The organism is Pedococcus sp. 5OH_020, assembly GCF_027812955.1.
GTDB lineage: Bacteria > Actinomycetota > Actinomycetes > Actinomycetales > Dermatophilaceae > Pedococcus.
The window spans coordinates 230687-278038 of the sequence record NZ_JAPYZV010000008.1 but is presented as its reverse complement, the minus strand read 5'-3'; the positions used below and the strand labels follow the sequence as shown (position 1 = coordinate 278038).

The 47352-nt window shown below is 70.9% G+C and carries 41 protein-coding genes and 1 pseudogene (1 of these 42 running past the window's edge); 17 read left to right on the top strand and 25 right to left on the bottom strand.

What is annotated here, in order from left to right; translation table 11 throughout:
• Window positions 1-99: 99 nt before the first annotated feature.
• Window positions 100-933, bottom strand: coding sequence for an EamA family transporter (locus PHA84_RS16305; RefSeq protein WP_270889185.1), 834 nt, complete (start codon window positions 931-933; stop codon window positions 100-102).
• 78 nt (window positions 934-1011) lie between these two features.
• Here PHA84_RS16305 and PHA84_RS16300 point away from each other — a divergent pair, with 78 nt between their 5' ends.
• The gene (locus PHA84_RS16300) at window positions 1012-1596 is read left to right on the top strand and encodes a DUF3000 domain-containing protein (protein WP_270889184.1); all 585 of its coding nucleotides are present in this window, start codon (window positions 1012-1014) and stop codon (window positions 1594-1596) included.
• 25 nt (window positions 1597-1621) lie between these two features.
• Complete coding sequence (locus PHA84_RS16295) at window positions 1622-2926, top strand: ribonuclease D (protein ID WP_333742358.1); 1305 nt, start codon at window positions 1622-1624, stop codon at window positions 2924-2926.
• Here PHA84_RS16295 and PHA84_RS16290 read toward each other — a convergent pair.
• Window positions 2923-3792, bottom strand: a complete 870-nt coding sequence (locus PHA84_RS16290) for an alpha/beta fold hydrolase (protein WP_270889183.1) — start codon at window positions 3790-3792, stop codon at window positions 2923-2925. The two genes, PHA84_RS16295 and PHA84_RS16290, sit on opposite strands and share 4 nt — an antisense overlap.
• Before the next feature lie 166 nt (window positions 3793-3958).
• Here PHA84_RS16290 and PHA84_RS16285 point away from each other — a divergent pair, with 166 nt between their 5' ends.
• Entirely contained in the window at window positions 3959-5176 is a 1218-nt protein-coding gene (locus PHA84_RS16285) for a thiolase family protein (RefSeq protein WP_270889182.1), read from the top strand.
• The gene (locus PHA84_RS16280; RefSeq protein ID WP_270889181.1) at window positions 5173-7359 is read left to right on the top strand and encodes a 3-hydroxyacyl-CoA dehydrogenase NAD-binding domain-containing protein; all 2187 of its coding nucleotides are present in this window, start codon (window positions 5173-5175) and stop codon (window positions 7357-7359) included. Before PHA84_RS16285 ends, PHA84_RS16280 begins: the two co-directional genes overlap by 4 nt.
• A gap of 74 nt (window positions 7360-7433) precedes the next feature.
• On the opposite strand, the gene dxs is transcribed toward PHA84_RS16280, so the two are convergent.
• Both dxs and PHA84_RS16270 read right to left on the bottom strand, forming a co-directional pair.
• The gene (gene dxs, locus PHA84_RS16275) at window positions 7434-9302 is read right to left on the bottom strand and encodes a 1-deoxy-D-xylulose-5-phosphate synthase (protein ID WP_270889180.1); all 1869 of its coding nucleotides are present in this window, start codon (window positions 9300-9302) and stop codon (window positions 7434-7436) included.
• A 46-nt stretch (window positions 9303-9348) separates the two neighbouring features.
• Window positions 9349-11376: an amylo-alpha-1,6-glucosidase gene (locus PHA84_RS16270; RefSeq protein ID WP_270889179.1), complete on the bottom strand. Its 2028-nt coding sequence runs from the start codon at window positions 11374-11376 to the stop codon at window positions 9349-9351.
• A 278-nt stretch (window positions 11377-11654) separates the two neighbouring features.
• On the opposite strand from PHA84_RS16270, the gene PHA84_RS16265 reads away from it, so the two are divergent.
• The gene (locus tag PHA84_RS16265; RefSeq protein WP_270889178.1) at window positions 11655-12692 is read left to right on the top strand and encodes a LacI family DNA-binding transcriptional regulator; all 1038 of its coding nucleotides are present in this window, start codon (window positions 11655-11657) and stop codon (window positions 12690-12692) included.
• Window positions 12693-12864: 172 nt separating this feature from the next.
• On the opposite strand, the gene PHA84_RS16260 is transcribed toward PHA84_RS16265, so the two are convergent.
• The 7 genes and pseudogenes from PHA84_RS16260 to PHA84_RS16230 all read right to left on the bottom strand — a co-directional run bounded on the left by PHA84_RS16260 (window position 12865) and on the right by PHA84_RS16230 (window position 22228).
• Window positions 12865-13179 carry a hypothetical protein gene (locus PHA84_RS16260; protein ID WP_270889177.1) on the bottom strand — a complete coding sequence of 105 codons (315 nt, stop codon included), beginning with the start codon at window positions 13177-13179 and terminating at the stop codon, window positions 12865-12867.
• 192 nt (window positions 13180-13371) lie between these two features.
• On the bottom strand, window positions 13372-13845 hold the full coding sequence (locus tag PHA84_RS16255) for a hypothetical protein (RefSeq protein WP_270889176.1): 474 nt from the start codon (window positions 13843-13845) through the stop codon (window positions 13372-13374).
• 351 nt (window positions 13846-14196) lie between these two features.
• Window positions 14197-14604: pseudogene (locus PHA84_RS20835) on the bottom strand (chaplin family protein); the annotation flags it as partial.
• A gap of 146 nt (window positions 14605-14750) precedes the next feature.
• Window positions 14751-15830, bottom strand: coding sequence for a hypothetical protein (locus tag PHA84_RS16245; RefSeq protein WP_270889174.1), 1080 nt, complete (start codon window positions 15828-15830; stop codon window positions 14751-14753).
• A 194-nt stretch (window positions 15831-16024) separates the two neighbouring features.
• A complete protein-coding gene (acnA, locus tag PHA84_RS16240; RefSeq protein ID WP_270889194.1) occupies window positions 16025-18817 on the bottom strand; it encodes an aconitate hydratase AcnA in 2793 nt (930 codons plus the stop codon).
• Between the two features lie 98 nt (window positions 18818-18915).
• Window positions 18916-20253, bottom strand: a complete 1338-nt coding sequence (locus tag PHA84_RS16235) for a class I SAM-dependent RNA methyltransferase (RefSeq protein WP_270889173.1) — start codon at window positions 20251-20253, stop codon at window positions 18916-18918.
• Between the two features lie 16 nt (window positions 20254-20269).
• Window positions 20270-22228, bottom strand: a complete 1959-nt coding sequence (locus PHA84_RS16230) for an APC family permease (protein ID WP_270889193.1) — start codon at window positions 22226-22228, stop codon at window positions 20270-20272.
• Between the two features lie 127 nt (window positions 22229-22355).
• Here PHA84_RS16230 and PHA84_RS16225 point away from each other — a divergent pair, with 127 nt between their 5' ends.
• Together PHA84_RS16225 and PHA84_RS16220 are read left to right on the top strand one after the other, a co-directional pair.
• Complete coding sequence (locus PHA84_RS16225; RefSeq protein WP_270889172.1) at window positions 22356-23024, top strand: potassium channel family protein; 669 nt, start codon at window positions 22356-22358, stop codon at window positions 23022-23024.
• 14 nt (window positions 23025-23038) lie between these two features.
• The gene (locus PHA84_RS16220) at window positions 23039-23722 is read left to right on the top strand and encodes a potassium channel family protein (RefSeq protein ID WP_270889171.1); all 684 of its coding nucleotides are present in this window, start codon (window positions 23039-23041) and stop codon (window positions 23720-23722) included.
• On the opposite strand, the gene PHA84_RS16215 is transcribed toward PHA84_RS16220, so the two are convergent.
• Genes PHA84_RS16215 through PHA84_RS16195 form a run of 5 tightly spaced genes read right to left on the bottom strand, consistent with a single transcriptional unit; the run spans window position 23695 to window position 26543 of the window.
• Window positions 23695-24447 (bottom strand): DUF3159 domain-containing protein, encoded by a 753-nt coding sequence (locus PHA84_RS16215; RefSeq protein ID WP_270889170.1) that lies wholly within the window; start codon window positions 24445-24447, stop codon window positions 23695-23697. The two genes, PHA84_RS16220 and PHA84_RS16215, sit on opposite strands and share 28 nt — an antisense overlap.
• Window positions 24437-24871 (bottom strand): OB-fold nucleic acid binding domain-containing protein, encoded by a 435-nt coding sequence (locus PHA84_RS16210; RefSeq protein ID WP_270889169.1) that lies wholly within the window; start codon window positions 24869-24871, stop codon window positions 24437-24439. The genes PHA84_RS16215 and PHA84_RS16210 overlap by 11 nt, the downstream gene beginning before the upstream one ends.
• Window positions 24872-24877: 6 nt before the next feature.
• Window positions 24878-25693 carry a DUF3710 domain-containing protein gene (locus tag PHA84_RS16205; protein ID WP_270889168.1) on the bottom strand — a complete coding sequence of 272 codons (816 nt, stop codon included), beginning with the start codon at window positions 25691-25693 and terminating at the stop codon, window positions 24878-24880.
• A gap of 8 nt (window positions 25694-25701) precedes the next feature.
• On the bottom strand, window positions 25702-26220 hold the full coding sequence (gene dut / locus PHA84_RS16200) for a dUTP diphosphatase (RefSeq protein ID WP_442952913.1): 519 nt from the start codon (window positions 26218-26220) through the stop codon (window positions 25702-25704).
• Between the two features lie 23 nt (window positions 26221-26243).
• Entirely contained in the window at window positions 26244-26543 is a 300-nt protein-coding gene (locus tag PHA84_RS16195) for a DUF4193 domain-containing protein (RefSeq protein WP_270889166.1), read from the bottom strand.
• A gap of 317 nt (window positions 26544-26860) precedes the next feature.
• Between PHA84_RS16195 and PHA84_RS16190 the strand changes: the two genes are divergently transcribed.
• Window positions 26861-27046: a hypothetical protein gene (locus PHA84_RS16190; RefSeq protein WP_270889165.1), complete on the top strand. Its 186-nt coding sequence runs from the start codon at window positions 26861-26863 to the stop codon at window positions 27044-27046.
• A 10-nt stretch (window positions 27047-27056) separates the two neighbouring features.
• On the opposite strand, the gene PHA84_RS16185 is transcribed toward PHA84_RS16190, so the two are convergent.
• Window positions 27057-27914 (bottom strand): inositol monophosphatase family protein, encoded by an 858-nt coding sequence (locus PHA84_RS16185; RefSeq protein WP_270889164.1) that lies wholly within the window; start codon window positions 27912-27914, stop codon window positions 27057-27059.
• 2 nt (window positions 27915-27916) lie between these two features.
• Window positions 27917-29032 carry a ferrochelatase gene (locus PHA84_RS16180; protein WP_270889163.1) on the bottom strand — a complete coding sequence of 372 codons (1116 nt, stop codon included), beginning with the start codon at window positions 29030-29032 and terminating at the stop codon, window positions 27917-27919.
• Window positions 29033-29246: 214 nt separating this feature from the next.
• On the opposite strand from PHA84_RS16180, the gene sepH reads away from it, so the two are divergent.
• Window positions 29247-30587 (top strand): septation protein SepH, encoded by a 1341-nt coding sequence (gene sepH, locus PHA84_RS16175; RefSeq protein ID WP_270889162.1) that lies wholly within the window; start codon window positions 29247-29249, stop codon window positions 30585-30587.
• On the opposite strand, the gene PHA84_RS16170 is transcribed toward sepH, so the two are convergent.
• The 6 genes from PHA84_RS16170 to PHA84_RS16145 form a co-directional block, all read right to left on the bottom strand.
• On the bottom strand, window positions 30559-31269 hold the full coding sequence (locus tag PHA84_RS16170; protein WP_270889161.1) for a thymidine kinase: 711 nt from the start codon (window positions 31267-31269) through the stop codon (window positions 30559-30561). The two genes, sepH and PHA84_RS16170, sit on opposite strands and share 29 nt — an antisense overlap.
• 11 nt (window positions 31270-31280) lie before the next feature.
• On the bottom strand, window positions 31281-32519 hold the full coding sequence (locus PHA84_RS16165) for an alkaline phosphatase family protein (RefSeq protein WP_270889160.1): 1239 nt from the start codon (window positions 32517-32519) through the stop codon (window positions 31281-31283).
• 11 nt (window positions 32520-32530) lie between these two features.
• Window positions 32531-33157 (bottom strand): DUF5998 family protein, encoded by a 627-nt coding sequence (locus PHA84_RS16160; RefSeq protein ID WP_270889159.1) that lies wholly within the window; start codon window positions 33155-33157, stop codon window positions 32531-32533.
• Window positions 33158-33296: 139 nt separating this feature from the next.
• Entirely contained in the window at window positions 33297-35963 is a 2667-nt protein-coding gene (locus tag PHA84_RS16155; RefSeq protein WP_270889158.1) for a bifunctional acetate--CoA ligase family protein/GNAT family N-acetyltransferase, read from the bottom strand.
• Between the two features lie 44 nt (window positions 35964-36007).
• The gene (locus PHA84_RS16150; RefSeq protein WP_270889157.1) at window positions 36008-37567 is read right to left on the bottom strand and encodes a sialidase family protein; all 1560 of its coding nucleotides are present in this window, start codon (window positions 37565-37567) and stop codon (window positions 36008-36010) included.
• On the bottom strand, window positions 37564-38103 hold the full coding sequence (locus PHA84_RS16145) for an RNA polymerase sigma factor (RefSeq protein WP_270889156.1): 540 nt from the start codon (window positions 38101-38103) through the stop codon (window positions 37564-37566). Before PHA84_RS16145 ends, PHA84_RS16150 begins: the two co-directional genes overlap by 4 nt.
• An 81-nt stretch (window positions 38104-38184) precedes the next feature.
• Between PHA84_RS16145 and PHA84_RS16140 the strand changes: the two genes are divergently transcribed.
• From PHA84_RS16140 to PHA84_RS16105, 8 genes are all read left to right on the top strand, one after another.
• Window positions 38185-38808: a nitroreductase family protein gene (locus PHA84_RS16140; RefSeq protein WP_270889155.1), complete on the top strand. Its 624-nt coding sequence runs from the start codon at window positions 38185-38187 to the stop codon at window positions 38806-38808.
• A gap of 67 nt (window positions 38809-38875) precedes the next feature.
• Complete coding sequence (locus tag PHA84_RS16135; RefSeq protein WP_270889154.1) at window positions 38876-41320, top strand: DNA gyrase/topoisomerase IV subunit A; 2445 nt, start codon at window positions 38876-38878, stop codon at window positions 41318-41320.
• Window positions 41321-41379: 59 nt separating this feature from the next.
• The gene (locus tag PHA84_RS16130) at window positions 41380-42273 is read left to right on the top strand and encodes a sucrase ferredoxin (RefSeq protein ID WP_270889153.1); all 894 of its coding nucleotides are present in this window, start codon (window positions 41380-41382) and stop codon (window positions 42271-42273) included.
• A gap of 168 nt (window positions 42274-42441) precedes the next feature.
• Window positions 42442-43731: an ABC transporter substrate-binding protein gene (locus tag PHA84_RS16125; RefSeq protein WP_270889152.1), complete on the top strand. Its 1290-nt coding sequence runs from the start codon at window positions 42442-42444 to the stop codon at window positions 43729-43731.
• A gap of 166 nt (window positions 43732-43897) precedes the next feature.
• Entirely contained in the window at window positions 43898-44962 is a 1065-nt protein-coding gene (locus tag PHA84_RS16120; protein WP_270889151.1) for a carbohydrate ABC transporter permease, read from the top strand.
• A 1-nt stretch (window position 44963) separates the two neighbouring features.
• Window positions 44964-45872: a carbohydrate ABC transporter permease gene (locus PHA84_RS16115; RefSeq protein WP_270889150.1), complete on the top strand. Its 909-nt coding sequence runs from the start codon at window positions 44964-44966 to the stop codon at window positions 45870-45872.
• 24 nt (window positions 45873-45896) lie between these two features.
• Entirely contained in the window at window positions 45897-46121 is a 225-nt protein-coding gene (locus tag PHA84_RS16110; RefSeq protein ID WP_270889149.1) for a hypothetical protein, read from the top strand.
• Window positions 46122-46156: 35 nt separating this feature from the next.
• Complete coding sequence (locus tag PHA84_RS16105) at window positions 46157-47278, top strand: LacI family DNA-binding transcriptional regulator (RefSeq protein ID WP_270889148.1); 1122 nt, start codon at window positions 46157-46159, stop codon at window positions 47276-47278.
• A 26-nt stretch (window positions 47279-47304) separates the two neighbouring features.
• Here the strand turns inward: PHA84_RS16105 and PHA84_RS16100 are convergent, their stop codons facing one another.
• Window positions 47305-47352, bottom strand: the final stretch of a protein-coding gene (locus PHA84_RS16100; RefSeq protein WP_270889147.1) for a DNA gyrase/topoisomerase IV subunit B. Its footprint extends 2100 nt past the window's final position; 48 of the gene's 2148 nt are visible here — the last part of the coding sequence; its start codon lies beyond the right edge, outside the window; its stop codon occupies window positions 47305-47307.

The window sequence follows — 47352 nt, the reverse complement described above, 5'->3', positions numbered from 1 at the left end:
ACACTGAACGCCGCCACAGCGCACTCGGCGGCAAACCCCCGATCAGCCGCCTGTAACCAACGTGCCGGCCGGGTACATCTAGGTGTGGCCGTACGCGGCTCAGACCGCGGCGGCCAGGGCGATCGCCGCGACCCCCAGCAGGCTCGTCGCCACCCCCATGACCTGCACCCGGCGCAGCCTTTCGTCGAGCAGCAGCCGGGCCAGCACCACCGTGACGACCGGGTAGAGCGAGCCGAGCACGCTGGCGACACTGACGATGCCGTGCGAGGACGCATACGCGAACAGCCCGTTGGCAGCGAGGTCACCGACACCGATCGCACCCAGAGCCGGTAGGTGCGCGGGCCTCACACCGCCGGCTCGGCGCAGGACCACGCCGGCCAGCACGAACAGGGTGACCGAGGTCAGGCGCATGCCCCACAGCGTGTGGACCAGCGACTCCCGGGCGCCGCGGTCCAGGCAGTACAGGGCTAGCCCGAAACCCACCGCGGCCACGCAGGCCAGCGCCAGCGGACGGGCCGACACCTCCCCGGTGAGCTCCGGTCCGGAGGCCAGGGTCACGCCGGCGACCGCTACTGCCATACCGACCCAGGCGAGAACCGGGGGCTGGTCCCCGGTGGCCACGCCGAGCAGCACGGGCACCACCACCCCCAGGGAGGCGATCGGAGCGACGACCCCCATCGTCCCGGTGGACAGCGCGGCGTAGAAGCAGACCAGGGCACCGGAACCGGAGACCCCCGCGGCGACGGCCCAGCCGACCCAGCCGTCCTGCGAGGGGAAGCGTCCCAGTGCCAGCGCGAGGGAGAGCACGAGAAGCGCCAGCCCCTGCGACCAGGCGACCACCGCCGCCGGGGGCAGGGCGCGGGACCGCAGGCCGGCGAAGAAGTCGGCTGCCCCCCAGCAGAGGCTCGAGGCGAGCGCGAGTGCGGACAGCATGCGGGCACGGTACCGGGGACGCGACACGACGACGCGAACCTCCCTGTGATAGCGGACCCCGCGGCTTACCCTCTGATGGTGGGCAGCCGAACGGTCCCTGGCGACCAGTCACCCGAGTTCACGCAGGCGTTGAGCGACCTGCGTGGGGCGCGGTTGCGTCCCGAGATCCGCCTCACCGAGGTGCCTGCGCCGCAGCGGATCGCCCCGTACGCCGTGGCCCTCACGGCGGAGGTGGTGGGAGCGGCCGTCGACGAGGACGAGCTCGCCTCCGGTCGCTTCGTCCTGCTCCATGACCCGTCGATGCCCGAGCCGTGGGACGGCGCCTGGCGAGCCGTGACGTTCGCGCGGGCCGAGCTCGAGCCCGAGCTGGCGAACGACCCGGTGCTCGGAGCCGTGGGATGGTCCTGGCTGACCGACGCGCTGGAGTCGCACCACGTCGCGTTCACCGCCGAGGCGGGCACGGTGACCCGGGTGGTCTCCGAGAGCTTCGGCGGTCTGTCCGACCGTCCGGCAAGCGTGGAGATGGAGGTCCGAGCGTCGTGGACGCCCGTGTCCGGGAACGTCGGAGCCCACCTGCTGGCCTGGTCCGACCTGCTCTGCACGATCGCGGGCCTGCCGCCGCTGCCCGAAGGCGTGATCGCCCTGCCTGGACCGCGCCGCTGACCCACCGGCCCGGTAGGTTGGCCGGATGACCGACATCGACGCCGACCCCGAGGTCGCGGCAGCGCCCGGGGCGCAGTCCGCCGTCGGAGAGCCCGACGGCGTCGACCCCGAGCCGGTACGCGACCTCGTCCCCCTCGACATGCCGGCCGACGGCGTCCCGCCGGTCGTCGAGTCCGAGCGGGGACTCCTCGAGGCCGCCAGCGCCATCGCCGCCGGAGTGGGACCGGTGGCCCTCGACGCCGAACGCGCCAGCGGCTACCGCTACGGGCAGCGCGCCTACCTGGTGCAGCTGCGGCGCGAGGGTGCCGGCACCTGGCTCGTCGATCCCATGGCATGTCCGGACCTGTCGCCCCTCAACGAGGCCATCGGCAACGCCGAATGGATCCTGCATGCCGCCACGCAGGACCTCGCCTGCCTCGCCGAGGTGGGCCTGAGGCCCCGACAACTGTTCGACACGGAGCTCGCCGGGCGGCTGCTGGGCCTTCCTCGCGTGGGGCTGGCCGCGGTGGTCGAGCACTACCTCGGCCTGTCACTGGCGAAGGAGCACTCGGCGGTCGACTGGTCCACCCGACCGCTCCCGGAGCCGTGGCTGCGTTACGCCGCGCTCGACGTGGAGGTGCTCGTGGAGGTCCGGAACCTCATGGGAGTCGACCTCGCTCGGCAGGGCAAGGACGGCTGGGCCCGCCAGGAGTTCGAGGCGTTGCTCGGCTTCACCGGGCCTGCGGCGAAGCTCGACCCGTGGCGGCGGACCTCCGGGATGCATCGCGTGCGACATCGTCGTACGGCGGCCATGGTGCGCGAGCTGTGGCTGGCCCGCGACGAGGTCGCCCAGGAGCGGGACGTCTCACCTGGTCGGGTGCTGCCGGACGCCGTGCTCGTCGAGATCGCGATGGAGGCGGCCGCGAACCCCGGCACGTTGGCCGGCGGACACCGCTCCGTTCGCCGGTACCAGCGCCAGTGGCGTGATGCGCTCGCCAGGGCGGCCGCGATCCCGGAGAGCGACCTGCCGCCGCTCACCCTGCGCTCGGAGGGGCCACCGCCCCAGCGCGCCTGGGCCGAGCGTGACCCCGTGGCGGCCGCACGGCTGGCTGCCACCCGCCAGGCCTTGACCGCCTTCGCCGCCGAGCACCAGCTCCCCGTGGAGAACGTCCTGTCTCCCGAACCACTGCGGCGAGTGATCTGGACACCGCCGCAGGAGCGCACGGTGGAGGGATTCGCGACAGCGCTTCAGGACCTGGGCGCGCGACGATGGCAGACCGACATCGTCGCGCCCATGATCGTCGCGGCGTTCGAGACGGCGTCAGCCGACGACGTCCTGGAGGACGGCTAAGCGTCCGCGAAGAACCTCGCCAGCTCAGCGGCCAGGGCACCCGGGTTCTCCTCCGCCATGTGGTGGCCGGAGTCGACGTTATGACCCGTGACCGTGGGCGCCCAGGACCGCCAGATCTCCAGCGGGTCCCCGTAGAGGTCCTCCAGGTCGTCTCGGGCAGACCACAGGAACAGCGTCGGACACTCGACAGTGCGCCCCTCGTCCCGGTCCCCTAGTTCGTGGTCGCGGTCCACCCCGAGGCCGGCGCGGTAGTCCTCCAGCATCGCCAGCCGCGTGTCGGGGTCCATGATGGCGGCACGGTACTCGGCGAAGGCCTCCTCCCCCATGTGGTCCGCAGTGCCGCCGTACCAGCCCTGGGGGTCGGCGCCGATCGCACGCTCGGGCTTCTCCGGGACGGCGAAGAAGAACCAGTGGTACCAGCGCCGTGCGAACTCTGCGTCAGCCCTGGCCAGGGCCTCGCTGATCGGCACGCCGTCGAGGACGGCGAGACGCGTCACCGCGTGCGGATGGTCGAGCGCGAGCCGCAACGCGACGTAGCAGCCTCGGTCGTGGCCAGCGAGGGCGAACGTGTCGTGGCCGAGGGCTCGCATGACTTGGACCAGGTCCGAGGCTACTGCTCGTTTGGACTGCTGCGAGTGGTCCGGCAAGGGTGATGGAGCAGTGGACTGCCCGTAGCCGCGCATGTCCGGACAGACCACGCTGAAGCCCGCGCTGACGAGCCGGGCTGCGACGTCGTGCCACGTGGCGCCCGTCCGGGGATGGCCGTGCACGAGCAGGACGGGCGTGCCTTCTCCACCGTGCCGGACCCTCAGGACGACGTCCTCCACAGCGATGCGCTCGTCGACGAACCCCTCGAAGATCCCCATGACGGCATCCAACCGACTTCGCTGCAGAGCCGCGAGGCGGCCGCGGCGCGCGTGGTGACGGCCCTCACGCCGCGGCGCCGGTGACCGCCTTGTTACCCCGCAGTAGCATCGCACCTGTGCGCGCCGAACTGCCGGCGCCGTTCCTCAACCTCGTAAGGGAGGCTCCGTGCCCCGCACTCTGCGTGAGGTCGTGTTCGTCGACGGTGTACGCACGCCGTTCGGCAAGGCCGGTCAGAAGGGCATCTACGCCCAGACTCGGGCCGACGACCTGGTCATCAAATGCATCCGCGAGCTCCTGCGCCGGCACCCCGAGCTCCCCCCGGAGCGCGTGGAGGAGGTGGCCATCGCCGCGACGACCCAGATCGGCGACCAGGGGTTGACGCTGGGCCGGATGGCGGCGCTCCTGTCGGGGCTGCCCACGACCACACCGGGCTACTCCATCGACCGGATGTGCGCGGGCGCGATGACGGCGGTCACCACGGTCGCCTCCTCGATCGCGTTCGGGGCCATCGACGTGGCCATCGCCGGCGGGGTGGAGCACATGGGCAGGCACCCGATGGGCGAGGGGGTCGACCCGAACCCGCGGATCGTGGCCGAGAAGCTCGTGGATCCCAGCGCCCTCGTTATGGGCTCGACGGCCGAGAACCTCCACGACCGCTACCCCAGCCTGACCAGGGAGCGCAGCGACGCGTACGCCGTGGGCTCCCAGGACAAGCTCGCGAAGGCCTATGCCAACAACCAGATCCAGCCGGACCTCGTGCCGGTGGCCACGCGCCACCAGGAGCTCGGGTTCGGGCTGGCGACCGAGGACGAGCCGCCACGTCCGGGGACGACCGTGCACGACCTGGCCCAGCTGAAGACGCCGTTCCGGCCGCACGGCAACGTGACCGCCGGCAACTCCGCCGGGCTCAACGACGGCGCGACCGCATGCATCCTCGCCTCGGCCGACGCCGCGCAGGAGCTGGGGCTACCGGTCCGCATGGGGCTCCGCGACTTCGCGTTCGTCGGCGTCGAGCCAGAGGTCATGGGCATCGGCCCCGTACCCGCGGCGGAGAAGGCTCTCCGGAAGGCGGGGCTGTCGATCGACGACATCGGCCTGTTCGAGCTCAACGAGGCGTTCGCCGTGCAGGTGGTCGCCTTCCTGGAGCACTTCGGCCTCGCCGACGACGACCCTCGGGTGAACCAGTACGGCGGCGCCATCGCGACCGGGCACCCGCTTGCTGCGTCGGGCGTGCGCCTCATGACGCAGCTGGCACGCCAGTTCGAGGAGCACCCTGACGTGCGCTACGGCATGACCGCCATGTGCATCGGCATCGGCATGGGCGGAGCCGTCATCTGGGAGAACCCCCACCACGCCGACTACGGCAGGGAGGCCGCGGCATGACGCAGGCGACGACCCGGACCGACAGCACCCCGGCCACCGAGACGGCAGCCACGGCCCCGCCGAACGCCGGGACCCCGGCGAGCGTCCCTACCGGGTTCGAGGAGGTCGTCACGCACACCCCCGTCCGGGACATCCCACTGCCGGGTGGCGCGGGCGTGCTCGCCCTCGTCACGCTCGACAACGGCTTCGACCACACCAAGCCCAACACCTTCGGCCCGCAGACGATTGCGGGACTGCGAGCCACGGTCGAGCGGTTGGCGCAGCGGGCGGCGGACGGCGAGATCCACGCCGTCGGCATCACCGGCAAGCCGTTCGTCTTCGCCGTCGGTGCTGACCTCAAGGCCGTCGTCCAGGCCACCAGCCGGGACGAGGCGCTGGAGGTGGCGCGCGCCGGTCATGCCGCGTTCGCGGCAGTCACGGACCTGCCGGTGCCGACGTTCGCCTTCCTCAACGGCGCCGCCATGGGAGGTGGCGTCGAGCTGGCCCTCGCGGCGGACTACCGCACCATCTCGGCGGGCGTGCCTGCTCTGGCGCTTCCGGAGACCTTCCTCGGGCTGGTTCCCGGGTGGGGCGGCTGCTACCTGCTGCCCCACCTCGTCGGGCCTGCGAACGCCCTCACGGTGATCATCGAGAACCCGATGAACACCAACCGGATGCTGAAAGGCCCGCAGGCGTTCCAGCTCGGCATCGCGGACGTCATGTTCGACCCTGCAGACTTCCTGGAGGAGTCCCTGCGCTGGGCCGCCTCGGTGCTCACCGATGAGACCACCGTGCAGCGGGAGGAGGTCTCCCGGGACGAGTCGGAGTGGAAGGCCGCCTTGGCTGCGGCCAAGACGCTCGTCGACCTCAAGACGGGCGGCAAGGCGCCGGCGCCATACCGGGCGTTGGAGCTGGTCCGGGCCGCACGAACGTCCACTCGGGACGAGGCCTTCGCCGCCGAGGACGAGGCGCTGGCCGACCTCGTGATGGGAGACGAGCTACGGGCCGGGCTCTACTCCTTCGACCTGGTGCAGCGCCGGTCCAAGCGCCCTGCAGGCGCGCCCGACAAGGCCCTGGCCCGCAGGGTGACCAAGGTGGGCATCGTCGGAGCAGGCCTCATGGCGAGCCAGCTCGCCCTTCTGTTCGCCCAGCGGCTCGAGGTCCCCGTCGTCATGACGGACCTCGACGAGGCGCGCGTGGCCAAGGGCGTCGGCTACGTCCAGGGCGAGGTCGACAAGCTGCTCGCGAAGCACCGGGTCAGCGCGGACAGGGCGAACCGCCTCAAGGCCCTGGTCACCGGAGCGACCACGAAGGACGGCTTCGCGGACGCGGACTTCGTCATCGAGGCCGTGTTCGAGGAGATGTCGGTCAAGAAGCAGGTATGGCACGAGGTCGAGGCTGTCGTCTCGCCGGAGTGCGTCCTGGCCACCAACACCAGCTCGCTGTCGGTGAGCGAGATGGCCGCCGGCCTCGCGCATCCGGAGCGGGTGGTTGGTTTCCACTTCTTCAACCCCGTCGCCGTCATGCCCCTGCTGGAGATCATCAGGGGCCAGCAGACTGACGACGCCACCCTGGCAACGGCCTTCGCCATCGGCACGACGCTGAAGAAGACGACCATCCTGGTCAAGGACTCGCCGTCCTTCGTCGTCAACCGCCTCCTGGGCCGCTTCATGGGAGAGGTGGCCAAGGTCGTCGACGAGGGGACGCCGATCGAGGTCGCGGACCGCGCGTTCACAGGCCTGGCCCCCATGCCGCCGTTCGTCCTCCTCGGGCTCGTGGGGCCGGCCATCGCCCTGCACAACAACGAGACCCTGGCGAAGGCCTTTCCGGACCGCTTCTATGTCTCGCCGAACCTGCGGCGCGTCGTCGAAGCCAGGAAGCAGGCCATCTACGGCTGGCCCCAGGGCAGGCCGGTCGTGGACCCGGAGGTGGAGGCCTTGTTCGAGAAGCCGGCCGACCCTGTCGTGCTCACCACCGAGGAGGTGCGCGAACGGGTGCTGGGCGTGCTGGCCGACGAGGCGCGCCGCATGCTCGACGAGGGTGTGGTGCAGGCCCCGATGGACCTCGACCTCGCCATGATCACGGGCGCGGGCTTCCAGTTCTGGAACGGCGGCCTCACGCCGCTGCTGGACCGGGAGGGCGTCTCCGAGCGCGTGAACGGACGACGGTTCCTGCCTCCGGGCGTGGCGAGCGTCCCAGCCTGACGCGACTCGGGCGCCCTCCAGCCACTCGTCCCTCGGTGGGCGGGTATCCGCTCGGCGGGTGCCTGCCCGCCGGCTCAGGACAGCCGGCCGGACAGGGAGGTCGCCACAGCGTCGGCGGTGAGCCCCAGCTCGTCGAGGACCTGGCCACGGGACGCGTGGTCGAGGAACCGCTTCGGTATGCCGTAGAGGTGCACGGGCACGTCGACCGTGGCCTCACGCAGCGCCAGCGTGACGGCGGCCCCAACCCCCCCGCTCACGAGGTTGTCCTCCACCACCGCCACGGTCCCTGCCCGACGCGCCAGCTCTACGAGGTCGTCGCTGACGGGCAGCACCCATCGGGGGTCCACCGCCGTGACGGCCTGCCCCTGCGCCTCGAGCTTCCCGGCCACCTCCACGGCCACCGAGGCGAACGCGCCGACGCCCACCACCAGCACGTCACAGCTGTCGGGCGACGACTCGTGCAGGACGTCCACGGCGCCCTGCTGCCGCACGGCCGCCACCGGTGCACCCACGTCGCCCTTCGGGAACCGGATGACGGTGGGCCCGTCCGAGACGTCGAGGGCCTCGCGCAGCTGGCGGCGCACCTGCTGCCCGTCACGCGGGGCCGCCAGCCGCAGCCCCGGCACGATCGACGCCAGGGCCATGTCCCACATCCCGTTGTGAGACGGTCCGTCGCTGCCGGTGACGCCCGCCCGGTCCAGCACGAACGTCACCCCCGCCTTGTGGAGGGCGGCATCCATGAGCAGCTGGTCGAACGCGCGGTTGAGGAACGTCGCGTACACCGCCACGACGGGGTGCAGACCGGCGAAGGCGAGCCCGCTCGCCATCGTCACAGCGTGCTGCTCCGCGATCCCGACGTCGAAGACCCTGTCCGGGTACGCGGCCGCGAAGCCATCCAGTCCGACCGGGATCAGCATCGCAGCGGTCAGCGCCACGACATCGTCCCGCTCGGCGCCGACGGCGACCATCTCGTCGTTGAACTCGTCGGTCCAGATCCGGCCGGTGACCTCGAACGGCAGGCCCGTCTCGGGGTTGAACTTGCCCACCCCGTGGAACTGGTCGGCCTGGTCCTCGAAGGCCGGCTGGTAGCCCCGGCCCTTCTGCGTGATGACGTGTACGAGCACCGGCCCTCCGAAGGACCGCGCCCGCCGCAGTGCAGACTCCACCGCCGCCTCGTCATGCCCGTCGACCGGTCCCAGGTACTTCAGGCCCAGGTCCTCGAACATGCCCTGCGGAGCGACGATGTCCTTGATCCCCTTCTTCATGCCGTGCAACGTCTCGTACATCGCACCGCCGACGACCGGTGTGCGGTGCAGGGTGTTCTTGCCCCAGTCGAGGAAGCGCTCGTAGCCGCGGGTGGTACGCAGGGTCGCCAGATGGTCCGCCAGGCCGCCGATCGTGGGGGCGTAGGAGCGCTCGTTGTCGTTGACCACGATGGTGAGCGGAAGGTCCTTGTCGGCGGCGATGTTGTTGATCGCCTCCCACGCCATACCACCGGTGAGAGCGCCGTCGCCGATCACGGCGACGGTGTGCCGGCCCCGCTCCCCTCGCAGGCGCCGCGCCTTGGCGATGCCGTCAGCCCACGACAGCGACGTCGAGGCGTGGGAGTTCTCCACGACGTCGTGCTCGGACTCCGCCCGGCTCGGGTACCCCGACAGGCCGCCCTGCTTCTTCAGCTTGCTGAAGTCATGCCGTCCGGTGAGGAGCTTGTGGACGTACGACTGGTGACCCGTGTCGAACACGATCGTGTCGTACGGGCTGCTGAAGACGCGGTGCAGGGCGATCGTCAGCTCCACCACGCCGAGGTTCGGCCCGAGGTGGCCACCGGTCTTCGAGACGCTTTCGACCAGGAAGGCCCTGATCTCCTCGGCCAGGGCCGGGAGCTGGGCAGCCGGCAGCGCCTTGAGGTCCGCCGGGCTCCCAATGGTCTCCAGCACTCCCACGCAGGCCGTCCTTTCACCGTCTCAACCGCAGGGCAACCGCCTGAGTCTAAGCGCTGCCCACCACTCGCATGCCATCCGGCAGTCCTGTGACGCCCACCTCGCCTGCCCGGTTGGCGCTGATCTGGACCACGGCGTCACCCACCCGCAGGCCGCTCAGCCGCAGGGCGCCGAAGGGTCCCGGGGTGGGAGGAGCGACGTGCAGGAGGCCTGCCGGGACGTCGGCCCTGAGCCCGAGCGCAACAGTCAGCAGCGCACCCGCCGAGGCGGCCGCCCAGGCCTGCGGTCTGCAGGACGCCGGGTACGGCGCAGGACGACCAAGCATGGGCTCACCGGCATACAGCTCCGGCCAGCGGTAGCCGAAGGCCTCCCCCGACGCCAGCAGGGCACGAGCGACCCGCACGGCCTCGGAGCTGAACCCCTCACGCGCCAGCCCCAGCGCGATGATCGCGGAGTCGTGCGTCCAGACCGAACCTGTGTGGTAGCCGATCGGGTTGAAGCCGCCGTTGTCGCGACCCAGCGTGCGTACGCCGAAGTCGTCCAGCAGCTCGCTCCCGGTCACCGCGCGAGCCACCAGTGCCGCCTCTTGCGACGTCAGAGCGCCCGAACCGAGCAGGTGGCCCATGTTCGAGCCGAGGCCGTCGACCCGCCGACCGTCGCCGTCGAGGGCCATGGCGAGATAGCGGCCAAGTCGTGGACCGCCGTCCACCCAGAACGCCTCCCGAAGCCGCTGCGCCAGTACGGCGGCCTCCGCACGGGCCCGGTCGGCACCCGGTTCGGCCAGCGCCTCCAGGAGGTCGGCTGCGCCGAGCAGGGCCTGCACCGCGTACCCCTGGGCCTCCACCAGGGCTATGGGGGCCCGCGCTATGCGGCCGTCGCGCATCCGCATGGAGTCCTTCGAGTCCTTCCAGCCCTGGTTCGCCAGCCCGTGACCGGTCGAGTCCAGGTACTTGAGGAACCCGTCGGCGTCCGGCTGCCCGGGACCGGTGATCCAGCCGAGCGCTGCGGTCAGGTTCGGCAGCAGCTCGCGGACCTCCACCTCGGGCAGCCCCCACCGCCACGCCTCGACGAGCAGCGTCACCCAGAGCGCGGTGGCATCGACCGTGCCGAAGTAGAGCGGAGGCAGCGCCAGCCCGCTGAGCGAGGCGTCGTACGCGGTGCGGCGCACCTCGTGCGCGATCTTCCCCGGCTGCTCGGCACGCCGGTCGTCCTCGGCGCTCCCCTGCCGCCGGGCATGGGCACGCAGGGTGCCGGCCGCCAGCTCGGTGCCGAACGGCAGCATCATCCGGGCCGCCCACAGCGAGTCGCGCCCGAAAAGGGTCAGGTACCAGGGCGACCCGGCCGCAGCGAAGACATCCTCCGGCTCTTGCGGGTCCCGCAGCAGGAGGTGGCGGAGGTCGTCGAGCGAGTGCTCCACCAACGACCGCAGTCGTGCGTCGTCTGCCTCGACGTGCACCGAGTCCCACCGCACGCCGTCGCTGCCGGGGTCCGCGTCGAACTCCGTCGAGCGGGTACGCCGTGCGGCCACTGTGACCCGGATGGTCCGACTGCGGCCCGGCGGGACGGCCACGTCGAACCGCGCCACGGCTCCCTCCTCGTGGAGGTCCAGTGCGTCCGCCGGTGGCTCGAACCCCGCCGTGGTGCGGTGGCGTCCCGTCTCGAACACGACCCGTCCGGCGTCCACCCACGGACGCACGGCAGGCGCGCCGACGGCGCCGGACTTGACGTCGGCGATCGGCGCGCCGTCCGCAGCCAGACGGACGAGAAGCGTCGTGTCGACCTCGTGCGCAGAGCGGTTCACGACGGTGATGTCCTCGACCATCGTCGCGGCGTACAGGAGCCGGGACCGCCGGATCTCCACCGTCGGGTCGGCTCCGGGGTCACCGAGCCCGCGAACGGCGCCGAAGAACTCGGCGCGCGCCCCTCGGGCGGTGGCTGCGACAGGGCTGGCGGATTCGTCGCCGAGGAGGACCTGTAGCCGGGACAGGAGCCTCTCGTCGTCGACGAAGAGCCCTTGCGCAGCCTGCGGCGACATGTCGCCATCGAACGCCGACAGCGCGGTCGCGTTCCCGTGCACGCAGATCAGCAGCTCGTGCAGCCAGGGCTGCCGTCCTACCGAGGTCGACGCGGGAGAGCCGCTCCGGCCCGATGGGCGCGAGTCACCACCCTCAGCCGTTCGGCCAGATTCCGGGGGTGGATCTGTCCGTGTTTCGACCACTGCGTGCCCTCTCTGCTGCCGACCACCTTGACGCCTCGCGAGGGGTCGGGCAGTCTCTGGATTTGAACGATCAAATCACCATTCGTCGTGGGCTGCCCGCTCTACGGCTCGTACGAACAGGCCGGGAGGTGCAGCAGGTGACACAGGGTCGGGACCTCGCTCGGCCGCGGGCCACGATCGTCGACGTGGCGCAGGCGGCCGGCGTCTCCCGGCAGACGGTCAGCAACGTGCTGAACAACCCCGAACGGGTGGCCTCCCCCACTCTGGCGAGGGTGCGGCAGGAGATCGAGCGCCTGGGATTCACCCCGAACGCTGCGGCCCAGCAGCTGAGACGCCATCTGGCGCGGGCCTACGGGTTCGAGGTGAACCCGTCAGCGGCCCGACGCATGGGCCACATCGTCGACGGCTTCCTCGTGGAGCTCACGGTGGCGGCGCCCGGATACAACAGCCACCTCGTGACCTTCGCATCGGAGGCAGAGAACCCGATCACGGGGTACGAACGGCTCCTCGGCACAGGGCTGGTGGACGGCTTCGTCATCACCGACACGCTGCGTGAGGACCCACGCCCGAGGTGGCTGGTGGACAACGAGGTGCCCTTCGTCAGCTTCGGCCGCATGTGGGACTCCCCCGAGCTGGGTCGGTGGGTCGACGTGGACGGTCGCGCCGGCATGGAGATGGCCGTGCGGCACCTGCTCGCCATGGGGTATGAGCGAGTGGCCTACCTCGGCTGGGAGTCGGGGTCACCTTTGGGTGACGACCGTCGTCGTGGGTGGCTGGCCGCGCTGGCCGAGGCAGGGCTCGCCGAAGAGCCCCTCGCCGGATACACCCGGGACGAGCTGATGGACGCCACTCGGGCAGCGAACGGCCTGCTCGACCGGCTGGCTCCGCTCGACGGGACGGCGGCGCTGCTGTGCGCGTCCGACATGCTGGCCCTCGGAGCCATGCGATCGCTGCGCGGCCGCGGGCTGGAGGCTGGACGTGACGTCGGGCTCGTCGGCTTCGACGACAGCACCGTGGCCGAGGCTCTGCGCCTGACCAGCCTTCGTCAGCCGCTGCACGAAGCCGCCCACCACGCGTGGCGGATCCTCCACCAAGCAGGGAGTGACTCGTCGCTGAGCGCCTTGCTCTCACCCTCCTTGATCATCAGGTCGAGCAGCAGTTTCGAGGCTGCCTGACCGGCACCGAGCCCCGGCTGGGCGTGTTCGCGAACCCCGAGACAGCACGCCCAGTCGGCCTGACGTACGTCCCCCGCCCGACCCCCTGCGGGCGGGGGACGTACTCCATCAAACGCGGCTGCGACCAAGACAGCTCCTCTGGAGGCATGCCCCACCCTCGGCGGCCCCGTCGTCACAGGCGCGGCACATAACGCTTGCCCTGCAACGCGTCATACACCAGTCCCGCGCTGCGCCGGGCGGCGAGCAGCCGGACGCCTTCGGCCTCCAGGTCGGCGAACACCTGCTCCAGACCTTCGGTGGTGAGGTGGTCCCCGAGCTCGACTCGCACCTCGCGGTAGGCCTGTCGCATGGCGACGAGCTGAGCGTCGATGTGCCGGGTGGTGACCCAGGCGAGCGCAACCGGCTGCCTGCGCCAGCCGGCGTACGAGCGGTAGTCCGCGGGACAGAAGTCCAACAGCCACGAGACGGCCGGCACCTGCCAGCCCACGGTCTCAGGCGGCGGCACGAGCGGCGGCCAGCCCGGCGGAACAGCCCCGTTGCCGGGACTAGTCCGCCGGGTCTGGCTGGCCACCGCCCTGCCCCCGTCCCTCGGGGCCGCCTCCATCGATGAAGGCGGTCAGATCGAACATGTGTTCGATCCTACGACATCCTCCGACCCCTCGCAGCGGTTGATCTCACGTCACGCGGTGGCAGCCACCCTCCTGCGGCTCGTGCTGTGCACTGCGAGTCCGAGGCAGCAGAGCAGCAGTGCGAGCGCCGAGGTTCGCCACGGGTCGTCGCCGGTCATGGCCAGAGCCGTGGCCTGCGCGACTGCCGGAATCGCTGAGGCTGGGGCGAGCGCCAAGGCGCTGTCACCGCTGGCGACCCCTCCGCCGAGGAGGCCGTCGGCCATCGGACCGCCCGCGCCCGCGGCGACAGACCCGTTCCCGGATCCCGCGGCTCCGCCGGTTCCGCCGGTTCCGCCCGCTCCGGCAGGAACCGGGCCTACGTCGTTGCCTCCTCCTGCACCGCCGCCGACGGCACCGGGCACGGGTCCGCCAGGAGGTGCCGTAGATGCACCGGTGCTGGTGGCGTCACCGCCCACGGCCACCGAGCTCCCACCGGCCGTCACCGGCGCGTTCACCGGGACTGCCACCTGGTTCCCACCAGCCACCGAGTCGGCACCTGTCGTGGTCTGACGCGGCGTGGAGGGACCTGTCGTCGAGGAGCCGGAACCCGTGGAGCTGCCGGAAGGCGTGGAGCCGCCCGAACCACTCGACGCCCGAGTGCTGGTCGCGTCGCCGCCCACCGCCACCGCGTTGCCAGCGGTGGTGACCGGTGCGCTCACCGGCGCCGACGGCTGGTTCCCACCGGCGACAGACCGAGAGCCGGTCGTCGACGAACCCGCCGTCGAAGGTCCAGGAGGCGTCGAGCCGCCCGAACCACTCGACGCGCGAGTGCTGGTCGCGTCGCCGCCCACCGCCACCGCGTTGCCAGCGGCCGTCACCGGTGCGCTTACCGGCGCCGACGCCTGGTTCCCACCGGCGACGGACCGAGAGCCGGTCGTCGACGAACCCGCCGTCGAAGGTCCAGAAGGCGTCGAGCCGCCCGAACCGCTCGACGCGCGAGTGCTGGTCGCGTCGCCGCCCACGGCCACCGCGTTGCCAGCGGCCGTCACGGGCGCGCTCACCGGCGCCGACGCCTGGTTCCCGCCACCCGCCGAACCAGCGCCCGTGGTGGTGCTCCGAGACGCCTGGGTCGACGGTGAGGACTGCTGCGGAGCAGTGGTTCCAGACGACCGCGAGTCGCCGAGGACGGCGACAGTGTTACCCGTTGCCGTCACAGGCGCCGCCACCGCGACGGTCGCCTGGTTGCCACCGAGGGCACTTGCGGCCCCGGTGGTCGTTTCGTCGGCCGAGGCGTGGCCTGCCATGAACAGGACACCTCCGCCGGCCAGGAGGGCCACTTGGAGCCCTCGCCGAACATATGCGTGCATGGTCTTTCCTCCCTGAGCTGCGTGTGGACACACCGCCATCGGCGGCGCTACGGCGGGGCACTGTCACAGCGCCCGGCACGCACTCAGTCGGGGCGAGAGCCAGGTCCTTCGGGTAGTGCGGCGAAGGGAACGTCGCTCCGGCCGCCGGGATACGCCAGCCCGCCCGCGTCGAGCACGACCGCTCGGGCGAGGCTCGCTGAGTCGGTGTCCGTGCTGGTCTGCGCGCCGGCGGCTGGGGCTGGCGAAGGCTGCGAAGGGGAGGTCGGCACTCGACCGGGGCTCTCGCCCTCGAGGCCACTGGGCCCGACTCGAGGGGGCCGGCTGAGTTCCGACATCGCGTGCGCTGCTCCGGCATGGCCAGCTTGCCCTTTGCGGGGGACACGCCCCTCGAGGTCAACGGACAGGGCCCACCCGTGAGCCGCCCCCAGCCTCCCTGACGAGGTGGAGTGCTCGAGGAACCCAAGTGCAGTGCCGGACCCTGCGTCGAGCCGTGGAACACCGGTCGTGGGCACCAGACCGAGGACCTCGGCCTCAGGCTTGGGCAGGATCTGGGCGAGCGGCTTGGGCAGGATCTGGGCGACCGGTCTCCCCACGATCCCCGCCAGTGGCTTCGGCAGGACCTCCGGTAGCGGCTCGTCGAGGGCCACCGCGAGAAGGCTGTAGACCTCTGCGACGACCCCGGAGACTGCCGTCGTCGTGCTGTCCACCACGTGCGGCGCCAGGTACCGTCCCCCCGTGGGCCTGACATGGCCCTTGACGCGGTGGGTCAGCGGTCGCGCCACTGTCTGAGTCGGCGGGACCACCCCCCGGGTGCCAGGCACCTGGTGCGCCGCGGCACCCCCGGACCCGGGGACCGGCGCGTGGCGCACCGCCGCCAGATGGGGGTGTGACGACCGCTGCGGCTTCGTCGCCACGGGACGCCCCTTCAACGGGCGCGCCGCCGAGCCGACGACGAGGTCGGCGGTCGGCTCGGACGTCAGCGGGGCCGTCACGGTGGATGGCGCGAGGTCCCTGCCCACCAGCGAGATGGCATCGGCGAGAGGCAGCTTCGGCCGCTCCGACGCATGCGCCTGGGAAGGGCTCAGCACCATCCAGGCCAAGCACAGGGACGCAGCGGCCAACGCAAGCCTGAGAAGGCTCTGCACCCTCCTGCTCGCCGACATGCGATGATCCCCAAGCTCCCCGGCTCAAGGGTCCTCACTCCTATGACTACGACGAGTTGAGCATGCAACCGGGCCCGACGCAAGCCCAACGACGGCCGAAGGCCCGCCGTAGACGAAGACCAGGTCCGGCCCTCCGTACGGATGGCCGGACCTGGTCGAGTCGTGCTCTGCAGGGCACAGGAGGCTGAGCTGCGTCAGCCGCTCACCAGCGAGCGGAGGACATACTGCAGGATCCCGCCGTTTCGGTAGTAGTCCGCCTCCCCAGGGGTGTCGATCCGCACCACGGCGTCGAACGCCACCGCCTCGCCGCCCCCCTTCTCTGCCCGGACCGTGACCGTACGCGGCGTGGTGCCGTCGTTCAGAGCGGTGATGCCGCTGACCGAGAACGTCTCCGTGCCGTCCAAGCCGAGGGAGTCGGCCGACTCCCCCTCGGGGAACTGCAGGGGGATGACGCCCATACCGATGAGGTTCGAGCGGTGGATCCGCTCGTAGCTCTCCGCGACCACGGCCCGCACGCCCAGGAGGCGCGTGCCCTTCGCAGCCCAGTCGCGGGAGGAGCCCGACCCGTACTCCTTGCCCGCCAGGATCACCAGGGGCACGCCGGCCTCCTGGTACGCGGCGGACGCCTCGAAGATCGTCGTCTGCTCGCCACCGGCGAGGAAGTTGCGGGTGAAGCCACCCTCGACCCCGTCCAGCAGCAGGTTCTTGAGCCTGATGTTGGCGAAGGTGCCGCGGATCATCACCTCGTGGTTGCCTCGCCGCGAGCCGTACGAGTTGAAGTCCTTGCGCTCGATCCCGTGGGCCGCCAGGTACTTGCCTGCCGGGCTGTCCGCTTTGATCGACCCCGCCGGGCTGATGTGGTCCGTCGTCACAGAGTCACCCAGCTTGGCGAGCACGCGCGCGCCGGCGATGTCCTGGACCGGAGCCGGCTCCAGCTCCATGCCGTCGAAGTACGGCGGCTTGCGGACGTACGTCGAGTCCTCCGCCCACTCGAAGGTCTTGCCCTCCGGGGTGGGCAGTGAACGCCACCGCTCGTCACCGGCGAACACGTCGGCATAGTCCTTGGTGAACATCTCCTGGCTGATCGACTCGGCGATGGTCCGCTCGACGTCGTCGGGCGTCGGCCAGATGTCCTTCAGGAAGACGTCCTTGCCGTCCGTGTCCTGGCCCAGCGGCTCGCTGTCGAAGTCGAAGTCCATCGTCCCGGCCAGCGCGTACGCGATGACCAGTGGCGGCGAGGCCAGGTAGTTCATCTTCACGTCCGGGTTGATCCGGCCCTCGAAGTTGCGGTTGCCCGACAGCACCGACACGACGGCGAGGTCGTTGTCGTTGATGGCCTTGGAGATCTCGTCGGACAAAGGCCCCGAGTTGCCGATGCACGTCGTGCAGCCGTAGCCGACGAGGTGGAACCCGAGCTTCTCGAGATACGGCCACATGCCGGCCTTCTCGTAGTAGTCGGAGACCACCTTCGAGCCTGGCGCCATCGAGGTCTTCACCCACGGCGCCACCGTGAGGCCACGGTCGACCGCGTTCCGGGCCAGCATGGCGGCCGCCATCATGACCGAGGGGTTCGAGGTGTTGGTGCAGCTGGTGATGGAGGCGATCGAGACGATGCCGTGGTCGATCTCGAAGGATCCGCCCTCAGACGTGGTGACCGTGACCGGACGCGACGGGCGGCCGGCGCCGTCCCCCTGGTCCGCGGGCCTGTCGCCACCGTTGGCCCCGTCGCCACTGCCTTGGGGCGAGGGGTCGCTCGCCGGGAAGCTGGTGGCCAGACCGGCGTCGCCCTCCTCGTGGGAGACATAGGTGGGCAGGACCTTCCGGAAGGCCGCCTTCGCGTCGGTGAGGGCGATGCGGTCCTGCGGGCGCTTCGGCCCGGCGATGGACGGTACGACCGTCGAGAGGTCGAGCTCCAGGTACTCGGAGTAGCGCGCCTCGGGCTGGTCGGGCCCGGCGTGCAGCCACATGCCCTGCTCCTTGGCGTACGCCTCGACCAGTGCCACCGACTCCTCGGAGCGACCGGTCAGGCGCAGGTACTCGAGGGTCACGTCGTCGATGGGGAAGATGGCGCACGTGGAGCCGAACTCCGGGCTCATGTTCCCGATCGTGGCGCGGTTGGCGAGCGGCACAGCACTCACCCCCTCGCCGTAGAACTCGACGAACTTCCCGACGACGCCATGCTGGCGCAGCATCTCGGTGATGGTCAGCACGACATCGGTCGCCGTTGCGCCGGGAGGGATCTGGCCTGAGAGCTTGAACCCGACCACGCGCGGGATCAGCATCGACACGGGCTGGCCCAGCATCGCCGCCTCGGCCTCGATGCCGCCGACGCCCCAGCCCAGTACGCCGAGCCCGTTCACCATGGTGGTGTGCGAGTCCGTGCCGACACAGGTGTCGGGGTACGCGACCCCGTCGCGCACCATCACCGTGCGGGCCAGGTGCTCGATGTTGACCTGGTGCACGATGCCGGTACCCGGCGGCACGACCTTGAAGTCGTCGAACGCGGTCTGGCCCCACCGCAGGAACTGGTAGCGCTCGTGGTTGCGCTGGTACTCGATCTCCACGTTCTTCTCGAAGGCGTCGGCCCGGCCGAAGACGTCGATGATCACCGAGTGGTCGATGACCATCTCCGCCGGGCTGAGCGGGTTGATCTTGGCTGGGTCTCCACCGAGGTCGGCGACGGCCTCCCGCATGGTGGCGAGGTCGACAACGCACGGCACACCCGTGAAGTCCTGCATGATCACGCGGGCCGGCGTGAACTGGATCTCGGTGTCGGGGTCGGCGTTCTGGTCCCAGCCGCCCACGGCGCGGATGTGGTCGGCGGTGATGTTGGCGCCGTCCTCGGTGCGCAGGAGGTTCTCCAACAGCACCTTCAGGCTGTACGGCAGGGACTCGCTCCCTTCGACAGCCGAGAGCCGGTAGACCTCGTAGGAGCTGTCACCGACCTTGAGTTCACCGTGGGCGTTGAAGCTGTTCGTGCTGGCCACTGCCTGCTCCTTCGATGCTCGGAACGTGTGCGTCACTGCACAATGCTGTCGATCGCGATTTATCTTGATATCAAGATATCACGAGGACCGCTACTCGGTCAGCCCTCCGTCCGATCCTCGTCCAATGCCGGCCGCGGCGAAAGTGCGGTCTCGGGGCGCGGCTCGAAGTGGGCTACGCACTCGACGTGGTGCGTCATGGGGAAGGCGTCGAAGGCGCGCAGCGCCACGAGCTCGTAGCCGGACTCGGCGAGGAAGGCGGTGTCGCGGGCCAGCGCCGCGGGGTCGCAGGCGACGTACACCACCGCTCGCGGTCGCAGCTCCGCCACCTGCCGCAGCACGAGGCGTCCCGCACCGGTGCGCGGTGGGTCCAGCACAACGAGGTCGGCCTGAAGGGGAAGGAGAGGATGGCGCCTGGTCTTGCGGGGCCGCGACACGCGCCGGGGCGCCGGGCCGGAACGCCGAGGACGGGCCACCCCGAAGGCGTCGTCCACCCGTGCCCGCACGAGCACCGCGGGGTACGCCGCCAGGTTGAGCTGCGCCGCCTGCACCGCAGCCGTGTCGGACTCCACCGCCACCACCCTGCCCTGCGGCCCGACCGCAGCGCCCAGGGCTGCGGCGAAGAGGCCGACACCGGCGTAGAGGTCGAGGGCGGTCTCCCCCAGCCGCGGCTCCAGCATCTCCAAGACGGTGTCGACGAACGTGCCGGCGGCACCCGGATGCACCTGCCAGAAGCCCCGGGCTCCGACCTCGAACCGGCCCGAGAACCGGTGTCCCGTCACTGCTTCCACGACCGCAGGGGCCTGCTCCTCTCCCGACGGCACCGGCACGACGACCGCTTGACCGGCTGACGGCGCCACGACGTCTACCGCCGCCTCGCCGGTCCAGTCGTGACCCAGGACGCCCGTCTCGACGATCCGAGGGTCGGCGATGAGGCAGGTGTCGACGGGCACGACGGCGTGGGACCGGTGTCGGTGAAGGCCGGCACGACCGGCGGCGTCCACGGCGAACTCCACGCGGGTCCGCCAACCCAGACCATGGGTGTCCCCGGGGACCGGCTCGACCTGCACGCCGACGGTGCGGCCCGCGAGCCGTTCGAACTGCTCCCGCACCACCATGGTCTTCAGCTCGCGCTGGTAGGCCAGGTCGGCATGCTGGAAGTCGCAGCCGCCGCAGAGCCCCGGCTTCGCATACGGGCAGGGCTCCTCGACCCGATGGGGGCTTGCCGAGAGCACCTCCACGCAGTCCGCCCTGACGAAGCGCTGGCCCGCGCGAGCCTCGGTCACCTCTGCGCGCACGCGCTCCCCGGGCAGGGCGTGGCGCACGAACACCACGCGGCCCCCGTGCCTGGCCACGCAGAAGCCACCGTGGGCCACCGCTCCCACGTCGAGCTCGACGACGTCCCCTGCCGCGAGCTCGCCCGCGTCCGCCGCGGTCACTGGCCCAGACGCACGGTCACTGGCCCAGACGCACGGAACCCGCGGTGGGGCCGTCGAACCGCTCCTCCTGGCCCTCGGAGGACGCGAGCTGCCACGGAACGCTGGCCACCATGACTCCGGGGGTGAAGAGCAGCCGGCCCTTGAGCCGCAAGGCACTCTGGTTGTGCAGCACCTGCTCGTACCACTTGCCCAGCACGTACTCCGGGATGTAGACGACGACGACGTCGCGAGGATGGCCGGACCTCAGCGACTTCACGTACTCGACGACCGGACGGGTGATCTCGCGATAGGGAGAGTCCAGGGCTTTGAGGGGCACCGGGATGTCCCGCCGGTCCCACTCCGCCTGCAGGGCGGCGGTCTCGTCCGGCTCGACGTTGACCGTGATCGCCTCGAGCTTGGACGGCCGGGTGGCACGGGCGTACGCGAGGGCGCGCAGCGTCGGCTTGTGGATCTTGGAGACGAGGACGATGGCATGCACTCGGCTCGGCAGCATCTGCGCGTCGAGGTCGTCGTCGGAGACGCGGAGCTCGGCGCGCACGCGGTCGTAGTGCCGGTGGATGCGCACCATGATGAAGAAGAGGACGACCATGGCGGCGATGGCGTAGCCCGCTCCGTGGACGAACTTCGTCGCCAGGACGACCAGCAGCACCACGCCCGACATCGTCGCGCCGACCGCGTTGATCACCCTGCTGCGCATCATCCGGGCCCGGACGGCGGCATCGCGCTCGACCCGAAGGTGGCGGTTCCAGTGCCGGATCATGCCGATCTGGCTGAGCGTGAAGGAGACGAAGACCCCCACGATGTAGAGCTGGATCAGCTTGGTGACCTCGGCGTGGTACAGGACGATGAGGAACGCCGCCGCGCCGGCCAGGATCAGGATGCCGTTGGAGAAGGCCAGCCGGTCACCTCGGGTGTGCAGCTGCCGGGGCAGGTACCCGTCCTTGGCGAGGATCGACGCCAGGACCGGGAACCCGTTGAACGCCGTGTTGGCCGCCAGGATGAGGATCAGCCCCGCGACGATCGAGACGAGGACGACGCCGGGATGGAAGCCCTGGAACACCGCCTTCGCCACCTGGCCCATGATCGTGTCCTGCACGTACCCGTTGCCCACCGCCTTGCCGTCCCGGAGGAGCTGCGTGGCAGGACGCTCGGCGTACTTGATCCCGGTCCACTTGGCCAGCGTGATCATCGACATCAGCATGGTGACGGCGATCAGCCCCATCATGAGCAGCGTCGTCGCGGCGTTGCGGCTCTTCGGCTTCTTGAACGCCGGGACCCCGTTGGAGATGGCCTCGACGCCGGTCAGCGCGGCACAGCCCGAGGAGAAGGCCCTCAGCAGCAGAAAGAGCAGCGCGAACTGGCCGAGAGACCCGTAGCCCGCCTCCGGAGCCAGCGTGAGTGACGCGCTCTCGGCCCGCGGCAGGGTGCCGCTGACCTCACGGACCAGCCCGACCAGCCCCATACCGATGACGCTCACCATGAAGAGGTACACGGGGAAGGCGAAGGCCGTGCCGGACTCGCGGACCCCTCGCAGGTTCATCGCGGTCAGCACCAGGACCAGGCCGACGGCGACCACGACCTCGTGGCCGCGCATGAAGGGCAGCGCCGCCGCGGCGTTCTGCACGCCCGAGGAGATGGACACCGCGACGGTGAGGACGTAGTCCACCAGCAGCGCGGCGGCTACGGTCAGCCCGGCCTTGGGCCCCAGGTTGGTGTTGGCGACCTCGTAGTCGCCACCCCCCGAGGGGTATGCGTGCACGTTCTGGCGGTACGAGGCGACGACCACGAGCATGACGAAGACGACGCACAGCCCGATCTGCCAGGAGTGCATCAGGGCCAGCACGCCACCGGCCAGGCCGAGGGTCAGGAAGATCTCGTCGGGCGCGTAGGCCACGGAGGAGAGCGCGTCGCTCGCGAAGATCGGGAGGGCGAGCTTCTTCGGCAGCAGGGTCTCGCCGAGACGGTCGCTGCGCATCGCGCGGCCCAGGATGACGCGCTTGAGGACACGTCCAGAGGTTGGCACGGCCAACACTCTAGGCCGCGCCCCTGGCCGCTGCGCGGCGCCCTGCGCCGGCTCTTGGCCGCGGTGTAGCGTCGGCGTCGTGCATTTCGTCATCATGGGCTGCGGGCGCGTCGGCTCCTCCCTCGCCCACAGCCTGGAGAGCCAAGGCCATGACGTCGCCGTGATCGACCAGGAGGAGTCTGCCTTCCGCCGCCTGGGGTCCACCTTCGAGGGGCGACGGGTGACCGGCATCGGGTTCGACCGCGACACCCTGGTCGCCGCCGGGATCAGCGAGGCGTACGCCTTCGCCGCGGTCTCCAGCGGTGACAACTCCAACATCCTGGCCGCCCGGGTGGCCCGGGAGACCTTCGGCGTCGAGCACGTGGTGGCCCGCATCTACGACCCCGGCCGCGCGGAGGTCTACCAGCGGCTGGGCATCCCTACGGTGGCGACGGTGCGCTGGACCTCCGACCAGATGCTGCGACGGCTGCTGCCACAGGGGCACGTCCCCGAGCTGACCGACCCCTCAGGCCACGTCGTGGTCGCCGAGGTGACGGTGAACCCCGCCTGGGTCGGCCACCGCATCACCGACCTCGAGGAAGCGACCGGCGCACGGGCGGCGTACCTGACTCGGTTGGGCTCGGGGATGCTGCCCGGCCCGGACACCGTCTTCCAGGAGGGCGACCTGCTGCACCTGGCCACCATCGCCACCGAGCTGCCCACCGTGGAGGGCATCCTCGACGCGGCCCCCGTCACGGCCGACCACTGAACGAAGGAAGCAGCATGCGCGTCGTCATCGCCGGGGCCGGGAGCGTCGGTCGCTCGATCGCCCGCGAGCTCCTGCACAACGGTCATCAGGTGCTGCTGATGGACAAGGAGCGCAAGGACATCCAGTCCAGCAAGGTGCCCGAGGCCAACTGGCTCCTCGCCGACGCGTGTGAGATCACGGCACTCCACGAGGCGGGCCTTGCCGACTGTGACGTGGTCGTCGCCGCCACGGGCGACGACAAGGTGAACCTCGTGGTGTCCCTGCTCGCCAAGACGGAGTTCGGGGTTCCGCGCACGGTCGCGCGCGTCAACAACCCCAAGAACGAGTGGATGTTCGACGAGGCCTGGGGCGTCGACGTCGCGGTGTCCACGCCGCGCCTGATGACCGCGCTCGTCGAGGAGGCGGTCAGCGTCGGCGACCTCGTGCGGATCTTCCAGTTCCAGCAGGGCAAGGCGACCATGGTCGAGCTCACTCTCCCGGCGGACAGCCCCTACGCCGGCAAGCGCGTCGGCGACGTCGACTTCCCCGGGGAGACGGTGCTCGTCGGGATCATCCGCGAGGACCATCCGATCGCGCCCAGCCGCGACGACTCGCTGGAGCCGCACGACGAGCTGCTGTTCATCTCCACCCCTGAGTCGGAGGACGAGCTGGAAGCGATGCTGAGCCCGGGTCAGCGGGTGCCGCGCGGGGCGGAGTGACCCTCCGCCTGCGAGCCGGCCACTGAGAGCTCCTGCGGTGTGCTGCCGCGCAGCAGCATCGCGGCCATCACCGCCACCGCAGCCAGCCAGAGCGGCCAGCCCAGTGCGACCTTGGCGACGCCGAGCCAGGTGACCTCGCCGGCGAGGTACAGCGGGGCCATGACCGCCACCCGCACGACGAACGCCGCCACCATGACGAGGGTCAGGCGCTGGCACACCCGCACCACTCCTGAGTCGCGGCGCCAGGCGACGGGGTCGTCTGCGGCCCTCGGGTCACCGGCTCCGACCATGAAGCCCACGAGGGGCCACCGCACCACCACGGACACCAGGCCCAGGACGGTCAGGGCGGCGTTCCACAGGATGCCGGGCAGGAAGGCGTCCTGGGCGCGGCCTGTGCGCAGGACGAAGAACGCGGCGATGGCGGTGGGGACCACTGCGGACAGCACGAACTGGAGGCTCTGGCGCTGGGCAAGGCGGACCACGGCCAGAACCACGGCGACGGCCCCGGTGGCCAGCACGGCCGTGAGCACGTCCTTGCGCCAGGTCCAGACCAGGACGAAGGCGACGGTCGGCAGCGCCGTCTCGACCGAGCCGCGCCATCCGCCCAGGGCACGGGACAGCCGCTGCCGGATGACCTGTTCGACGGTCTGCTGCGCGCCGGTGAGGTCGGTGGTCGCCCCGGGGTCGGTGGGGTCCGTGGCGGCGGTGCCGGGGTCAGTGGGCACGCACCGGCACGATCTCGTAGGCAGGGTTGAAGATCGTCGGTACGCCGCGGCTGTAGGTCACCCGGCCGGTGGCGCGCAGGTACGTCCCCGGCTCGATGCCTCCGATGGTGCGGCGGCCCAGCCAGACGAGGTTGATCGTGCGGCTGCCGTCGTAGAGGTCGACGACCAGGGCCGGCACGTTGACCCGGGGGCGCAGCGTCACGGCTCGGACGGTCCCGGAGACGGTGGCCTCCTGGCGGTCCCTGAGGTCGCACATCGGGGTACAGCCCATCCGCTGGGAGTCCTCGCGGAGCTCGTCCGCCTCGAGCTGGGTGACGGACTTCGTCAGACGCTCCCCAAGCCGCCCCAAGGCGGACCTGCGGTGGGGCTGGGTAGTGGTTCCGGCAGACCCTGCGTCGGAGGTGTGGGCGGTGTCCTGAGCCATGGTTGCCTACCTGATCTCGGTGATCTCGGGGCCACGCTCGAACGGCCTCAGGTCGTCGGCGTGGACGTGGTGATGCGCGCCATCATCCGCCTCGCCGGCGTCGACTGGCGCCTGCGCCTGCTCCGGCAGCGTGAGCATCAGCATCTCGCGAGGAGCCATGGCGGCGTCCCCGCGCACCACCACGGTGTTGCGGACGACCTCGAGCAAGGGCGCCGCCGCCTCTTCGTCGTTCGCCGCACGGCCGGAGAAGACGGCCCGGAGGAACCAGCGCGGGCCGTCCACGCCGGTGAAGCGGGCCGGGGCGAACACGGTTCGACCGTCCGGCCCGGCGGACGGCATACGTGTCCGCAGCTCCGTGCCCAGCGGGCCGGTGGCCTCGTCGGCAGTGCCGCCCTGGCTCAGGATGGACTCGGCGATCTCGTGGCGGATCTCGTCCCAGATCCCCATGGTGCGGGGTGCCGCGAAGGCCTGGATCTGGACCGCGGAGTCCGCGATGACCGCGGTGGCCGCGACGACCTGGCCGGCGCTCTCGTCGACCTCCAGCCGCAGCTCCATGCCCGGAACACCCATGATCCGCAGGGCTCCGAGGTCCAGCCGCCCGTCGTCGGCGACGTCGACCTCGGCACTGTCGAACGGCCCCTGAGACGCGCCTACGGAGGACGCCTCGCTGTGGCCGACGTCGGCGGCCGCGGCGTGGACCTCCGCCGAGGCCTGCGTCTCGTCGTGCTCACCGTCCCGTGTGGGGCTGTCGAGGACCTCCGGGGCGTCCTGTGCGGACGCCTCAGCGGTCTCGGAGGTTCTGGCCCGTCGGAAGATACCCACTGGTGATCTCAGTCCTTCACTGTCTGGAGGTGGTCGCCGAAGCCGCCACTGGCCCCATGTCCAGTGTCCCCCCGGGAGGTGTCGTCGAGCGAGTCCACCTCGACGAAGTCCACCTCGGCGACCCGCTGCACGAGCAGCTGGGCGATGCGGTCCCCCCGGCGCACGGTGAAGGTCTCCCGCGGGTCGAGGTTGACGAGGTTCACCAGCACCTCGCCGCGGTAGCCGGAGTCGACCGTTCCGGGCGCGTTGACGATGCTGACCCCGTGTCGGGCAGCCATCCCGGACCGAGGATGCACCAGGCCCACCCACCCTGCCGGTATGGCGAGGGCGACCCCGGTGGCCACGAGGGCCCGCTCCCCCGGCGCGAGGACCACATCGGCAGCGGCATGGAGGTCGGCGCCGGCGTCGCCGGGATGGGCGTAGCTCGGCACGGGAAGCCCCGGGTCCAGCCGTCGCAGTGCCACCCGCACGGGTGCGGCCGGGACGAGAGAAGGGTCAGTCACGTGGACTGACCCTAGCTCGCGCATCGAGGACCCTTCACGGCTCATGCTCAGGCAGCGCACTCCCGGCACACCATCTGGCCGTTGGCCTCGCTGGCCAGCTGGCTGCGGTGGTGCACGAGGAAGCACCGCGAACAGGTGAACTCGTCATACTGCTTGGGGATGACCCGGACGGAGAGCTCCTCCCCGGAAAGGTCGGCACCGGGCAGCTCGAAGCCCTCGGCCTGCTCCGTCTCGTCGATGTCCACGCTCGACGCCGTCTTGTCGACGCGGCGGGACTTCAGCTCCTCGATCGAGTCTTCGGACAGCTCGTCGTCGGTCTTGCGCGGCGCGTCGTAGTCAGTCGCCATGGTCGCTGTCGCTCTCCCTGTTCTCTCTCACCCTGCCGTCCTCTCGTGCTCGGAGGACAGTCGCCGGTGTTAACGCCGGTGGTCGCGGTTTTGTGCCCACCGCAGGCGGGGATTGTGCCCTATGTCGCCGGGGCGGTCAGCACCGGGTCCAGAAACCGGCGTCAACCGGGCACCTGGGCCGTCTGGCTTCACCGAAGGTTCACGCAGCAGCCGCAACCCACGTCGTCTGGCGAGCGTCCCTACCCGTAGAGTCCTACCTCCGGCCCGACCCAACCGACCCGTGGCGCGAGTGTGCGTCACACCGAGAGGGGTGCACCATGACCGAGCTCTTCGCCGAGATCACCGAACGGGCGACGCGCGCCGTCCACTGCCTGCTGGTGGCCCGCCAGGCGGGCGACGACTTCCTTGCCTCCGTCCACGAGGCGGAGCTCGAGGGCCTGGCGCGGGTGGCAGCCGAGCACGGCCTGCGCATCCCCCTGCTCGAGGGCTACACGGCCGCCTGAGCTGCGGCCGTCACTCCTGACCAGCGCGCTCCGCTGCCGCGCTCAGGACGGCCTCCAGCTCGGCGTGCAGACCGGGCGCGCCTGCAACCACCATCCGGTCGCCCGGCCCGTGCCCGTCGAGGCCGCTGAAGACACCGCCTGCCTCGGTCACCACCACCCACGCCGCGGCCATGTCCCAGGGGTTGAGGCCTCGCTCGAAGTAGCAGTCCAGCGTGCCCGCAGCCACGGCGCAGATGTCCAGCGCCGCGCTGCCGATCCGGCGGATGTCGCGAACCTGGGGCAGCACGTCGCCCAGGACGCGTGCCTGCCACCGTCGGCGTGCCGCCTCGTAGCCGAAACCCGTGCCGGCCAGGGCCAGCGCCAGCGTCGGCGGCTCCCCCAGCCGCAGCCTTCGGCCCGGGCCGCCGGAGGTGCGCAGCCAGGCGCCCCCACCCTGGCGAGCGTGGAACAGCTCACCGGTCACCGGGTTCACCACAGCACCGGCTACCGGTGCCCAGGCCCCGTCGGTGGTCGGGTCGCCCACGGTCGCGGCCACGGACACGGCGTACGCGGGGATGCCGTACAGGTAGTTGACGGTGCCGTCGATCGGGTCGACCACCCAGGTGATCTCCGACCGTGCTGCGACGCCGCCCTCCTCCTCGCCCAGGAAGCCGTCGTGGGGGCGGGCTCGCTGGATCCGGGTCCGCAGCAGGTCCTGCGCGCGCTGGTCCATGACGGTGACGATGTCGGTGGCAGTGCTCTTGGTCCTGGCGACGCCCAGGTCTGGGGGACGCTCGTCGACGATGAGCCTGCCCGCTTCCCGGGCCAGCTCGACGCAGAGGTCCTCGAGCTCGTCCAGCTCCTCGGCCGGTGGTGGCTGCAGCGTCATCGTCAGTCCTGCCCGCAGAGCGCGGGGCGTGCCTCGCGCAGGTTCGGACAGCACCCCGGTGCGCAGGTCGAGCGGAGCGGGCTCCCCGGCCACGCCGGCGAAGGAGGTGTCTCGCCGCGCGCCTGCGCGGCGCGTTCGAGGACGAGGTCGGCCAGCCCCGAGACGAACTCGGCGTCCACTCCGACCGTGGGGACGCGCACCAGCTCGACGCCCAGGCCCTCAGCGGTCCGCGCCGCCTCGGTGTCCAGGTCGTACACCACCTCCATGTGGTCGGAGACGAAGCCGATGGGGGCGAGCACGACGAGCCGTGCGCCGTCGGCCGCCAGCTCCTCGAGCCGGTCGTTGACATCCGGCTCGAGCCACGGTTGGTTCGGCGGACCGGAGCGCGAGCAGAAGACGAGCTCGCCGTCGAGGTCGGTGTCGAGCGTGGCGTTGACCTCCGCAGTGATGGCCTGCGCGAGGCTGTGGTGCTGGCGACTGTAGGCGTTGCCGAGCTCGTCCCCTGGGCCCGAGGTGTCGTCCATGGCCGTCGGGATGGAGTGCGTGACGAAGAGAAGGCGAAGGTCCGCGACGTCGGTCCCGGAGCGGAGGGCCCCGCGGACCGCCTCGGTGACCAGGCGGGCGTTCGTGCGCGAGAACCCTGGGTGGTTGACGTAGGTGCGGACCTTGTCGATCTCCACGTGCAGGCCGGCGTCCGCCAGCTCCTGCTGTGCTGCCGCGAGGTCCTCCCGGTACTGCCGGCACGAGGAGTACGACGAGTACGCGCTGGTGATCACCGTGACGAGACGGCGTATCCCCCGCTCATGGGCCTGCGTCAGGGCCTCCCGCGTGAAGGGCGCGAAGTTCCGGTTGCCCCACAGGATGGGGGTCTGCACCTGCCGGCGGTCCAGCTCGGCGCGCAACGCGCGGATCAGCGCACGGTTCTGGTCGTTGATGGGGCTGCGTCCGCCGAACCCGTAGTAGTGCTCGCCCACCTGCTCGAGCCGTTCGTCGGGGATGTTCTTGCCGGCCGTGACGGTGCGCAGGAACGGCAGGACGTCCTCCGGACGCTCAGGACCACCGAACGAGAGCAGGAGGATGCCGTCATACGGCTCCAAGGGGTCCCCGTCGGCGGTCATCGGGCGGCTGTCTTCATGGGGAGGTCTCCGGTTCTCAGGGCGAAGGCGAGGACCGCGGCCACGTAGAGAGCCGGCTGGGGGTTCGGGTCGAGGGTCAGCATCGCGGCTCAAAACTACCCTCGCGGCGTGGGCGCTTTCTCCGCGACCTCGATTGGTGGCAGAGTCGCCCCAGGGTGCCCGGCGTCATGCCAGGGCGATACGGGAGAAAATGGCAATGCGAGACCTGCGGCTGATCGGTGTCCACGAGGACGGCCAGCACCTGCTGATGTCCGACTCCGCTGGGGAGAGGTTTCGCGTTCCTCTCGACGAGCCGCTGCGCGCCGCGGTGCGCCGGGACCGTCCGCGGCTCGGACAGCTGCAGATCGAGATCGACGGTGGGATGCGACCGCGCGAGGTGCAGGCCCTGATCCGGGCCGGGCTCTCCTCGGAGGAGGTCGCCGACCGGGCCGGCTGGTCGGTCGACAAGGTCCGGCGCTACGAGGGCCCCATCCTGGCTGAGCGGGAGTATGTCGCGGGCCTGGCCCGAGCTGTCCGCCTGCGCGGTCGCGGTGGGGGAGCTGGCGGCGCTCCCACCCTCGCGGCCCGTGTCAGCCAGCGGCTCTCGGCGCGGGGGGTCGACCCCGCCATGGCGGAGTGGGACTCGGCCCGCGCGGAGGGCGGCGACTGGACCGTGGTGCTCACGTTCCCTGCGGGTGGGCGCGAGCGCCAGGCACGCTGGGCGTTCGACACCGCGGCCCGGACCGTGGTCGCCTCCGACGACGAGGCCCGCTGGCTGAGCGAGGACGACTCCTCCGGCGTCGGCTCACCGCTCCCGGCGCCCCACCTCGTGTCCACGCCGGTTCGCGCCACGACGGTGTACGACGTCGAGGCCGAAGGCGGTCTTCGAGGGCCGGGCGGCCGACCTGCTGGGCCGCAGCGTCCGCAGGAGCCGGTCGACCTCATGTCGGCCATGCGGGAGCGGGCGTCACACCGGGGGCGGCCCCGTCGACGCAAGAGCCCGGCGGCCCAGACCCCGCTCGACGAGGCCCCCCGCGAGGACGCACTCCCCCTCGAGGACCTTCACTACGATCCGGAGACCATGGCGCCGCCTCCCGCGGCCCGCGGCACCCACCCTCTGGACCTGGAAGACACGCCTGAGGCGAACGCCGACGCCCCCGACCCGGTCGGGGACGACGTGCTCCCGGGACCGGAGACGGGCGAGGTGCCGGCGCCGCTCTCGACCGAGCCCACCGTACTGCCCGACCTTCGGGACGCTGAGCGCACGCTGATGCCCGACGTTCAGGACGTGCAGCCGACAGAGGTGCCCCACACCGAGGAAGCTGCGAAAGCTCCGGACGCGCCGTCCCGCGCCGCACCGGAGGGCGCCTCGGACGCACCGTCCTTCGGCGGTATGGACGATGACGATACGGTCGGTGACGCCGAAGAGGAGTCGTCGGTGCCACCCCCTGAGCGCTCTCAGGCGGGACGCGACAGCCTGCGGCCGGCGAAGAAGAACGGCCGCCGTAGCGTGCCCAGCTGGGACGACGTCATGTTCGGGGCGAAGCCTCGGGACTGAGATCCTCGGCGGGCCGCGGGACCGGGCACAGGTCGAGGTCGAACGGCAGAACGTCCGGCGAGGAGGCGGCTGCCCGAGCCGCCGCGGAGTTCATCCGGCGCATGAAGTGCCGGCGGCACAGCACCTCGTACTCCACCAGGGCCTCTCCGCCCGGCTTGGTGTCACCGACCACCACCTGCTCCCCCACGACCACCATCAGGCCGTCCACGACGCGTGCGTTGTGCGTCGCCCGGCGCCCACACCAGCAGAGCGCCTCGACCTGGAGCACCTGCACCCGGTCCGCGAGCTCGATCATCCGGCGCGACCCGGGGAACAGCTCCGTGCGGAAGTCGGCCGTGATGCCGAACGCGAAGACGTCGATGGCCATCTCGTCGACCAGCTTCGCCAGCTGCTCCACCTGGGCTGGCGTGTAGAACTGCACCTCGTCGCAGATGAGGTAGTCGACCCGCAGCCCATGCGTGGCGTGGTCCACGACGGCGTCCCAGAAGTCGAGGTCGTCCGCGACCTCGTGGGCGGCCGTCGACAGCCCGAGCCGCGAGGACAGGACGTCGGTCCCGGCCCGGTCGAGCTTGGTGTAGATGAGCCCGGACCTGCCCCGTGCCCGGTGGTTGTGGTCCATCTGGAGGGCGAGGGTGGACTTGCCGCAGTCCATGGTGCCGGAGAAGAAGACGAGCTCAGCCACGGAGGGACACCCTAGGCGCTGTCCCGGGCCGGAACGTGGAAGAACGGCACGGCCGACTCCTCTGCGGTCAAGGACCCGTGCAGCCCTATGAGGGCCAGCAGCTGTGGCCTGGCCCGACGGGAGTCGACGATGGCGAAGTTGTCGCGCATGGCGACCACAAGGTCGCCGATCCGCGGGAGGTTGACCTCAGACACGGGCCCGAACCACCCCTGGGCGACCGCCTGGTCGCGGGTGCGGATCCAGGCCCGCTCGCCGACCCGCTCGCGCCACGTCTGCTCGACGTCGGCGGCGGTACCGCTCTCGCAGTAGAGCTGCAGCGCCCGCGGCTCTCCTCCGACGTGCCGGACTCCTGTGGCGAGCTCGACATCGTGGGCGAGGTCGATGCGCAGGGCGTGTGGAGCGTCGACCATGCCGTGGTCCGCCGTGATGTAGACCGCCGTGTCGCGCGGGACCGAGGCGACCAGGCGAGCCAGCTCCGCATCGATGGCCTCCAGCTCGTCGCCCCACTCCCAGGACTGGCATCCGTGGACGTGCCCGACCTTGTCCAGGTCCCCCCAGTACAGGTACACGAGGGCTCGGGCGTCCGTGCGTACGGCGGTGAGCGAGGCGTCCACACGGTCCGCGAGGGTGCTCGCCGCACTGAACCGACCGCCACGCAGGGCCGCCTGGGTCAGTCCGGAGCCCTCGAAGAAGGCAGGCCCCACCCGGGTGACCCTCACCCCGGCCCGCTCCGCCTGCTCGAAGACGGTGGGACGCGGCTGCCAGGTGAGAGGGTCGGGTCCGTCCTCCCAGGACAGCTCGTTCACGAGCCGGTCCTCCCCGGGCACCAGCACCTCGTACCCCAGGAGCCCGTGCGCCCCAGGGCTCAAGCCGGTGCCGAAGGTCCCCATCGAGGTCGCCGTCGTCGACGGGAAACCGGCCGTCACGCGGTGGGCGGCCGGAAGCAGCGAGCGCAGGAACGGCGCATGGCCGCCGCGGCGCCGGATCAGCTCGTAGCCGAGGCCGTCGACCAGCACCACGACCGCCCGCCGCGATGGTGGCAGCGGCACCGTCCTATGGCCGGCTGACTCGGTGCCTGAGCCCGTCGGACTGACCGGGAGCCCGCCCGCTCCGTTCGCCGCGGAGGGGACCCCCCGGCTGGCGCCCGCGCTCACCTCCAGGCTCACCCCCAAGCTCTCCGCGACAGCGGGAAGCACGCCGGCAAGACCGTCGGCGTCGTAGCGCGGAGGGAGCAGTCGCTCGTGCGGCATGGACTAAGGCGTCACCGTCGGTCGGCCGGCCGTGAGTGACCGATGCTCGCCGAGAGCTCGCGGGCGAAGCCGAGGGCCTGCTGCAGGGCGGCGTCCCCCTCCGCCTCGGCGCTGATCCGCAGCGAGATGTCGTCGGAGGCGACGCTGCCCTCGTACCCGTGGTCGGCGTCGCAGTCAGGGTCGGCACACGTCGCAGGCATCAGGTCGATCCGGCTGACCGCCCCCCATCCGAGGGTGAGCGTGATCTCCCGGCCCAGCGAACCGGGCCGGTAGTCCTGGGGGCGGCTCACCACGTGGGTCAGCATGACGCCGCGTACCGCGCTCAGCGGCACACTCTCGGTGGTCGCCGTCGCCAGGTCCTCGTGGTCCGGTCGCTCGTCCGTGTGGTCGTCGGCATGCGCTATGACGAGCCGCGAGGTCGTGAGCGCGAGCACCGTGATGTGACGCCGTACGACGTCGTGGTCGAACGTGGTCTCCTGGTGGACCAGGTGGGAGACCACCTCCTGGCCGCCCAGCGCCGCCTGGACCACGTCCCCCACGAGGGCCGGGTAGTACCCGGCGCGCTCGATGGCACGGGTCAGGTCGTCGGGAAGCGGAGCCAGCGACGCCGAGGCGCTGTGGGGAGAGGTCGAGCCCATGGGGCCCATCTTGCCCTAGGTCCGCAGCCGCCTGCCCCTCCAGGGGGCGCGGCCTGGGGAGCGCTCGCGCGGAGCCATCACGATCGGACTCAGATGGGACTCAGATGGGACTCGGCCCACTGCTGTGCTCGCGACCGCCTCAGGTCAGGGTGCGGCGGCCCGTGTCCTTGCGGCGCGGGGTCGGCGCGAGGACCACCTCAGCCCCCAGGACGTCGACCCCGGCGGGGTGGGCGTTGACCGGGTTGAGCACGAGGCTGGCGATCTCGGGCAGGTTGTCGGCGAGCACCGAGACACGGGCGACGAGGTCCGAGAGGGCGGCTCGATGCACCGGGGCGGCCCCGCGGTGCCCGTGCAGCATGGGCGCCGCCTTCACCGAGGAGATCAGGTCGGAGACGTCCACGTCGGTCAACGGTGGGATCCGGTAGCCGATGTCGCCCAGCAGCTCGGTCGGCGGCCCGGCGATGCTGAAGGACACGACCGGGCCGAAGAGCGGGTCCTCGTCGGTGCGGACGACGCAGGACACTCCGGGCGCCGCCATCCGCTGCACGACGAACGAGTTCGCGGACAGCGGCGCCAGCCGGTCGTTCAGCCCGGCGAACGCCTCTCGGAGCTGGGCCTCCGAGCGCAGGTCCACCCTGATGCCGCTCAACCCGGGCTGATGCCGCATGAGCGGGGCGACCGACTTGACGACGACCGGGTAACCGATCGACTCGGCGGCGGCCACGGCCTCCTCCACGGTGCGGACCGGCACGCTGCCCCAGACGCGCACGCCGTACGGCTCCAGCAGGGCGGTGACCTCCTGCTGCGTGAGCCGTCGACCGTCGGGCGACTCCGCGAGAACCTTCTCGACCAGCTGCTCGGCCGCCTCGCGGTCGATCCCGGCGGGTCGTACCGGGACGCCGCGGTCGCGAGCCCGCCACTCGGCGTACCGGGTCGCACCGGCGAGCGCCCGCACCGCGTCCTCGGGCATCGAGTACGCGGGAACGACGACCCGGCGGCCGTCCGGTGCCGTGCCCGAGAGCCGCTCGGAGACGCCGCGCATACCCAGGAAGGTCGCCAGGCACGGCTTGTCCGTCGCCATCGCGGCGTCGCGCACCGCCGTCGCGACGTCCTCGTCGAGGGTGACCAGGGGTGGGATGAAGCAGGTCAGGACGCTGTCGACCTCGGAGTCGCCGAAGGCGCTGCGGAGAGCTTCGGCGAACTGCTCGCCGCGCGCGTCGCTGGGTAGGGAGACCGGCCCGTGGGCGACCTCCAGCCCCCAGCTCACGCATGCTTCGGCGGTGAGCGCGCCCAGCGCGTCCGAGTTCCCGACGATGGCGACCCGGTTGCCGCCGGGCAGGTGCTGGTGCGTGACGAGCTGGGCGACGTCGAACATCTGGTGGACGTTCTCCACGCGGATGACGCCCGCCTGCCGCAGCATCGCGTCGAAGGCTTCTGGGCGCACCCGCGTCGGACGTGCCCGGTGCCCGGGAGGCACGCCGTACGAGGACACCCCTGACTTCACCACGATGACCGGCTTGGTCGACGCCAGCCGACGGGCGATCCGGGAGAACTTGCGCGGGTTCCCCATCGACTCGAGGTAGAGCCCCACCGTGTCGGTGTCCTGGTCGTCGATCCAGTACTGCATGAAGTCGTTGCCGGAGACGTCGACGCGGTTCCCTGCCGAAGCGAAGACGGAGATGCCCAGACCTCGCCTCGCGGCCGACGCCAGGACGGCGATGCCCAGGGCGCCGCTCTGCGCGAACAGTCCCAGCCGGCCGGCCGGCGGCAGCGCCGGAGCCAGCGAGGCGTTGAGCCGCACGTCCGGGTGGTTGTTGATGACACCGAACGAGTTGGGACCGAGCACCCGCATGCCGGACTCTCGGGCGGCGGTGAGCAGACGGCGCTGCAGCTCCTCCCCCGCGTCGCCGGCCTCCGCGAAGCCGGCGGTGACGACGAGCAGGGTCTTGACCCCTGCCTCGGCGCAGTCGGCGACGACGTCGAGGACCTCCTCGGCGGGTACCGCGACCACGGCGAGGTCCACCCCGTCCGGGATGTCCGAGAGCCTGGCGTGGGCGGGCAGGCCCAGCACCTCCATCGCCTCGCGGTTGACGGCGTGCACCGCGCCGTGGAAGCCGCCCGCCTGGATGTTGGCGAGGATGTGGTGACCGATCGAGTCGGCACGCCGGCTCGCTCCGACGACCGCGATCGAGTCGGGGAACAGGACCGAGTGCATGCTCACCGACTCCGCACGGTGCTCCCGTGACAGGCGTACGGCCTCGGACCGTTCGGTGGGCTGGATCTGGAAGCGCAGCGAGACGACGCCGTCCTGGAAGCGACGGTCGACCTCGTAGCCCGCGTCGCTGAAGACCGAGATCATCTTGCGGTTCTGCGGGAGGACCTCCGCGGTGAACTCCTCCACGCCGGACTCCCACGCGATCACCGCCAGGTGCTCCAGGAGCACCGAGCCGATGCCGCGCCCCTGGTAGGAGTCGGAGATGTTGAAGGCCACCTCTGCGCTGACCGGCGTGATCCGGTCGAACCGGCCGATGCCGATGATCTCGCCGCGCACCGTGGCGACCAGCGCCACCCGGTCGTGGTAGTCCACGTTGGTGAACCGGGTGACGTCCCGGTCGCTGAGCTTGCGCAGCGGCGCGAAGAAGCGCATGTAGATCGACTCGTCGGACTGGCCGGCGTGGAACCGGTGCACCGCCTCCACGTCGCTGGGCGTGATGGGGCGAAGGTGCGCCACCGAGCCGTCGCGCAGTACGACGTCGGCCTCCCACTGGGCGGGGTAGCCAGCGGGACGGCCCCCTGCGTCAGTCATGAGGGAAAGCATGGCATGGTCCCGGGCGGTGCCCGGCGCGACACCTACCTGCGCAAAGGCACCGACGCGAAGGTCATTCCCGCATCCGTGCTCAGCCAGTACGACGTGCCCCCGGCGAGCGCGTAGACGAGGCCACCACCGGCGGCGCCGGCCCACGTCACCGTCGATCCGGTGGTGCGGTCGGACCCGTTGTTGCCGGACGACGATGTGCCTGTGCCCGGCGTGGACGAGGTCCCGCCTGCGATGCCGGGAGCGCCCAGCACACCGGGCCGCCAGGTCTTGCCGGCATCGTCGCTGACCACCAGGGTGGTGGACACGTCCGCTCCGTCGGCGCTCGATGGCAGCCCCTCGCGAAGGACGACGAGGTGTGCAGGGTCGTTCGCGGTCAGCCAGACCCCGCTTCCGCCGGGCCGGCCCAGGGCTGGAGCAGGGCGGCTGGACCAGCTGGCACCACGGTCCGTGGAGACGGCGACCGCGTATCCCTGGGTGGGCCGCCCCGCACTGGGGCAGACCGCGAGCAGTGTCCCTCGGGTGCTGGCGGTGGCGGACACCCACATCCCCTGGTCGGCGGCGCAGCCTTCCGGCAAGGACAGGGCGGCAGGCTTGCCGGAGAGCCTGGCGGCGAGCGCGGGGTGCCGCTGCCCTGCCGTCGTGACGTTGTAGTAGGCGTCGGACCCGTCCATCGCGACCCAGGCGTTCTCCGCGTCCGTGGGCATGGAAGGCACGGCCACCGGCCGGGTGGAGTCCTGCGTCACCGCACCGGTGCGCGGCTGGAGGTCGTGGCAGCCGCGTCGGCTGCCGCCATGGGTGCAGCTGCCGGCTGTGGCCATCCAGACCTGTCGACCGTCGGTCTCGAGCGAGAGCACCACCCGGCCGCCGACGTCCACCGCATGCCAGGTCCGGCCGCCGTCGGAAGTGCGGCGCACGACACTGCCGAAGACATAGCCGATCCGGTCCGAGGCGAACCTCAGCCCGACCAGCTGGTCCGGCCGGTCCGGCGTCACCCTGGCGCCGGAAGTCCTGAGCCCGGTGAGGGAGGAGCGGGACGCCCAGCTCCGGCCGTCGTCGTCCGAGGCCACCACGGCGGTGCAGGGGCCGCCGGGACACGTCGCGGCGCCCAGGGCGAAGAGGTGCCCGCCGCCGGCGTTCGACATGGAGGCGATGTCGAACGACCTCGGCACGGGCAGCGGCCGCGGTGCGCCACCCGTCGGCGGCGGCGTGCTGGTGGAGCGGCTGGGGCTCGTGGTCGGTCCCGAGGCTGAGACGGGCCCCGTCACGGTCCTCGTCCCCGGCCTCGTCGTGGAGCTGACCTGGACCTCGGCGCTCGTCCGCGTGGAGCTCGCCACGTCGACATGGTCCGGTCCCCCGCCCTTGCCCTGCAGGACACCGAGACCGACCGCTCCGGCGATCGCCGCCGCCGCCGCCACGGCGACGTACGGCAGCCAGCGGCGCCCCGAGGGCCGGCCCGCCTCCGTCAGGATCGACTCGAAATGTTCCGGTCGCGGGACGAGGTCACGGACCATGGCGCGTTCCCTGGCAAAGAAGTCCGCGACCGGGTCACGCTGCCGCGGTTCCCGGTCGAAGGGGTCCTGTGTCGGGCTCATCGGCTCTCTCCCAGCATCTGCGCCATCCGCTGGCGCGCGTCGAACAGGTCTCGCTTCACGGTCCCCTCGGCCTTGTCGAGCTGACGGGCCACCGTGGCGACCGGCAGGTCGGCGAAGTAGTGCAGCATCACCACGACCCGCAACCGGTCCGGCAGGGCCTGGACCGCCTCCCGCACCGTGAGGGTCGTCGCCGTGTCCGGGTCGGCCGTGAAGTCCTGACGGCCTGCCTCGTGCCGCTGGTACGCCGTGGCCTCCCGTCCCCGTTTGCGCCAGTGGTCCCGGACGAGGTTGGCAGTGACCGCGTAGAGCCAGGGTCTGGGGTCGTCGACCCGCGAGAACTCGCGGTACAGCTTGAGGAACGCCTCCGTCGCCAGGTCGTGGGCCAGGTCCGGGTCTCCGACCAGCCGCGCCGTCCAACCCGCGAGCCGGGCGTAGTGGACGTCGTAGATCTCGCGGACTGCCCCGTCGAGGTCCGTTCGGTCACGCGACGGCACGAGCACCCCTCCCGCGAATGCCACCGCCGCCACAGACGTCATGCCTGGTTGACGCCGTGCCGGTGGGCCAGGTTGGTGGCCAGTGTGTCAGCCGTTACCGGCGCAGGAGGACAGGATGGGCGCATGGAGTTTCGCGAGGTCGTGCGCCGGCGACGGATGGTGCGCCGGTTCGACCCGGTGCGGACGGTCACCCCCGGCGCGCTGGGTCACGTGTTACGGGCCGCACAGCGCGCGCCCAGTGCCGGGTTCAGCCAGGGCTGGGACTTCCTGGTCCTCGCCGACCCACAGGACCGTGCGAGGTTCTGGGACGCCACGCGTGACGACCACCGACCGCCTGGCTCGTGGCTGCGGGGGGTGTCGGCCGCACCGGTCCTCATCCTGTGCCTCTCCGACCCCGACACCTATCTGGACCGGTACGCCGAGGCGGACAAGGGCTGGGACGACCGGGACCTCGCCCGGTGGCCGGTCCCGTACTGGGACGTGGACACCGGCATGGCGGCGATGCTCATGCTGCTGGCTGCCGTCGACCAGGGTCTCGGCGCGCTCTTCTTCGGGGTCCCGCCGGCCCGCCACGAGCCGGTGCGACACGCCTACGACATCCCAGCAGGCCGCCGGCTGGTGGGCGTCGTCGCGCTGGGCCACGAGCGGGAGCGGACCACCTCCCCGAGCCTTCGCCGCGGCCGTCGGCCCTCGGCCGAGGTCGTGCACTGGGGCCGTTTCGGCGAGTCGGCGGCAGGCCGTCTCTAGCAGTGGGACAAGATTGGGTGGTTCCCCGCAGCCTGTGGGGAGGACCCGGTAGGAGTTGTACGCACGCATGGCCCGCACCACCCCGCCACCGCAGGACGAGGCGTACGTCGAGCGCATCGTCGACATCGACGTCCGCGAGGAGATGCAGGAGGCGTTCCTCGAGTACGCCGTGTCGGTCATCCACTCGCGGGCCCTGCCCGACGCCCGGGACGGGCTCAAGCCGGTGCAGCGGCGGATCCTGTTCTCGATGAGCGAGATGGGGCTGCGCCCGGACCGTGGCCACGTCAAGTCGTCCCGGGTCGTCGGCGACGTCATGGGCAAGTACCACCCGCACGGCGACACCGCCATCTACGACGCGCTCGTCCGGATGGCGCAGCCGTTCACCATGCGCCTGCCGCTCGTGGACGGGCACGGCAACTTCGGCTCGCTGGACGACGGACCGGCCGCGTCCCGCTACACCGAGGCCCGGCCAGCGCCTGCCGCGTTGCTGATGACCGCCGGCCTCGGCGAGAACACCGTCGACTTCGTCCCCAACTACGACGACCAGCTCATGCAGCCGGGCGTGCTCCCCGCCGCCTTCCCCAACCTCCTCGTCAACGGGGTCAGCGGCATCGCGGTCGGCTTCGCGACCAACATGCCGCCGCACAACCTCGTCGAGGTCATCGGCGCCGCCCGACACCTGCTCGCCCACCCCACCTGCTCCCTGGACGACCTGATGAGGTTCGTCCCTGGGCCGGACCTGCCACAGGGCGGCCGCGTCGTCGGGCTGGAGGGGATCCGCGACGCCTACCTGACGGGCAAGGGCAGCTTCCGCACCCGGGCGACTGCACGGATCGAGAAGACCTCGGCCCGTCGGATGGGCATCGTGGTGACCGAGCTGCCGTTCCTCGTGGGGCCGGAGAAGGTGATCGAGAAGATCAAGGACGCGGTGCAGTCGAAGAAGCTCCAGGGCATCTCCGACGTCAAGGACCTGACGGACCGCAAGCACGGTCTGCGCCTCGTCATCGAGGTGAAGAACGGGTTCAACCCCGACGCGGTCCTCGAGCAGCTCTACAAGCTCACGCCGATGGAGGACTCGTTCGCGATCAACAACGTCGCGCTCGTCGGCGGCCGTCCGCGGACTCTCGGCTTCAAGGAGCTGCTCAGGGTCTACGTCGACTTCCGCACGGACGTGGTCCGGCGGCGCACCGAGTTCCAGCTGGCCAAGTACCAGGACCAGCTGCATCTCGTCGAGGGGCTGCTCATCGCCATCCTCGACATCGACGAGGTCATCCAGCTCATCAGGACGTCCGAGGACGGCAAGGTGGCGCGGACCCGGCTGATGGACGTGTTCGACCTCTCCGAGCGGCAGGCGACGTACATCCTGGATCTGCAGCTGCGCCGGCTCACCCGGTTCAGCCGGCTCGAGCTGGAGAGGGAGCAGGCCGAGCTGCGGCGGCTGATCGAGGAGCTCCAGGGCATCCTCGGCGACGAGAAGGTGCTCCTGAGGACCGTCTCCTCCGAGCTGGCGGAGGTCGCGAAGGCCCACGGCACGCCCCGCCGGACGGTGCTCCTGGAGTCGGCGGGCGTGGCGACCACGGCAGCGTCGCCGCTGGAGGTCGTCGACGACCCGTGCTGGGTGCTGCTCTCCCCCACGGGGCTCCTGGCCCGGACCTCGTCGGCGGACCCGCTGCCGACCGACGGCTCGCGCAGCAAGCACGACGTGCTGGTGAGCGCGGTCCGCACGACGGCCCGGGGAGAGGTGGGGCTGGTGACCTCCCGCGGCCGCCTCGTCCGGCTCTCCGCCCTCGAGCTGCCCACCCTTCCCCCCACGCATGGCTCCCCGAGCCTGTCCGGGGGTGCGCCGCTCGCCGCGTACGTCGACCTGCCGGGCGGCGAGCAGCCGCTCACTCTCGTACCGGTGACGCAGGACTCCCCCGGCATCGCGCTCGGCACCAGCCAGGGCGTCGTGAAGCGAGTCACCAGCGACTACCCAGCCAGGTCGGACTTCGAGCTGGTGGCCCTCCGGGACGGCGACGAGGTGGTCGGCGCCGTCACGCTTCACACCGGTCAGGAGGACCTCGTGTTCATCACCTCCGACGCGCAGCTTCTCCGGTTCCCGGCGGGTGCCGTCAGACCGCAGGGCCGAGCTGCGGGTGGGGTGGCCGGCATCAAGCTGAGCCCCGGCCACCGGGTGGTCTTCTTCGGCGCCGTCGGCCGGGACACCGACGCGGTGGTCGTGACGTCCTCCGGATCGTCCGGCGCCCTTCCGGGCACCGAGCCCGGGTCGCTCAAGGTCACGCCCTACAGCGAGTACCCGCTCAAGGGACGGGCCACCGGCGGGGTTCGCTGTCACCGGTTCCTGCGCGGCGAAGACACGCTCGTCCTCGCCTGGGCGGGCAGCACCCCGGCCCGGGCGGCCGGCGGGAACGGCGTGCCGATCGAGCTTCCCCCGGCCACCGGGCGACGCGACGGTTCGGGAACCCCCGCATCGGCCACCATCGCCGCGATCTCCGGGCCCCCGCCCGCGTGAGCCTCTCTCACGGCCACAGCGCGCCGGACGCCTGCTCGGTGGGGTTCGACGGAGCGCGCGTGTCGGCCTACGGGACGGCGGCGCGGGCTGCCTTCTTCGTCGCTCTGGAGCAGCCGGGCCCCTGGGGCCGTGATGCAGCGACGCAGTCGCATCTGCCTGTGGCGCTAGGCGAGTCGCTGTCGACCGCCTGTTCGGAGCGTGGTGGCAGGCTGTCCCTGGTCCGGCGTCCCGGACGCCACCCGGACGACCACGAGTCACGGGGCGAGGCGGTGTACCTGGCGTGGTGCGGTCCGGAGCCCTGGCTCCTGCAGACCGAGCTGAGGCAGGTCGATGCGCTGCTGGACCTCGACTTCGACGCCCTGGCGCGTGGTGACCGAGCTGCGGTCCTCGCCTCCATGCCTGGGGCTGCGGCCGCGGAGCCCATCCTGCTGCTGTGTACCAACGGACGGCGCGACGTGTGCTGCGCCGTCCGAGGACGGCCGGTCGCCCTAGAGGCTTGGGCGAGCCACCCGGGCCGCGTCTGGGAGGCCTCGCACACCGGAGGGCACCGGTTCGCCCCGACGGGGGTCCTCCTGCCGCATGGGGCGACCCTCGCACGCCTGGACCCGCCGATGTGCTCCGCGGTGCTGGCCGCTGCGGAGGCCGGGGAGCTACCGTCCGCCGTCCTCGGCCCCTGGCACGACCGCGGCCGCAGCGCTCTGACGGCCGCCGGACAGGCCGCCGAGTCCCAGGTCCGGCACGTCACCGGGGAGCGGTCGCTGACGGCACTGCAGACCGTCGAGGTAGACCCCTTTGACGCTGACGGCTTCGCCTCGTACGTCGTGGACCACGTCGACGGTCGCTCCTGGCACGCGCGCTGCCAGCGACGGGTGGCCGCCGAGGCCCTCCCGGAGTCCTGCGGCAAGCCGTCGGTCCCGGTCCTGGAATGGACGGTCACCCTCTCGCAGCGCTGAAGCGGAGTCGCGAGCCCGAGCGTCGGCCACTCCGAGTTACCCAATCGTTACCGCCGCCACGTCCCCTGACGATTGCGGCCAGGGAGCGTAAACGTTTACATGAGGACGGTTCACCTCACTGCCGAGGCACGTCCGCCTTGGCACCACGCGAGAAATGGAGGCGGGCGTATGGCCCTCCGATTGCACAAGCGCCGGATCCTCACGGCAGTCGCCGGCGTAGCCGCTGTGGCCCTGGTGGCCGCCTGTGGTGGCGGCAACAGCGGGAGCGGCAGCAGCAGCTCTGGCGCTGCGTCCGGCACCGAGAAGCACGGCCCCATCACCTACGTCCAGGGCAAGGACAACAGCAACCTGGTCGCACCTCAGGCCGCCCGGTGGAACGCCAAGCACCCGAACGAGAAGGTGACCGTCAAGGAGCAGTCCGACAAGGCGGACCAGCAGCACGACGACCTCGTGCAGCACTTCCAGGCCAAGGACCCCGGCTACGACGTGGTCTCCGTCGATGTCGTGTGGACGGCGGAGTTCGCAGCCAAGGGATGGCTGACGCCCCTGAAGGACAAGCTCGCGCTGCCGACCGACGGCTTCCTGGCGCCGACCGTCAAGGCTGCGACGTACAACAACACGCTCTTCGCGGCACCGACGTCGTCCGACGGCGCGATGCTCTACTACCGGTCCGACCTGGTGAAGACCCCGCCGAAGACCATCGACGAGATGTGGTCGATGTGCTCCATCGCCAAGAAGAACGGCATGGACTGCTTCGCCGGCCAGTTCGCCAAGTACGAGGGGCTCACCTGCAACGCCACCGAGTGGATGAACGCCTACGGCGCCAAGATGGTGGACGAGAAGGGCAAGCCCACCGCTGACTCACCGGAGGCAGCCAAGGGTCTCGCGGCGCTGGCGGAGCACTACAAGAACGGTGACATCCCCAAGCAGGCCATCACCTACCAGGAGGAGGAGAGCCGGGCGGCCTTCCAGAACGGCAAGCTGCTCTTCCTGCGCAACTGGCCGTACGTGTACAACCTGGCCAGCACGGACAAGTCCTCGAAGGTCATCGGCAAGTTCGCCGTCGCCCCACTCCCGGGCGTCAGCGGACCCGGCACCTCCACCCTCGGTGGTCACATGGCCGCCATCAGCGCCTTCTCCAAGAACAAGGGCACGGCCCTGGACTTCCTGAAGTTCCTCACCAGCCCCGAGGAGCAGAAGACCAACATGGAGAAGGGCTCGCTGGCCCCTGTGATCGAGTCCATCTACACCGACCAGGCGCTCGTCAAGAAGTACCCGTACCTGCCGGTGCTCAAGACCTCGATCGAGAACGCCGTGTCCCGGCCCGTGACGCCCTTCTACCCGGGCATCACCCAGGCCATCCAGGAGAACTCCTACGCCGCGATCCAGGGGCAGAAGACGCCCGAGGCCGCTGTGAAGGACATGCAGGCGGCCATGCAGGCGGCCGCCGGAGGCTGACCGGCCTCGTCCCGACGTCGTGGGGGTGGCCTCACGGGGCCACCCCCACGACGTGCTTCATCTCCCGCCAAGAACCTTCCTCACACGCTTGGCACCCACCTCACCAACCCCCCTCTGAGGACCCCCACCACCCACCCAGGCGCATCCTTCCGGTCAAGGAGCAGGCATGAGCGCAGTTGCGGACACGGCACCCAAGCCGGTCAAGAACAAGCCGGTCAAGCAGAGCAAAGGACTCCACGCGGGTCAGGGACGCCAGGGCTGGCTGCTCGTGGCCCCCACCATCGCGTTCCTGACCGTCATCATCATCTATCCGCTGATCAAGGCGATCCAGCTCTCCTTCCAGAAGGACGCGGGCCTGGACCCCTCGACCGGCCTCTTCGTCGAGGGAGGCAACGCGGGGCTCTCGAACTACACCCACTGGCTCCTGCAGAAGTGCGGCAACGTCGACTGCCCGCCGGGCACCATCGGAGCGCAGTTCTACGACGCGCTGTGGGTGACGCTCTTCTTCACTGTCGTCAGCGTGGCCATCGAGGTGCTGCTCGGCATCTGGTTCGCCATGATCATGAACCGCGACTTCCGGGGCCGCGGCCTGGTCCGAGCCGCGATCCTCGTGCCCTGGGCCATCCCCACCGCGGTCACGGCCAAGCTCTTCTACTTCATGTTCGCCTACGACGGCATCATCAACAAGCTGCTCGGCGTCGTGGGGTTTGGCCCCAAGCTGTGGACCAGCGACCCGTTGGCCGCGAAGTTCGCGATCATCATCGCCGACGTGTGGAAGACCACGCCCTTCATGGCCCTGCTCATCCTTGCTGGCCTCCAGCTGATCCCCGGTGACGTCTACGAGGCAGCTCAGATCGACGGCGCGACCAAGTGGCAGACCTTCATGAAGATCACGCTGCCCCTGGTCAAGACGCCTCTCATGGTGGCGGTCCTCTTCCGCACCCTGGACGTGCTGCGGATCTACGACCTGCCCGCCATCCTCACCGGCGGCGCCGGCGGGACGACGTCCTTGTCGATGCTCGTGATCAAACAGAAGAACGAGGGGTTCCACGGGGCCTCCGCACTCTCCACGATCGTCTTCCTCCTCATCGCCCTGACGGCCTACCTCTTCATCCAGTTCGGCGGCGCGGACGTGATCCAGCGCCCGCCGTCCGCCAAGAAGAAGCCGAAGGACAAGGACGCCCAGCCCGGCAACCCAGTCGCCGCCAACGCCACCTCGACCGGAGCCTGAGATGACTGCCACCACTGCCACCACCGCTCCTCCGGCCAGCGGCCGGACGGAGGCCCAGGAGATCCACTTCAGGAGCGACCGCAACGCCAAGATCCGGATGTACCTCGGTCTGGCGGTCCTCGTCATCTGGGGACTTGCACCGTTCTACTGGATGATCGTCACCGCGTTCCGCGACGTGGGCTACACCTTCGACAGCACCCCGTGGCCGACGCACGTCACGCTCGACAACTTCAAGACCGCGTTCTCCACGGGTCGAGGCAACCACTTCGGGGCCGCGCTCGTGCACTCGATCATCATCGGTGTCGTCACCACGGCGGTGGCGATGCTCGTGGGTGTGTTCGCCTCGTACGCGCTGGCCCGGCTCAACTTCCCGGGGAAGTACGCCGTGCTGGGCGTCATCCTCGGGGCGTCGATGTTCCCTGGCGTGGCGCTGGTCTCCCCGCTGTTCCAGATGTTCTCGAGCTTCGGCTGGCTGAGCGGGGTCAACTACCAGGCGCTGATCATCCCGAACATCTCGTTCGCGCTACCGCTGACGATCTATACGCTCACAGCGTTCTTGGCAGAGATGCCCTGGGAGCTGGAGGAGTCGGCCCGGATCGACGGCTGTACGCCCGGTCAGGCGTTCCGCAAGATCATGCTTCCCCTGGCGGCTCCCGGCCTGTTCACCACGGCCATCCTCGCCTTCATCGCGAGCTGGAACGAGTACCTGCTGGCTCAGCAGTTCTCGACGCCGAAGACCCAGACCGTGACGGTGGCCATCGCGCAGTTCACCGGCGCCCAGCCACACCAGGAGCCGTACACCGCCGTCATGGCGGCCGGAACCATCGTGACCGTCCCCCTGATCATCATGGTGCTCGTCTTCCAGCGGGCGATCGTGTCGGGTCTGACCGCCGGAGGGGTGAAGGGCTAGCCGCCAGGCGGCCCGGAGACAGCCATGGGACTGTTCAACCCGGGCAGCAGCTCCGGCAACGTCAGGGCCAAGGCCCAACGGCTGGAGCTGCTGCTGGGGCTCCTCGGCTTCTTCGCCTTCATGGCGATGCTCCAGCTCGTCATCCTCGAGGTCCGTGGGGAGCCGGCGGTGGGACCCGCCCTGCTCCTCGCGGCCCTGCTGGCCCTGTGCTGGCTCGTCTGGAGGTCTCGGAGGAACCTCGACGTCTGACTCACCACCCAGGTCGACAGCGCGGGGAGGTAGCAATGAGCACCATCGGCGACGTGGCCAAGGCGGCCGGCGTCTCCGTCGCCACGGTGTCACGGGCCTTGCGGGGAGTGGACAGGGTGAGTCCCCGCACGCGCGACCGGGTGCTCGCTGCCGCCTCGGAGCTGCACTACGTCGCCTCCCCCGCCGCCACCAGTCTCGTCTCAGGGCGGACTCGAGGCATAGGAGTGATCACCCCGTACTTCAACAGGTGGTTCTTCGCGACCGTCATCAGTGGCATCGAGAAGACCCTGCGCGACGAGGGCCATCACGTCCTGCTCTGTGATCTCGAAGGCCCCACCTTCGACACCCGCATGCCCATCACCCAGAACATGCTGTGGAAGCGCGCCGACGGCGCCATCATCCTCAACGTGCCGCCGGAGCCCTCCGAGCGGGCGCTCCTGGACCGGCTGGACATGCCCGTGGTCACGGTGGGGAACCGGCAGTCCGGATGGCCTTCGGTTCGCGTGGACGACCGTGCGGCCATGGCTCTCGCGACGGGCTATGCCCTGGAGCTCGGGCACCGGGCCATTGGCTACGCGGGCACCGTTCCCGCCTCCGTCACGCACCTCCAGACACCGTTCGACCGGCGCGAGGCGTTCGGAGAGGTGCTGGCGCAGCACGGGATCACCTGTCCCCCTGCCTGGACCCTCGAATGCGACTGGACCGCCCAGGGAGCCTTCGACCATGCCGACCGCCTGTTCGCCCGACCTGACCATCCCACGTGCGTGGTCGCCGCGTCCGACGAGATGGCGTTCGGGGTGATCGCCGCGGCTCGCCGGCATGGCCTGGACGTCCCCGGCGACGTGTCGGTCATCGGCATCGACGACCACGTGCACGCGCAGATCCTGGATGTCACCACCGTGCGCCAGGACGTGGAGGCCCAGGGGCGGTATGCCGGGGAGCTCATGCTTAGGGCGCTCAAGGGCGAGGAGGTCAGCGCCGCCCACGACCACGTGCTCGAGGTGGAGCTCGTCGTACGGGGGTCCACAGCGCCTCCCCGGACGAGGACCTCGGGTGGGTCCAGCGTCACCCGCCTACCGGAACATCTCACCACCACATCGGCTTCTTCGGTCGCGACGGCGCCTTCGGTCGGCTCTGCCGGCGCCCTGGACCGCTGACCGACGCTCCGGCCCGGCGCCCGCCGTCAGGCGTCGATGCGCTCGGGGTCCAGCGCCGCGGCCGAGTCGACGAT

Coding starts and splice junctions, on each gene's coding strand:
- PHA84_RS16280 (WP_270889181.1), top strand. CDS start 5,173: ATGACGCAGGCGACGACCCGGACCGACAGCACCCCGGCCACCGAGACG.
- PHA84_RS16185 (WP_270889164.1), bottom strand. CDS start 27,914: ATGACGCTGCAGCCACCACCGGCCGAGGAGCTGGACGAGCTCGAGGAC.
- PHA84_RS16145 (WP_270889156.1), bottom strand. CDS start 38,103: ATGACGTCTGTGGCGGCGGTGGCATTCGCGGGAGGGGTGCTCGTGCCG.
- PHA84_RS16220 (WP_270889171.1), top strand. CDS start 23,039: ATGCGCGTCGTCATCGCCGGGGCCGGGAGCGTCGGTCGCTCGATCGCC.
- PHA84_RS16110 (WP_270889149.1), top strand. CDS start 45,897: ATGGGACTGTTCAACCCGGGCAGCAGCTCCGGCAACGTCAGGGCCAAG.
- dut (WP_442952913.1), bottom strand. CDS start 26,220: ATGCGCGAGCTAGGGTCAGTCCACGTGACTGACCCTTCTCTCGTCCCG.
- PHA84_RS16180 (WP_270889163.1), bottom strand. CDS start 29,032: ATGACCGCCGACGGGGACCCCTTGGAGCCGTATGACGGCATCCTCCTG.
- PHA84_RS16155 (WP_270889158.1), bottom strand. CDS start 35,963: ATGACTGACGCAGGGGGCCGTCCCGCTGGCTACCCCGCCCAGTGGGAG.
- PHA84_RS16150 (WP_270889157.1), bottom strand. CDS start 37,567: ATGAGCCCGACACAGGACCCCTTCGACCGGGAACCGCGGCAGCGTGAC.
- PHA84_RS16195 (WP_270889166.1), bottom strand. CDS start 26,543: ATGGCGACTGACTACGACGCGCCGCGCAAGACCGACGACGAGCTGTCC.
- PHA84_RS16135 (WP_270889154.1), top strand. CDS start 38,876: ATGGCCCGCACCACCCCGCCACCGCAGGACGAGGCGTACGTCGAGCGC.
- PHA84_RS16125 (WP_270889152.1), top strand. CDS start 42,442: ATGGCCCTCCGATTGCACAAGCGCCGGATCCTCACGGCAGTCGCCGGC.
- PHA84_RS16230 (WP_270889193.1), bottom strand. CDS start 22,228: ATGCGCAGCGACCGTCTCGGCGAGACCCTGCTGCCGAAGAAGCTCGCC.
- PHA84_RS16105 (WP_270889148.1), top strand. CDS start 46,157: ATGAGCACCATCGGCGACGTGGCCAAGGCGGCCGGCGTCTCCGTCGCC.
- PHA84_RS16305 (WP_270889185.1), bottom strand. CDS start 933: ATGCTGTCCGCACTCGCGCTCGCCTCGAGCCTCTGCTGGGGGGCAGCC.
- PHA84_RS16120 (WP_270889151.1), top strand. CDS start 43,898: ATGAGCGCAGTTGCGGACACGGCACCCAAGCCGGTCAAGAACAAGCCG.
- PHA84_RS16190 (WP_270889165.1), top strand. CDS start 26,861: ATGACCGAGCTCTTCGCCGAGATCACCGAACGGGCGACGCGCGCCGTC.
- PHA84_RS16160 (WP_270889159.1), bottom strand. CDS start 33,157: ATGGGCTCGACCTCTCCCCACAGCGCCTCGGCGTCGCTGGCTCCGCTT.
- sepH (WP_270889162.1), top strand. CDS start 29,247: ATGCGAGACCTGCGGCTGATCGGTGTCCACGAGGACGGCCAGCACCTG.
- PHA84_RS16290 (WP_270889183.1), bottom strand. CDS start 3,792: ATGGGGATCTTCGAGGGGTTCGTCGACGAGCGCATCGCTGTGGAGGAC.
- PHA84_RS16115 (WP_270889150.1), top strand. CDS start 44,964: ATGACTGCCACCACTGCCACCACCGCTCCTCCGGCCAGCGGCCGGACG.
- PHA84_RS16210 (WP_270889169.1), bottom strand. CDS start 24,871: ATGGCTCAGGACACCGCCCACACCTCCGACGCAGGGTCTGCCGGAACC.
- PHA84_RS16295 (WP_333742358.1), top strand. CDS start 1,622: ATGACCGACATCGACGCCGACCCCGAGGTCGCGGCAGCGCCCGGGGCG.
- PHA84_RS16245 (WP_270889174.1), bottom strand. CDS start 15,830: ATGTCGGCGAGCAGGAGGGTGCAGAGCCTTCTCAGGCTTGCGTTGGCC.
- PHA84_RS16140 (WP_270889155.1), top strand. CDS start 38,185: ATGGAGTTTCGCGAGGTCGTGCGCCGGCGACGGATGGTGCGCCGGTTC.
- PHA84_RS16165 (WP_270889160.1), bottom strand. CDS start 32,519: ATGCCGCACGAGCGACTGCTCCCTCCGCGCTACGACGCCGACGGTCTT.